The sequence below is a fragment of the Acinetobacter sp. YH12108 genome, assembly GCF_013419055.1.
Lineage (GTDB): Bacteria > Pseudomonadota > Gammaproteobacteria > Pseudomonadales > Moraxellaceae > Acinetobacter.
Genome location: NZ_VPAW01000018.1, coordinates 1 through 57,671 on the forward strand (window position 1 = coordinate 1; position 57,671 = coordinate 57,671).

The 57,671-nt window shown below is 42.7% G+C and carries 45 protein-coding genes and 8 tRNA genes (1 of these 53 running past the window's edge); 35 read left to right on the top strand and 18 right to left on the bottom strand.

All coding sequences use genetic code 11. The annotated features are described in order from the left end of the window. The first annotated feature begins 325 nt into the window (after window positions 1-325). A complete protein-coding gene (locus FTU46_RS16880; RefSeq protein WP_373683639.1) occupies window positions 326-442 on the top strand; it encodes a hypothetical protein in 117 nt (38 codons plus the stop codon). A gap of 65 nt (window positions 443-507) precedes the next feature. Here FTU46_RS16880 and FTU46_RS11805 read toward each other — a convergent pair whose 3' ends face one another. Then, window positions 508-864, bottom strand: coding sequence for a hypothetical protein (locus tag FTU46_RS11805; RefSeq protein WP_034581100.1), 357 nt, complete (start codon window positions 862-864; stop codon window positions 508-510). Window positions 865-1,060: 196 nt separating this feature from the next. Then, window positions 1,061-3,121, bottom strand: a complete 2,061-nt coding sequence (gene metG, locus FTU46_RS11810) for a methionine--tRNA ligase (protein ID WP_034701999.1) — start codon at window positions 3,119-3,121, stop codon at window positions 1,061-1,063. Window positions 3,122-3,435: 314 nt separating this feature from the next. Here metG and FTU46_RS11815 point away from each other — a divergent pair, with 314 nt between their 5' ends. Together FTU46_RS11815 and apbC are read left to right on the top strand one after the other, a co-directional pair. Continuing rightward, window positions 3,436-4,239, top strand: a complete 804-nt coding sequence (locus FTU46_RS11815; RefSeq protein WP_180011998.1) for a hypothetical protein — start codon at window positions 3,436-3,438, stop codon at window positions 4,237-4,239. A gap of 289 nt (window positions 4,240-4,528) precedes the next feature. After that, window positions 4,529-5,788, top strand: a complete 1,260-nt coding sequence (gene apbC / locus FTU46_RS11820; protein ID WP_159124392.1) for an iron-sulfur cluster carrier protein ApbC — start codon at window positions 4,529-4,531, stop codon at window positions 5,786-5,788. Between the two features lie 40 nt (window positions 5,789-5,828). On the opposite strand, the gene FTU46_RS11825 is transcribed toward apbC, so the two are convergent. Genes FTU46_RS11825 through FTU46_RS11835 form a run of 3 tightly spaced genes read right to left on the bottom strand, consistent with a single transcriptional unit; the run spans window position 5,829 to window position 9,330 of the window. After that, entirely contained in the window at window positions 5,829-7,844 is a 2,016-nt protein-coding gene (locus FTU46_RS11825) for a TRAP transporter permease (RefSeq protein ID WP_180105048.1), read from the bottom strand. Continuing rightward, the gene (locus tag FTU46_RS11830; RefSeq protein WP_166139306.1) at window positions 7,841-8,326 is read right to left on the bottom strand and encodes a DUF1850 domain-containing protein; all 486 of its coding nucleotides are present in this window, start codon (window positions 8,324-8,326) and stop codon (window positions 7,841-7,843) included. Before FTU46_RS11830 ends, FTU46_RS11825 begins: the two co-directional genes overlap by 4 nt. Then, on the bottom strand, window positions 8,326-9,330 hold the full coding sequence (locus tag FTU46_RS11835; RefSeq protein WP_159124389.1) for a TAXI family TRAP transporter solute-binding subunit: 1,005 nt from the start codon (window positions 9,328-9,330) through the stop codon (window positions 8,326-8,328). The genes FTU46_RS11830 and FTU46_RS11835 overlap by 1 nt, the downstream gene beginning before the upstream one ends. A 648-nt stretch (window positions 9,331-9,978) precedes the next feature. Between FTU46_RS11835 and FTU46_RS11840 the strand changes: the two genes are divergently transcribed. The 6 genes from FTU46_RS11840 to FTU46_RS11865 all read left to right on the top strand — a co-directional run bounded on the left by FTU46_RS11840 (window position 9,979) and on the right by FTU46_RS11865 (window position 17,873). After that, entirely contained in the window at window positions 9,979-10,572 is a 594-nt protein-coding gene (locus tag FTU46_RS11840) for a LysE family translocator (protein WP_180105049.1), read from the top strand. A gap of 122 nt (window positions 10,573-10,694) precedes the next feature. Then, window positions 10,695-11,264, top strand: coding sequence for a dCTP deaminase (gene dcd, locus FTU46_RS11845; protein WP_004785008.1), 570 nt, complete (start codon window positions 10,695-10,697; stop codon window positions 11,262-11,264). 234 nt (window positions 11,265-11,498) lie between these two features. Then, complete coding sequence (locus tag FTU46_RS11850; protein WP_180105050.1) at window positions 11,499-13,508, top strand: hypothetical protein; 2,010 nt, start codon at window positions 11,499-11,501, stop codon at window positions 13,506-13,508. Between the two features lie 12 nt (window positions 13,509-13,520). Continuing rightward, entirely contained in the window at window positions 13,521-14,237 is a 717-nt protein-coding gene (locus tag FTU46_RS11855) for a hypothetical protein (protein ID WP_159123364.1), read from the top strand. Window positions 14,238-14,266: 29 nt separating this feature from the next. Then, a complete protein-coding gene (locus FTU46_RS11860) occupies window positions 14,267-16,441 on the top strand; it encodes a DUF6160 family protein (RefSeq protein WP_159123365.1) in 2,175 nt (724 codons plus the stop codon). Window positions 16,442-16,457: 16 nt separating this feature from the next. Next, complete coding sequence (locus FTU46_RS11865; RefSeq protein WP_180105051.1) at window positions 16,458-17,873, top strand: hypothetical protein; 1,416 nt, start codon at window positions 16,458-16,460, stop codon at window positions 17,871-17,873. Between the two features lie 56 nt (window positions 17,874-17,929). On the opposite strand, the gene FTU46_RS11870 is transcribed toward FTU46_RS11865, so the two are convergent. The 4 genes from FTU46_RS11870 to FTU46_RS11885 all read right to left on the bottom strand — a co-directional run bounded on the left by FTU46_RS11870 (window position 17,930) and on the right by FTU46_RS11885 (window position 24,695). Continuing rightward, window positions 17,930-19,648, bottom strand: a complete 1,719-nt coding sequence (locus FTU46_RS11870; protein ID WP_180105052.1) for a proline--tRNA ligase — start codon at window positions 19,646-19,648, stop codon at window positions 17,930-17,932. Window positions 19,649-19,745: 97 nt separating this feature from the next. Next, window positions 19,746-22,853 (bottom strand): efflux RND transporter permease subunit, encoded by a 3,108-nt coding sequence (locus FTU46_RS11875; RefSeq protein ID WP_180105053.1) that lies wholly within the window; start codon window positions 22,851-22,853, stop codon window positions 19,746-19,748. A gap of 18 nt (window positions 22,854-22,871) precedes the next feature. Further along, window positions 22,872-23,999 carry an efflux RND transporter periplasmic adaptor subunit gene (locus tag FTU46_RS11880; protein WP_180105054.1) on the bottom strand — a complete coding sequence of 376 codons (1,128 nt, stop codon included), beginning with the start codon at window positions 23,997-23,999 and terminating at the stop codon, window positions 22,872-22,874. A 51-nt stretch (window positions 24,000-24,050) separates the two neighbouring features. Continuing rightward, entirely contained in the window at window positions 24,051-24,695 is a 645-nt protein-coding gene (locus tag FTU46_RS11885; RefSeq protein ID WP_180014553.1) for a hypothetical protein, read from the bottom strand. 283 nt (window positions 24,696-24,978) lie between these two features. Here FTU46_RS11885 and pilG point away from each other — a divergent pair, with 283 nt between their 5' ends. From pilG to FTU46_RS11915, 6 genes are all read left to right on the top strand, one after another. Continuing rightward, window positions 24,979-25,362 carry a twitching motility response regulator PilG gene (gene pilG, locus FTU46_RS11890; protein WP_004784987.1) on the top strand — a complete coding sequence of 128 codons (384 nt, stop codon included), beginning with the start codon at window positions 24,979-24,981 and terminating at the stop codon, window positions 25,360-25,362. A 25-nt stretch (window positions 25,363-25,387) separates the two neighbouring features. Further along, window positions 25,388-25,756: a response regulator gene (locus FTU46_RS11895; RefSeq protein WP_004784985.1), complete on the top strand. Its 369-nt coding sequence runs from the start codon at window positions 25,388-25,390 to the stop codon at window positions 25,754-25,756. Between the two features lie 5 nt (window positions 25,757-25,761). Then, a complete protein-coding gene (locus FTU46_RS11900) occupies window positions 25,762-26,298 on the top strand; it encodes a chemotaxis protein CheW (RefSeq protein ID WP_159123371.1) in 537 nt (178 codons plus the stop codon). 46 nt (window positions 26,299-26,344) lie between these two features. Further along, window positions 26,345-28,414 carry a methyl-accepting chemotaxis protein gene (locus FTU46_RS11905; protein ID WP_159123372.1) on the top strand — a complete coding sequence of 690 codons (2,070 nt, stop codon included), beginning with the start codon at window positions 26,345-26,347 and terminating at the stop codon, window positions 28,412-28,414. A 167-nt stretch (window positions 28,415-28,581) separates the two neighbouring features. Continuing rightward, on the top strand, window positions 28,582-33,099 hold the full coding sequence (locus FTU46_RS11910) for an Hpt domain-containing protein (RefSeq protein WP_180105055.1): 4,518 nt from the start codon (window positions 28,582-28,584) through the stop codon (window positions 33,097-33,099). Next, a complete protein-coding gene (locus tag FTU46_RS11915; RefSeq protein ID WP_004784978.1) occupies window positions 33,100-33,558 on the top strand; it encodes a hypothetical protein in 459 nt (152 codons plus the stop codon). Between the two features lie 58 nt (window positions 33,559-33,616). On the opposite strand, the gene dapE is transcribed toward FTU46_RS11915, so the two are convergent. The 3 genes from dapE to FTU46_RS11930 form a co-directional block, all read right to left on the bottom strand. Then, window positions 33,617-34,753 carry a succinyl-diaminopimelate desuccinylase gene (gene dapE, locus FTU46_RS11920; RefSeq protein WP_180105056.1) on the bottom strand — a complete coding sequence of 379 codons (1,137 nt, stop codon included), beginning with the start codon at window positions 34,751-34,753 and terminating at the stop codon, window positions 33,617-33,619. A gap of 123 nt (window positions 34,754-34,876) precedes the next feature. Next, complete coding sequence (locus FTU46_RS11925) at window positions 34,877-35,026, bottom strand: entericidin A/B family lipoprotein (RefSeq protein ID WP_004784975.1); 150 nt, start codon at window positions 35,024-35,026, stop codon at window positions 34,877-34,879. Window positions 35,027-35,141: 115 nt separating this feature from the next. Then, window positions 35,142-36,017 (bottom strand): DUF1853 family protein, encoded by an 876-nt coding sequence (locus FTU46_RS11930; protein ID WP_180105057.1) that lies wholly within the window; start codon window positions 36,015-36,017, stop codon window positions 35,142-35,144. Window positions 36,018-36,105: 88 nt separating this feature from the next. Between FTU46_RS11930 and FTU46_RS11935 the strand changes: the two genes are divergently transcribed. The 11 genes from FTU46_RS11935 to FTU46_RS11985 all read left to right on the top strand — a co-directional run bounded on the left by FTU46_RS11935 (window position 36,106) and on the right by FTU46_RS11985 (window position 38,959). Beyond that, window positions 36,106-36,543, top strand: coding sequence for a YbaN family protein (locus FTU46_RS11935; RefSeq protein ID WP_125278257.1), 438 nt, complete (start codon window positions 36,106-36,108; stop codon window positions 36,541-36,543). Continuing rightward, window positions 36,540-37,052 (top strand): cell wall-recycling L,D-carboxypeptidase ElsL, encoded by a 513-nt coding sequence (gene elsL, locus FTU46_RS11940; protein ID WP_159123377.1) that lies wholly within the window; start codon window positions 36,540-36,542, stop codon window positions 37,050-37,052. Before FTU46_RS11935 ends, elsL begins: the two co-directional genes overlap by 4 nt. Window positions 37,053-37,562: 510 nt before the next feature. Further along, window positions 37,563-37,638 (top strand) — tRNA-Val (locus FTU46_RS11945). Window positions 37,639-37,668: 30 nt separating this feature from the next. Next, window positions 37,669-37,745, top strand: a tRNA-Asp gene (locus FTU46_RS11950). A gap of 49 nt (window positions 37,746-37,794) precedes the next feature. Beyond that, a tRNA-Asp gene (locus FTU46_RS11955) sits at window positions 37,795-37,871 on the top strand. 21 nt (window positions 37,872-37,892) lie between these two features. Further along, a tRNA-Val gene (locus FTU46_RS11960) sits at window positions 37,893-37,968 on the top strand. Between the two features lie 13 nt (window positions 37,969-37,981). Next, a tRNA-Asp gene (locus FTU46_RS11965) sits at window positions 37,982-38,058 on the top strand. Between the two features lie 30 nt (window positions 38,059-38,088). Further along, window positions 38,089-38,164: transfer RNA gene (locus FTU46_RS11970), tRNA-Val, on the top strand. A 23-nt stretch (window positions 38,165-38,187) separates the two neighbouring features. Beyond that, a tRNA-Asp gene (locus FTU46_RS11975) sits at window positions 38,188-38,264 on the top strand. A gap of 87 nt (window positions 38,265-38,351) precedes the next feature. Beyond that, window positions 38,352-38,427: transfer RNA gene (locus FTU46_RS11980), tRNA-Val, on the top strand. A gap of 70 nt (window positions 38,428-38,497) precedes the next feature. Next, a complete protein-coding gene (locus FTU46_RS11985; RefSeq protein WP_004784968.1) occupies window positions 38,498-38,959 on the top strand; it encodes a DUF2750 domain-containing protein in 462 nt (153 codons plus the stop codon). A gap of 17 nt (window positions 38,960-38,976) precedes the next feature. Here the strand turns inward: FTU46_RS11985 and FTU46_RS11990 are convergent, their stop codons facing one another. The 4 genes from FTU46_RS11990 to yccS form a co-directional block, all read right to left on the bottom strand. Beyond that, window positions 38,977-39,771 (bottom strand): YdcF family protein, encoded by a 795-nt coding sequence (locus FTU46_RS11990; RefSeq protein WP_180105069.1) that lies wholly within the window; start codon window positions 39,769-39,771, stop codon window positions 38,977-38,979. A 97-nt stretch (window positions 39,772-39,868) separates the two neighbouring features. Continuing rightward, a complete protein-coding gene (locus FTU46_RS11995) occupies window positions 39,869-42,493 on the bottom strand; it encodes a sulfite reductase flavoprotein subunit alpha (RefSeq protein WP_180105058.1) in 2,625 nt (874 codons plus the stop codon). A 184-nt stretch (window positions 42,494-42,677) separates the two neighbouring features. Then, complete coding sequence (locus FTU46_RS12000) at window positions 42,678-43,238, bottom strand: YcxB family protein (RefSeq protein WP_004784963.1); 561 nt, start codon at window positions 43,236-43,238, stop codon at window positions 42,678-42,680. 85 nt (window positions 43,239-43,323) lie between these two features. Next, window positions 43,324-45,498, bottom strand: a complete 2,175-nt coding sequence (gene yccS / locus FTU46_RS12005; protein WP_159123379.1) for a YccS family putative transporter — start codon at window positions 45,496-45,498, stop codon at window positions 43,324-43,326. A gap of 145 nt (window positions 45,499-45,643) precedes the next feature. Between yccS and FTU46_RS12010 the strand changes: the two genes are divergently transcribed. Further along, window positions 45,644-46,855: a multidrug effflux MFS transporter gene (locus FTU46_RS12010; RefSeq protein ID WP_180105059.1), complete on the top strand. Its 1,212-nt coding sequence runs from the start codon at window positions 45,644-45,646 to the stop codon at window positions 46,853-46,855. A gap of 79 nt (window positions 46,856-46,934) precedes the next feature. Here FTU46_RS12010 and FTU46_RS12015 read toward each other — a convergent pair whose 3' ends face one another. Next, window positions 46,935-47,642, bottom strand: coding sequence for a nitroreductase (locus FTU46_RS12015; RefSeq protein ID WP_159123381.1), 708 nt, complete (start codon window positions 47,640-47,642; stop codon window positions 46,935-46,937). A 926-nt stretch (window positions 47,643-48,568) separates the two neighbouring features. On the opposite strand from FTU46_RS12015, the gene gltS reads away from it, so the two are divergent. Both gltS and FTU46_RS12025 read left to right on the top strand, forming a co-directional pair. Next, a complete protein-coding gene (gltS, locus tag FTU46_RS12020) occupies window positions 48,569-49,807 on the top strand; it encodes a sodium/glutamate symporter (RefSeq protein ID WP_180105060.1) in 1,239 nt (412 codons plus the stop codon). A gap of 42 nt (window positions 49,808-49,849) precedes the next feature. Beyond that, window positions 49,850-51,325, top strand: coding sequence for a sodium:alanine symporter family protein (locus FTU46_RS12025; RefSeq protein ID WP_159123382.1), 1,476 nt, complete (start codon window positions 49,850-49,852; stop codon window positions 51,323-51,325). Between the two features lie 52 nt (window positions 51,326-51,377). Here FTU46_RS12025 and chrA read toward each other — a convergent pair whose 3' ends face one another. Further along, window positions 51,378-52,592, bottom strand: a complete 1,215-nt coding sequence (chrA, locus tag FTU46_RS12030) for a chromate efflux transporter (protein WP_180105061.1) — start codon at window positions 52,590-52,592, stop codon at window positions 51,378-51,380. Between the two features lie 121 nt (window positions 52,593-52,713). Between chrA and FTU46_RS12035 the strand changes: the two genes are divergently transcribed. The 6 genes from FTU46_RS12035 to FTU46_RS12060 form a co-directional block, all read left to right on the top strand. After that, window positions 52,714-53,709 (top strand): patatin-like phospholipase family protein, encoded by a 996-nt coding sequence (locus FTU46_RS12035; protein ID WP_180105062.1) that lies wholly within the window; start codon window positions 52,714-52,716, stop codon window positions 53,707-53,709. 333 nt (window positions 53,710-54,042) lie between these two features. Beyond that, entirely contained in the window at window positions 54,043-54,219 is a 177-nt protein-coding gene (locus tag FTU46_RS12040) for a hypothetical protein (RefSeq protein ID WP_162835329.1), read from the top strand. Window positions 54,220-54,535: 316 nt separating this feature from the next. After that, window positions 54,536-55,057, top strand: a complete 522-nt coding sequence (locus tag FTU46_RS12045; RefSeq protein ID WP_004784949.1) for an acyl-CoA thioesterase — start codon at window positions 54,536-54,538, stop codon at window positions 55,055-55,057. 142 nt (window positions 55,058-55,199) lie between these two features. Then, window positions 55,200-55,763, top strand: coding sequence for a TetR/AcrR family transcriptional regulator (locus FTU46_RS12050; protein ID WP_159123385.1), 564 nt, complete (start codon window positions 55,200-55,202; stop codon window positions 55,761-55,763). 41 nt (window positions 55,764-55,804) lie between these two features. After that, entirely contained in the window at window positions 55,805-57,007 is a 1,203-nt protein-coding gene (locus FTU46_RS12055) for an MFS transporter (protein WP_180105063.1), read from the top strand. A gap of 1 nt (window position 57,008) precedes the next feature. Next, window positions 57,009-57,671, top strand: the 5' portion of a protein-coding gene (locus FTU46_RS12060) for a LysR substrate-binding domain-containing protein (protein WP_159123387.1). Its footprint extends 234 nt past the window's final position; only the first 663 of its 897 coding nucleotides appear in the window; its start codon is at window positions 57,009-57,011; the stop codon falls past the right edge of the window.

Genomic DNA, 57,671 nt, shown 5'->3' on the forward strand with positions numbered 1-57,671 from the left:
CTGCTAGGGAGAGTTGCCCTGTTTGTTTCCATGCCATAGTCGTGTTTTTTGCTAGGTGATTGATTTTATTGTATTATACCAATTTAATGAACTTTTGTGTGTTTATTCGTGCAAAGGTTTCTATAAAAATATTTACCTTTTTTAAAAGAGAGAAGAGGAATTGAATATCTGTACTAGGCATTCAGTTTGAATCTGTATATTGATTTTTTAAGAAAATAAAAGTTTTTTTCTAAAAATATTTTTATAAATAAATTACTTAGATAAATTTCACTTTTATAAAAAAGCCCGTTAACATGGGGCATTGCAAACAGCCTTGGGTATCACTATGAGTTTTTGGAAAAAGAAAAATAATGCAGCATTTGTATTTTTCATTATTACCTTATATTCATTGCTGGGCTTCGGCATTGGCTATGTCATCTGGGAATTTTTCCTTGATAAATAAGTGCTATCTGATTTATAGATCGACGTAAAAAAGCCTCTAAAGATAGAGGCTTTTTTAATAAGCAATTATTTACTGCATTCAGGCTGAGAACGGTCAATAATTTGAGTGCCTTCTACGCGATAGCCAATTTGGCCTACAAGAAATGCTTGATTTAGTTGAGTGATGACTACATCAGAAAGTGCTACTGCACAACGATCTTTTTCAATTGCACGATCTACTGCTGTTTTGAAATTAGGAATACCTAAAGGGAATAAAATTACTGGAACTTTATCTTCGCCTTTAACGCGTTCGCCTTTAACGAACTGAGTTGAGTTTAGGTTAAAGTTTTTAGTTGAAGCTACAGTCATATCAGCCATACGAACTGAACATCCTGTGAATACAATTGTTGATGCTGCTAAAGCTGAAACTAGTAATTTTTTCATGTTTACCCCGAATAATTCTAAAAATAAAAAAGCGTTTAGATTCTATAGATATATTTTTTAAAAACAAGAAAATAAATTGTATAAATGGTAAAAAAACTAAAGATGAAGAACTTTTATTGGCTGAGTATTATTTTAGTAGACTAAGTAAAAAGCCCCTACATCAGTAGAGGCTTTTCTTCTATCTAAGACCTAAATCTTAAGAAACTTTATCACCCGGTTTAGCACCAGATTCAGGTGAAATCACCCAAACGCCTTCGCCATTACCAGCCGCAAGTACCATACCGTTTGAAATACCAAAACGCATTTTACGTGGAGCAAGGTTCGCAACCATCACCACCAGTTTACCTTTCAGGTCTTCCGGTTTATAAAACTCACGGATACCGCTGAAGACATTACGTGGTTCAGCTTCACCGACATTTAACGTGAGTTGTAAAAGCTTGTCAGAACCTTCAACCGTTGCAGCATCCAGAACTTCCGCTACACGCAGGTCAACTTTGATGAAGTCATCAATGGTGATGATTTCAGCTTCACCGACTTTAGGCTCAGCTTTCTTCTCTTTGGCTTTCTCTTTTTTCTTCTCAGCTTTTGCTGGTTCAGCAGCAGGTGCAGCTAAAGAATCTTTAGATGCATCGACCATCGCAGCCACAGCTTTCGGATCAACACGTTGCATTAGCGGCTGGAACAACGCAATTTCATGACCAGTCAAAATTTCAGTGCGAGAAGCAAAGTCGAAAGAAGCTAATTTCAGGAAGTCCTGAACCTGAGCAGCCAATGTTGGTAACACTGGAGCTAAATACACAGCCAATTGACGGAACAGGTTGATACCTACAGAACACACACCGTGAACCTGTTGTTCTTCGCCTTCAACTTTCGCTAAAGCCCAAGGTTTTTTCTCATCGATGTACTGGTTGGCTTTATCTGCAAGTGCCATGATTTCACGGATCGCTGCCGAGAATTCACGGGTTTCATAAGCTTTGGCAATTGAATCGCCAGCATCAATAAAGCTTTGAACCAGTTCAGGCTCGGCACAAGTTGCACTTAGCTTGTTGTCAAACTTGGTATTGATGAATTTTGCACAACGGCTGGCGATATTCACTACTTTACCCACTAGGTCCGAATTCACTTTCTGAACGAAGTCATCCAGATTCAGGTCAGAATCTTCAACCTTGTCAGAAAGTTTAGAAGCAAAGTAATAACGCAGGTATTCAGGGTTCAAATGCTGTAAATAAGTTTCAGCTTTAATGAAGGTACCGCGAGATTTAGACATCTTCTGACCATTTACAGTCAGGAAGCCATTCACGAATAAACCGGTTGGTGTACGGTAGTCTGCACCTTCCAGCATTGCAGGCCAGAACAGGGCATGGAAGTAAACGATGTCTTTACCAATGAAGTGATAGACTTCATTTTTAGAATCTTTTTTCCAGAAATCATCGAAGCTTAAATCAGGACGTTTAGTTTTGATGTAATTCTCGAAGCTCGACATATAGCCGATTGGCGCATCCACCCACACATAGAAATATTTGTTTGGCGCATCAGGAATTTCAAAGCCGAAATACGGTGCATCACGTGAGATGTCCCAGTCGTTCAAGCCATTGTCAAACCATTCATCCAGTTTGTTGGCGATAGATACGGGTAGACGGCCTTCGTCACGAGTCCATTTTTGCAGGTATTCACCAAAATTTGGCAGTTTAAAGAAGTAATGATCCGAAGATTTCTCAACAGGAGTCGCGCCGCTTAAAGTCGATTTTGGATTTAATAATTCAGTCGCGTTGTAAGTTGTACCGCAAACTTCACATGAATCGCCGTATTGATCTTCCGCCTTACATTTTGGGCATGTACCCTTAATGAAACGGTCTGACAGGAACATGCCTTTTTCAGGGTCAAATAACTGGGTTACAGGGCGAACTGCAATATTACCGGCTTCACGGTTTTTGATATAGATTTCTGAAGCACGGGCGCGGTTAGTATCACTGTGGGTAGAGTCATAATGATCGAAATGCACACCGAAACCGTCAAAGTCACGAATATGTTCTTTTTGCACATTGGCAATCTGTGCTTCAGGTGAAATGCCATTTGCCTCAGCACGCAGCATGATCGCTGTACCATGAGCATCATCCGCACAGACATACGTCACGTCATGACCCATCGCGCGCATCGCACGTACCCATATATCAGCCTGGATATAGCCGAGTAAGTGACCCATATGAATCGGGCCATTGGCGTAAGGAAGGGCATTGGTGACTAGGATTTTACGCACGGATTCACTCTCTCATTCGTATTCATTATGCAATGGGCCATAATTTTACATGATGCAGAAGGGATTACAAAGAAATGCTTTTACAGAAGCACAAGGAATAAATCAGGCCGAATATTCAGAATACAAAAACAGGCTATAGACAGGTAATTGACCCTTAAAAATTCGATTGAGATAAGTTGATGCTACTTCCTGCAAGCAATAGCAACAACATGTACAGGCTTTGTTGCAGTTTGCTTAATTCACCCACGTCATTGCATGCTTTGTGCTAAAAATTTGGCTGATCATTTTTATTATGACGCCTTAGGAGGGTACTCATGACTCAGAATAACCAGACAAGTACTTCAAAACAGAATCAAGATAAAGAACAACATGCACGAGAACTGCATGACAAGATTGAACAAGAGCAGAAGCAGAACAAGATTGATAAACAGCATAAGCAGAAGCATGAAGAAGTCCTAGAAGCCCAAAAAAATGGTGCTGATGAAAATTCTGATAAACAGCAAGACTCTAAAGCATCAGATAATCAGCAATCAGAGCAAAAAGATGCGTCTAAAAATGACCAATCTAATCATGGTGATGAATCAGATAAAAAAGCTGAAAGTACCAAAATGGATGACTTAAAAGCGAAAGCCATCGCAATTGGTGAAGAGCTGTTGCAAAAAGGCGAAAAGATTCTGAATGAGTTAAAAAATGGCAAATCAGACAGCCAGAAAAACGGCGAGCAAGGTTCAGATGATTCGAAAAAGGCACAGGATCAAAGTTCTGGAGATAAATCAGCAAATCAGGCTGACCAGGATCGCATGGCAAATTTAAAAGATGAAGCGCTACACAAGTTTGAAGATACTAAGGTCAAAATTAGTGAGTTGGTGAATGAAGCTGCTACGAAACTGAATGAGTTGAAACAGATGGCGGCTGAAACCATGACTAAAATGAAAGGCGATGACCAGCCTCAGTCAGGTGATTCTAAAAAGCAGGATCAGGATTCTTCTTCTAAGGATGCTACGGATAAGGATCAAAATTCAGATCAGACCAATAATAAAGATGATGCTAAAAAGGATCAGGATAAGGCTGATCAATCTGGGCAAAACAAGACCGATCAAGATAAAAATCATAAATAATCATTTCATGTTGAAAGCCACTTCATTTAATTTTTGAATGAAGTGGCTTTTTAATGGATACTATCTAGTTAATTTTATTTAAAATTTTAAAATATCAATAATATAAAACAATAAATAAGATGTAATGCTGACTTTATAAATTTTCTTCCCTGTAACTCTTTAAAACCAAGTAAAATAGTTGGAAATTATATTTGTCTTTCAGGCTTCTGAATACAGATTGCTTAACCTGAGACTAAAACCTCGTTAAACTAAGCTATTCAGATGTCTATCTATATTTTTGGAGTAACCTATGTCCTGGCTTTCTTCGCTTAAATCGGTTTTTTCGCCTTCCAAGGAGGTGAACGAAGAAGCTGTGCAGAACGTACTGCAAAACTATATCTTGCCAAATTCTAGCAATGCGCTGAAAGACCGGATTACTCAGGTCAATGTGCAAGGCGAGATTCTGCAAATCACCATTAATACCTATCCGGAAGAAAAAGAGCAGTTACAGCAGATTCATGATGAACTGGCGGATGCGCTAGAGAAATGCGGTATTAAAGAACTAAACCTGCATGTGATTCAGCAAAAGACGGGTCATAAAAAAGAAGGCGGTTGTGGACATCATCATGCAGAAGGCGAGAGCTGTTCCAGCCAGCCGCAAACTGCTGCTTCAAAATCGAATCTGCCACCTGTAGTTGATGCTTCAGGCAGCGTAGCTCAAGCAGAAGCTGATCCAAATAATCCACCGATCCAGAAAGCTGCTCCACAGCAACGAGATGTACCCAAACATCCACGCATTCAGAATGTCATTCTGGTCTCTTCAGGCAAGGGCGGTGTTGGTAAATCAACCACAACTGTGAACCTGGCTTTAGCTTTGCAAAAATTAGGTTTGAAAGTGGGTGTACTGGATGCGGATATTTATGGTCCAAGTATTCCAACGATGCTCGGCAATGCCGGCAAAACCCCGATGATCGAAGCCGAACAGTTTGTCCCACTCGATGCCTATGGTATGGCAGTGCTGTCGATTGGTCACTTAACAGGTGATAATAATACCCCGGTTGCTTGGCGCGGTCCGAAAGCAACAGGTGCCTTGATGCAGCTATTCAATCAAACTTTATGGCCAGATCTGGATGTATTGATGATTGATATGCCACCAGGTACAGGTGATATCCAGTTAACGCTCGCTCAGCGTATTCCAGTCACAGGTGCTGTGATCGTCACCACACCACAAAACGTGGCATTGCTGGATGCGACCAAAGGCATTGAACTGTTCAATCGTGTGCAGATTCCAGTGATGGGGGTAGTCGAAAATATGTCGACCCATATCTGCTCGAACTGCGGTCATGAAGAACAGATCTTTGGTACAGGCGGCGGTGATAAACTGTCAGAGCAATACAATATTCCATTGCTCGGCCGCTTGCCTTTGAATGCAGTGATTCGTGAAAATGCCGATGCCGGTAAGCCTTCAGTGATTGCTGGAGATGATGCTGCTGAAAGTTATATGGCCATTGCCCAGAAAATTGCAGCAAAATTGCCAAAAGCAGAAAAAGATAAAACTCGTATTTTCTAAGATTCTATAGTGAAAAAAAGAGAGCCGAGGCTCTCTTTTTTTATGAGGTTTTAGTCGTGATTGTATTTTCTTTTCTTGCCTGAAGGATATTAAAGCCTATCGCAATAATCACCATGATGGTGCCGATAATATCGGTCATGGTCTCAGGGACAATCATCATGAGTGCACCAACCCCCAAGAAAATGCGCCAGAACCAGTTCATGCTAGCTTTAAAATACCCTTCGACTGAAGCGCCAAGTGCCAGAATGCCGACAATGGACGTCACGGTAATGCTTAAAATGACATTCCATGCCGGTAAGGCAAATTCTTTGGCATTCACGGCAATATCTGTTGTATCAATCATCAGCATCGCCGGGTTATAGACAAACAGGAAGGGCACAATAAATCCGGCTAGGGATAGGCGTAGTGCCAGGAATCCAGTCCGCATTGGGTCACCCCCGGCAATCCCCGCACCAGCAAAGGCGGCTAAGGCAACTGGTGGGGTAATATTGGCAAACAGGCCAAAATAGAATACGAACATATGCGCGACTAGGATTGGAATATCAAAGTTGGCCAAAGCCGGAGCAGCCATCGTCGCGGTAATGATATAGGCTGGAATCGATGGCAGGCCCATACCCAAAATCATCGATGCAATCATGGTGAAGAACAGAGTGAGGAACAGACTGCCAGCACCAATACTCATGATTGAAGAAGTCATGACAGAACCAAAGCTAGTCAAGCTCACCACCCCAATAATGATCCCGACGACGGCACAGGCCGCCATCACAGAGAGCGACTGTTTAGCGCCATCAGCCAAAGCTTCCAGAATTTCCTTAGGTCCCATACGGGTAGATTTTCTGAATGCTGCCACCACAATGGTCAACAAAATTGTATAAACAGCGGCATAACTCACTGGAATCGACTGGAATAAAAAGAATACCAAAGCAACGATTGGAAATAATAAATGTCCTCGTTCTTTCAGGACTTCTTTGACTCGTGGTAGGTCAGCTTTGGGAACGCCTTTCAGATGATCCCGACCAGCTCTGAAATGGACTTGTGCCATCACACCGAGATAATACAGCAGGGCAGGTAATACCGCAGCTAAGGCAATCGTGCCATAACTGACACCCGTGGTTTCTGCCATGATGAAGGCACTGGCACCCATTACTGGCGGCAAGATCTGCCCGCCGACAGAAGCACTGGCTTCCACTGCACCGGCAAAGTTTTTGTGATAGCCAATTTTCTTCATTAAAGGAATGGTAAATGAACCTGTTCCTACGACATTGGCAACCGCCGTCCCGTTGATACTGCCCATAAAACCGCTGGAAATCACCGCGACCTTGGCTGGTCCACCTTGCTTATGTCCCGCAAGTGCCATGGCGAGATCATTAAATAATTTTCCCATTCCTGATTTCGCCAGAAAGGCACCAAACAGGATAAACAGGAAAATAAAGGTGACTGAAGCACCAATGGCTGAAGAATATAAACCTTCAGTCTTCAGGTACATTTGTCCGAAAATATCACTGAATGTATAGGGGCGAGTGAGCAAGCGATCCGGCATCCATTCAAAATGACTGACAAATGGATAGCTTAAGAAAATCAGTCCTAAGATCGGCAACATCCAGCCCATTACCCTTCGAGCAGCCTCAACCACCAATACTACTGTCATAATCGAGAAGACAATGTCCAGCGTATTGGGAATGCCTCCCCGAGTGGTCATAATCGCTTGATACTCTTTAAATAAATAAAAGAAAGAAGCAAAAGAGGCGATCACCCAAATCCAGTCTGTCCATGCGACTTTTTGTCGGCTACTGGCCTGACGTGCTGGATATAACAAGAAAATCAGCGCCAGACCAATGGATACATGCGCCGCACGCTGGATCAGTTCGGGTAAGGGATTAAAAGTAATATAAAGATGAAATAAAGAATAGGATATTGCCAGGGCAGCAATAAACCAGCGAACCGATTTGTTATTCGGGTTGCGAGTGACAGATTCACGGTCAAATTTTTCTAATAATTCTTGTTGCTGTTGATCATCCAGTGCTTCGGTCACATTTCTTGTTTCTTGTGGATTCATAGGCAATCATTTAAACCTCTTTTTTTCCATAGGCTGTCTTTTCTTATAGAAAGTTGTACCGTGCTGTAGTCGGGAAAATCCTGATAAATATTCCAGATCCGATCAGCACTCTCAATTTGTCCCTGCATTCTGCGTGAAATGACCCAGTTGAGTTCTTTCATCTCTCGGTTGATTTGCATATGGATGTTGCCATCATCCTGTCGAGTAATAGTACCTTGATCAGGTGTACCCGCACCAAATGAAATGAACTGAGTATCTGTCAGAATGAAATGGTCCTTGTCTAGAAGATAACGTTCTTTCCACTGTGTTCTTTCTACCGAATGCATCCAGCTGAGCTGAAAAGATTTCTGGTCAATTTTGCACTGAAAATTTTGCTCTTTCACTTCCACAAAAATATACGGAAATGTCATCCAAACATAGGTAATAAAAAAAGCAGCCAAACTAAAAAGTGCAGCAATCGCTGCACCTTGTATCCATTTCATCAGTTCGCTTTATTCTCATCATAGAATTTTTGCGCGCCCGGATGCAGTTGAGCAACCAGACCTTTTTGTGCACCTTCTAAAGTGATTTCTTTAGCAGCCTGATGTGAATTGGCGAGTTGATCCAAGCTGGAGAAGAACGTCTTGGTTAGCTTATATACATCATCTGTAGAGAGATCAGAACGAACCACCAGCGCATTCATGATCGCAGCTGTTGGAATATCTTCAGCATTGCCATAGGTCCCTTTAGGAATGGTCATTGGCAGGAAATACGCCTGATCTTTGGCAATCGCTTTCACTTTATCCGGATTAATACTCACCAGTTGTAGATCAAAGCCCTGTTGCAGCTCCATCAGTGAAGAGTTTGGAAGACCACTGGTCAGGAAGGCTGCATCCAGTTTACCGCCTTTCAAGGCATCAGCTGCTTCGGCATAACCTAAGTAATCTACTTTGACATCCTTATAAGTGATACCAAAACCGTTCAATAGAGTACGGGCATTCACTTCTACACCTGAATTCTGGGCGCCCACTGCAATACGTTTGCCTTTGAGATCTTCAATATTTTTGATACCAGAACGTTTTGAAGTGACAATCTGTACATAGTTTGGATAAAGCGCAGCGATCTGCTGCACGTTGTCAATTTTAGAACTAAAACTGCCTTGACCATTAATTGCTTCAGTTAAGCTGTCGCTCATGACAAAGGCCATTTCAACTTTGTTCTGTTTTAATAAATTTAGATTTTCGACAGAAGCCCCTGTGGTCTGGGTTTTGGAACTTACGCCGTAGGTCTTGTTATAGATTTCAGCCAATCCTGTTCCGATGACATTATAAGGGCCTGAGGCACCGCCTGTCGCAATATTGACAAATCGGGTTTGCAGTTTATCTGCAGCTACGCTCTCGCCAGATGCAGCCTGATTATCTGATTTATTTTGTGCATTATCATTCGAGCAGGCAACTACGCCTGATAACGCTAAGCTCATGACTGAAAGTTTGATCCATTTATTCATATATGACTCCTGATATTATTCTGTAGTTCTTAAAATATAATTAAAACAACAATATACTAAACCGTCTGGATGTTAAAAAATGTGAATTATCAATTGTTGTCCTTGTACAATTTAACAGCAATTATTTTGTCTGAATACCTTTAATAACATTTTTTTCGAAATTTTGCTTTATCAATATGTTGAACAAATTGAGCAAGATAGACATCTTAAATGGAGAGTGGAAATTTAATCATTAGGAGTTAGGTAAAAGTTGCTCCCATCACTAAATCTTTCTATAGAAGTGTGCAAAGTTCATATGCAAGAGCAGGGATTTTTAGTTAGTTAAAATTCAATCAAAGATTACTAGAAATAATGATTTCAAAGTTTTGGATAATTTTTCTTTCATGGTATAGAGACTAGTATTTCAGGAATTTTAAGTCCGAATACTCTATTGAAACTTCTACTTTTATAGCAATTTTATGATGAGCTAATAGCTTTATAAATTGACAAAATTGACTGAAATAAAATTTTCTTTTATTTTTATATAATTATATGAAAATAAATAAAAAAATAAAATATAATTTTTTTTTAATATGTTCTCTTACAATTATTTTTTTGCAGATTTGACCGGATTATTTTATGCTTAATACCTAAGAGCGAGGTCAAACTATGATTTCATGGTTATTTATTGGTTTAGTGGCAGCCATTCTATTAACACCGGGCCCAACCAATACTTTATTGGCATCGTCAGGTATTCAAGTTGGATTTAGAAAAACTTTTCGCCTTATTCCTGCAGAAGTTTTCGGCTATCTCATCGCAATTACATTCTGGGGCTTTTTGATTGGTAAAATCTCGATCTATTTACCGGAATTACCTCATATTCTCAAACTCTGTAGTGCTGCTTATATTCTATTTTTAGCTTTAAAATTATGGCGTACCACAGAACTTGGTGAAAATTTTCAATGTATTTCGATTCGGGCACGGGAACTATTTTTGGCGACTTTGCTGAATCCTAAGGCATTATTATTTGCTTCGGCTATTTTCCCGGTCATTGTGTGGAAAAGCAGTCAATATTATGTGACTTATATGCTGGCATTCTTGGCATTACTTATTCCTATCGCATTTTTCTGGACCTTTTTAGGTAGCTTATTGGCCAGAAAAAACAATCGCTGGCTGAATCAAAAGAACTTACAAAAGACCGCTTCCATTATTTTAATGAGCTTTTCTGTACCTTTATCCTATTCAGCACTCCTCAGTCTTTAAACCTGAAAAAGCAGCTAAATTTCCTGAAATTTAGCTGTCAGAATTTCGCTTATTTTCATTAGTGTCAATTTCAGTTAAAGTACGTCGCAATTACTTATTTTTAAGATTTTTGGATTATATCAATGGCAATTAAGTCTGATCGTTGGATTCGCGAAATGAGCGAAAAACACGGCATGATTGAACCGTATGCAGAAAACCAGATTCGTCTGGATGAAAATGGTCAAAAGCTGATTTCTTATGGTGTTTCAAGCTATGGCTATGACGTGCGATGTGCGCGTGAGTTTAAAGTATTCACCAATGTTCACTCTGCAATTGTCGATCCGAAAAACTTTGACGAAAAAAGCTTTATCGATATTGAATCGGATGTTTGTATCATTCCACCCAACTCATTTGCTTTAGCGCGTACAGTAGAATACTTCCGTATTCCACGAAATGTACTGACCGTTTGCTTGGGTAAATCGACTTATGCACGTTGCGGCATTATCGTGAATGTGACTCCACTTGAACCTGAGTGGGAAGGTCATGTCACGCTGGAGTTTTCAAATACAACTAACCTGCCTGCACGTATTTATGCGGGTGAGGGTGTGGCTCAAATGCTGTTCTTCGAATCAGACGAAGTTTGTGAAACCTCCTATAAAGATCGTGGTGGTAAATACCAAGGGCAGACAGGCGTTACTTTGCCTAAAGCTTAATAGTTTTAAAGCATTGAATAAGCGAGGCTAATGCCTCGCTTATTTTTTTTGCTGTTTCATTCATCGGAAACTCGGGGTTTTTGGTCTTTTGGCTTTGGTAATCCTGCTAAAAATAAGCATAATGAAGAATGAATATATAAAAAAGATGTGCTAAGCATCATAAAAATCAAAAATTGAAGGCTGGGAAGCTGAAGGATAAAGATGCGGAGCATCAGATAAGAAGGATAGGTCGAGATGGCTCAAATAAAAGCTAAATTTCAATTTCGTAAAAGCTTTTTGGCAATGATGATCGGTTTAGGATTATTGCCATCTGCACATGCAATGCAGGAATTAACTGATTCTTCTCTTTCTGATACTACCGGTGAAGGTGTTGCCCTGGTACTTGATGACTTTAAAATGGTTTTTCAGGCACCGAATGATGCTTCCAGTGGTTCAAGCTATGCACGAGGTATTGCCAATCCAGGTCAGGCAGACACTGGCTTTATTCGTATTATTCCGACTGGAGAGAACTATGCTCAGTTAGGTGAGCGTGCCTATAACAAAGTCTATGATCGAGTGTATGCAAGTAGCTATTTAAATGGTATCAGTGCAAATGCCAATCTTTATCAAACGACTTATGACAATAGTGTTAGTACCTATAAAACTCAAAACTATAATGCGACTTTAACTGCAATCCGTAATGAAATTGGTGCAAGTGCGCGTAGTGGTATTATGGAAGAATATCGTAATTCGACATTAATGCAGCAATATTATCAGCAGCGTTATGAGGATTATTATGACGGTACAATTATTACAGGATTAAAAAGTGACGGAACAACATCTCATACTTTAACTGTAGGGCAAAAAGATAAATCTGTCGAATATGCATTAAAAAATACCTATGAAATGATCGAATTGTTATATGGAAACAAGGTAACCACTCCATTAAATAATACTTGGACTCAACAAGCGGGTACCCGAACCAATGCTATTGATTCAAGAGTTACTACAGTTGTAGAGAATGCGACACAAGAAAAATTAGCAATTGAAGCTGATAGGTATGCACTGATTCAGGCAAAAAATGCAGTGACTGCTATGGAACAGGCGGTTAAAGCGAGCGCAACAACAGCGGCCAAAGAAGCTGCAATGGGTGCCTCAGTCAGTACGCTACGTACGAAGGCTGATGTATTTATCTATGGTTTAGCTTTATCAAAAAGTGATAATTCACTCAGTAGCCGCTATAGCAATCAGGGGTTTAATTGGGGAACAGCCAGCAATCCTTGGTTATTTCATGCCGGAGCCGAAACAGTAAAACAGTTTACGGATACGGGAAAAGAAGTGGGCTATCTAGCTTTAGAAGCACCTCTTGCAACAGTTGCTGCAAATGAAGCAGATAATAATATTAAGCTTGGTTTCTGGACTGATATTTTCTCACGTTCTTTAAATTCAAGTAATACCGTAGATTATGCTACTGGAGCACCTACTTCAGGCTTAGATATTTCTGAACGTTTTCGTGCACAGTTTATTGCTAATGGCTTGAGCATGAACGGTTCGCAAGTCCGATTATTTCAAACCCTTACATCGCCTGATCTTGCATATAGTCAAACCTTGGGCCTGGCGAGTCTGATCCGACTCAATACTAATGATGATCCCTCTACTTTGACCAGTGATTCAAACAATTTGAACAGTAAAGGGATTCGTATTAGTAGTGCAGCAAAAGAGAATAATCTTGATGGAGATGGTCCGACTCCTGCTTTAAATGGCTCTGCAGCTCCTATATTTCATGATACCGAGGGATTGTATTTATATAGCCCGAATATCAATTTGGTACTAGGAAGTATGTATCAGCCTTTTGTTGTGGGTTCGGAAGGAAATAATATTATTTTGGAAGTGACACGTATTCCTAAAATTCCAGATATTTACAACCGGATTTATCAGCGTTATCCAGATGGAAAAGGTGGTTTTTTAGGATCAGAAGCACTTTTAGGCTCTACATGTAATGTATATACGTGTGGTACTGAAATTAAAGCTCAAGCTTCAGATAGCATTGCCTTGTATCAAGGACGCGATGCAACTCACAGTAGTATCGCCATTGGTTCTGTTGAACGTATTGCCAATACTAATATGCTGAAGGCAAAAGATGATAATAATGCTACTGGTGTGGTATTTAGGGGGGCTACTGATAACTCAATGAGGAATTTTGGTTCAGCAGTGATTGATGGTGTGTTGATTCAACATCTAAAAATAAAAACTACAGGTCTATAAAGGAATAGGGCAATGTTGAAAAAGTTAATGCTTGCTACAGTTCTTGGGATTTCTTTTGCGACACAAGCCGGCTTGGTCAGTCTTGATCCGCAGCAAATGACAGCGGAAACGGGTCAAGGCGGAGCAGATTTAAGCTGGACCTTGTCACTCAACCATCAATACGCTACTGATTTAACGAAATCTCAAATTTCTGAAACGGTCGCTAATAAGTTAGAGGTGTATTACAAGCCAACAACAGATTGTGGAATTAACACCTTGTTTTGTCGCTTGGCTATTTCTCCGAACAATCATGTTGATGCTCAAGGCAATAAAAAATGGCTGGTATTTAAAGGCATACAAGGCACCCTGCAAATTGATAAGTTTTCTATCGATGGCACTACAATTACTAATGTGGCAGGTGATCCTCAAACAGCCATGAAAATCACTTTTTATGATGATAAACCTTTAAAAATCAGAAACTTGGGTTTTAATACTTTGGCTATTGAAACCGGAACCGGTGAGGGCGATAAAGAAGGCTATGCCAATTCAGAGAAGTATACGACCTTCACCAATCGTGTTTATAAAGCGGACGGTACATATACCACTGCCTCAGCAGATGTTCCAGAATTTGACCGGGGGCGTGAGAAGGGGTTTATGGGTCTCAATATGCACGGCAACATGCACATGTCAGGAAACTTAAAAATATTTGGCTTTAACTGCTCAGCTGGGAGTGCACAAAGCCGTTGCTAACTGCATGGATGCAGTATAGGGATGAAAGAATGAAAAAAATAAAATCACAAATTAAATTATTAACGGCATGTGTCTGTTTAGCACAGCATAGTTATGCACTAGAGCTGATTGAAGAACAAGAATTGGGTCATATCACTGGTCAAGACGGTATTACGATTACACACGAGGTATCAAAAGTAGAAGTTGAACAGCTCAATTGGTATGACCCGAATGCTGATGTAAATACCAAGATGGGACTGGGATTGCATAAAGTAGAAATCTTAGGCAAAGATCAAAATGCGATTTTAAGCCAGCTTAAGTTTGATGTCGGTGCGACCGATGCTGGTGCAGGGATCCGTCTAGAAGCAAGCGTAGCTCCCTTTAGTGCCAATGCAGATTTTAAACTTGTGAGTAAGGATTGTGTTGGAACAAGCTGTGTCGAAAACAATCAAAATTTGGGCAAATTAGGTCTTGCGATTGATAGTCCATTTAAAATGGTGCTTCATACGACAGCAGGTTTATTCAATAAGAATGAAACAGCTACTATCGATTTCAATTTGCAAGATGCCACGATCAAACATACTTTAGGTACAAATAGCTTAGTTCTAGATAACTTTAATTTTAACTTCGCTGGTACGGGCTATATGTATATAGACCCGATACAAGGCGTCGTACTCGCCAGTAAAAGTGGCACACAAGACCATCTAATTAATTTAAAACCAGTGGCTGTAGGAACAACTGGTGCGCAAACAGCTGGATTAAACTTTGATTTACGCTATCAGAATGGAGATGGCGATTTAAAAAATATCATGCGCTATGGTATTTCGGGTGCAGTGAGTAATGCACGTTTGTCGTTAGGTGCTGATCAGTCAAAACTGAACTCTTTTGATATAAGTAATAAAGTTGGTGGTGTGCTGACGCGACAAGATCGCAGTGTTTCAAGCTATAACGCAGGTGAAGGCGGCTTGCATCTTGGTTTATCAGCTGATTTTACCAATCAGGAAGTGGCAGCAGCACAGGGTTTAAAACCAACGACTTTGGAAATTGGTCATACGGGTAAAGGAAGCTATGCAGTTCAGTTTAATGAATTACGTTCATTAACTGGAAAAAATAATGCATATATCGATTTTGGCGATATTTATATCAATACAATTCAGGCGCAGAGCCTAGAATTTTTAGTTAATGACAATATTAAGTCAACACTTAGACAAAGTAATCCGATTTTGCAGCAAACTTTAAGCAGTACGTCTGCTAATCAGGATTTTGCACTAATCGCCATACGGGGTATGGATTTCCAGTCGATTGCAGCCAAAGCAAATTTTATTTCTAATGATACTGGTATTATTTCCGGGAATAGTGGTTCTTGGGGAATTGGTATTCCAATTTACAACCTGAATGCCAATGTTGCTTTGTCGGGTACAAAATATGACGGTGACAAGAATGGTATTGCCTATAACGTGATGGCATCAACTGAAGGTTATGGAAAGGATGCCAAAACTGGAGCACCAAGTACAACTTCAATTCTTTTAATTGATGGTGGTGTAGAGAATGGCCATGCGCGAAACTATTATGCTGGCCTTCGAAATATTGATGCCTTTATTGAATCCAAAGGGGTTATTGGTTATGAAGATGAAGGCATCTATGTAAAAGCTGATAAATTGCTGATCGCAGCTAAAGCTGAAGTGGCAATTGGCCAATTACCGGGATCTAAATATAACTGTGTATCAGGCAATAAATGTGATCAGTTTGTTCCTGATGACAACTTTTCTAAACGCGATGATGTATTAACAACAATTGCCATGATGCTTGATGGTAGTGGTGAGTTAATGATTATTCCGGGACTGGATGTAGCAGGCGAAAATTATTTATCGTTGGATGCAAACTTTAAGTTCCGAACATTAACTTCTACAGAAAAAGGTGATGTTAATAATCTTGGTAGTTATTTTAGTCTGATTAATGAAGATGTAGATAGCACAGGTGCAGTTCATACTTCTGCGATTAACTTTAATCGTATGGAAGGGAATTTAGGATTAATCACCAAAATAGGCGTGAGTGAAGATACTGTTACTTTAGATAATCAAATTAAATTTAATAAAGATCAGAAGATTATCGAGCCGTTTAGAACCAACATGGCCATGACCACAAATGGCAATATGCAGAATATAGCAACAATTGCACTCACAGGCGGAACCATGCGCAGTACGCTAGGCATTACACCGCGCTGAAATAAGGGATGATTTCATGAAAAAAATAATATTGAATAGCTTGATTGTCACTTTAATGGGCCTTACTCAACAGGCGATGGCAATGACAGCCTTAGACGATGAGGCTTTATCGGCAGTTGATGCACAGGCCTTATTAAATTTGGAAAATGCTTATGATTCATCACAAGGAATTAACTTCCATAAGCTAAGTATTGAAGCTTTAATGGAATTGAATATTAATATCAAAACTTTGCAGCTTGGTTGTGGTGGAACGAATAACAGTATTGGGAATACTAATGGTTGTGATATTGATATTTCTAACCTGGCTTTGAGTGGCTTAAATACCTCTCTTGATGATAAAGGTAACCCTGTCTTTTCAGGCGACCGTGCTAATACCAGTGCCAGTGTGAGTAATCCCTTTGTTGAGTTTGCAATTAAAAATGGTGGAAGTGCTTCTACCCGTGAAGTGGTCGGTTTTCGTCTAGGTGCAGATAAAATTGTCGGACTCTTAACCATGGGGACTGACAACATCGAAAATCCGAATGATGGCCTCAAAAGTTTTAGTGGTTATATGAAAATGGCGCAAACCACTGGTGAGTCTGTTACAAAAGCGGGAACCTTTGGTATTGCAAATGATGAAAAAATCTCAGGGAATCTAAAGGCTTTAGGACAAACACGTACTTTTACCAGTAAGCCAGGTGCTGATGGCCATACCGGGATTACAGTGCCTTCCATGCGGGTAGACTTTACTATGCCAGAAACTGTCGTGACTGGGCAACGCTTAAAGTCAGCGACTGTAAGTAATATCCGTTCTACTATTGCTTCGATTCCATTAGCAAAGGCTTTAACGGGTTCAACTTTGCCAAGTGATGTGATTGGTACACCAGATTTTTCAAAAGATAAGCTGTATGTAGAGTTTGATCCATTAATTGGATTTCTTAATTTAGGAACACATTCTTTCTTTCAAATGGGTGCTGGTTCAAGTCTGGATAACCTGAATATGGACATCACCTTTGTCCAAGCTCTGAATATGATCCATAATATTCCATTAAATGGTACAGGCGGTTATTTGTCTTTACAGAGTCAGAATGTGCATTGGCAAGGTGCGGACGCGGCTGATATTGCCAAACCAGGTTGGTGGCTATCTTTTAAAGACCCGATTCAACTGGGTGTATTAAAAACTACAGATGAAGTTGATATTTCATTCGTGTTACCTCAGGTAGCAACTGCTATTTCTGAATTTCTTTTACGTCCTGAAAACTTGATTGATGTCAGTGTGGGCGAGGCTTTAGGGTCTCTGGCGAATGTCGCGGTGGTACGTAAATTGAATATTGATGTAGGTAAATTTACTAACTATGTAGATGGTACTCCTGCAACTTTAACCTTAATGGATAAGCTGCTACAGAACCAGAATGTGACCTCAAACTGCTTTGGCGGACATAAGTTCTGCTAATTCAGACATATAAAAAATCCCGCACTAAGCGGGATTTTTTATTGATTCAGAAAAAATTATTTCGCAATTTTTGTCAGTAATTCTTCTTTCGAAAGATTTACTGATTCTGCATCACGGCGACCTTTATATTCAAAAGTACCTGCATCCAGACCTTTTTCACCAATCACAATGCGATGTGGAATACCAGTCAATTCAAGATCAGAGAATTTCACACCTGGACGCTCGTTACGGTCATCAAGCAATACGTCAAAACCAGCAGCTTGCAGTTCTGCATATAAGCTTTCAGCTGCTTCTAAAGTGCGAGGTGATTTATGCGCATTCATTGGCACAATTGCCACTTCAAATGGAGCGATCGCAGCCGGCCAGATGATACCTTTTTCATCGTAATTCTGTTCAATTGCAGATGCTACGACACGTGTCACACCGATACCATAACAACCCATGGTTACAGTGAATGGTTTGCCATCTTCACCTAAGACTTTACAGCCTAAAGCTTCAGAGTATTTTTTGCCTAACTGGAAGATATGACCTACTTCGATACCACGTTTGATTTGAAGTGTACCTTTACCATCTGGAGAAGGATCGCCTTCAACCACATTACGCAGGTCATAAACTTCGCTAAACTGCGCATCACGTTCCCAGTTCACGCCAGTTGAGTGCTTGTCTGCTTCGTTTGCACCTGCAACAAAGTCAGACAGTACAGAAGCAGCACGGTCAACGATTACTGTTAGGCCTTTTTCTACTAAACCTTGCGGACCTACAAAACCAGCAGTCAAACCTAGTTCAGCAAGTTGAGCTTCAGTAGCAAAAGCCAAAGGCGCAGCAATTTTTGGATGCTTTTCGGCTTTAATTTCATTCAGTTCATGGTCACCACGAAGGAACAGGGCAACGACAGGAGCTGCTTTACCTTCTTCAGCTGCAACGCCTTGAACCAGTAATGCCTTTACTGAATGCGCAGGATCAGTACCAAGGAAGCTTGATACATCAGCAATCGTTTTTTGATTTGGGGTATCAACCACTTTCAGTTCTTGAGTTGGAGCAGCACGATCGCCCACCAGAATCGCTTCAGCCATTTCGATGTTAGCCGCATAATCAGATTCAGTTGAGAAGGCGATATCATCTTCACCACTTGAAGCCAAGACGTGGAATTCGTGTGAACCTGAACCACCGATTGAACCGGTATCCGCTTGTACTGGACGGAAATCCAGACCTAAACGGGTAAAGATCTTGCAGTACGCTTCGTACATTTTGTCGTAAGTTTCTTGCAGAGATTCCTGATCCGCATGGAAAGAATAGGCATCTTTCATGATGAATTCACGTGAGCGCATTACGCCAAAACGAGGACGAATTTCGTCACGGAACTTGGTTTGAACCTGGTAGAAGTTTGCAGGCAGTTGTTTGTAACTTTTTAGCTCATTACGTGCCAGATCAGTGATCACTTCTTCATGTGTTGGGCCAAGCACAAAGTCATTGGTATGACGATCTTTAAAACGTAATAGTTCAGGACCGTATTGCACATAACGACCAGATTCTTCCCAAAGAGAAGCTGGTTGGGTCACAGGCATCAAGACTTCGAGTGAACCCGCGTTATTCATCTCTTCGCGAACGATCGCTGCAACTTTATTTAATACGCGAACGCCCATCGGCAGCCAGGTGTACAAACCTGAAGCCAACTTACGAATCATACCGGCACGAAGCATCAGCTGATGTGAAATAACTTCAGCATCGTTCGGGGTTTCTCTCAACGTTGCAAATAAAAAGCGACTCGCGCGCATGGAAACTGTCCTAAAAAAATTAAGCGTTAAAGCAGAGATTATACAATAAAAAATGAGGTGAACATTCGTGAATGTCACCTCATTGTGATGGTTTAAATTATGCCATGATTTTACGGGCTTGGCGCAGCATAAAATTCTTAAAGTCATCCAGGTAAGTGAAAATCACTGGAACCACGACCAATGTCAGCAGGGTGGAGGTAATTACCCCGCCGATCACGGCATGTGCCATCGGTGCACTTTGTTCACCACCTTCACCTAAGCCCAGAGCGAGCGGCACCATTCCCATGACCATGGCACTGGTGGTCATCAGAATTGGACGTAAACGGGTTTTGCCGGCATTCAGAATCGCATCATAACGGGCTTCACCCCGATCCATGGCTTTCTTGATGAAGTCGATAAGCAGAATCGCATTTTTGGTCACCAGGCCCATCAGCATAATAATACCGATAATTGAAAACAGGTTCATGGTCGAATTAAACAGGAATAGCGCCAGGAATACACCAATTAATGACAAGGGTAATGAAGCCATAATGGCAGCAGGGTGAATAAAGCTGTTGAACTGGGAGCCGAGTACTATATAAATGAATACAATTGACAGGGTAATCGCAGTGAGCGCATAACCTGCGGATTCTGCCATATCTGCATTGGCGCCTTGGGTATCAAAACTATAACCCGGCGGCATGTCGAAACTATCCTGAAGTCTGCTGATATCCGTACCGATGTCACCTGCGGGGCGTCCAGAGGTATTTGCTTCAACCAGCACCTCACGCGCCAGATCTCGACGATTAATCTGAGAAGCTCCCAGTTTTTCTTCAAAATTAGCAACGCTAGAAAGTGGGATCAAGATCGGCTGATTATTGCCATCCATTTTAGATGAAGTGATATACATATTTTGCAGATCACTCGGCAGGGTGCGCCGGTCTTCGGTCAGGCGTAAGTTAACATCATAAGTTTCACCTTTTTCATCCTGCCAGGTGGTGACATCATCGCCGGCAATCAGTGGGCGAACCACATTGGCAATTTGATTGACTGACAAACCAAGATCACTGGCCAGAACGCGATTGATCTGTACACCTAAGGTCGGTTTTGGCTCTTTCAGTGAGGATTCAAGATCGACAATGCCATCAATTTTAGCCATCTCGACCATAAAGCGATCGGAAATCTTCTGTAGTTCATTCAAATCAGGGCCTTTGATTGAAATCATAATCGGCTTTTGGCCACCCGATACGGTTTCATCCGCGGAAGCGACTGAGGTAATGGTAATGCCGCCCACAGATTGTAAACGTTGACGGAATTCATTATTGAGATCATTCAAGCTTTTCTCGCGTTCAGTCCGCGGAGTCACAGTGACACGTAAGCTGACATGGTTTTTACCGCGATCGGTCACTCCATTAATTACGCCGTAAGTTGCACGTACATCAGGATGCTGACGTACAATTTTATCGACCTGCTGCAGTTTGGCTTGTGAATATTCCAGTGAAGCATCGACTGGAGTTTCAAACTTGATCCGGATTTCACCCTTATCCGGGACAGGTACGAACTCGGTACCAATCAGTTTCGACAGGGCTAGAGCGCCAAACAAAGACGCCACTGCAATTACAATAGTAATGAATCTAAAGCGCAAAGCCAGTTTCAGCAGTTTTTCATAGACATGGCTTAAATTGTCTAATTTACCTGAAATCCAGTTAAAGAAACGTTTAATGCGCCCTGGCTTTTTATTGGGATCTTTTTTCTTTTCTGCCCAATGCGCAGATAGCATTGGATCTAGAGTAAAACTGACAAACATGGAAATCAGAACGGCGGTACTCACCGTTACACCGAACTGATAAAAGAAACGCCCAATAATTCCACCCATAAAGGCAACAGGCAAGAAGACCGCGACAATTGTCAGGGTTGTTGCCAGTACGGCGAGACCAATTTCTTTGGTGCCGTCCAGCGCGGCAGTGACATGGTCTTTACCCATATCGGTATGTCGTACGATATTTTCCCGTACCACAATCGCATCATCAATCAGCAGACCGATACTTAAAGACAGGGCCAATAAGGTCATCATATTGATGCTGAAACCAAAAGCCCAGATAAAGGTCAAAGTTCCGAGCAATGCAATCGGTAAAGTGAGGCCAGTAATGACCGTTGAGCGGAAAGAACCTAAAAATAATAGAACAATCAGCACAGCAAGAACCGCACCCTCAATAATGGTACGCGCAACATCACCAATGGTGCCGCGGATACTTTTTGAAGAATCCACCACAACTTTTAAGGTGGTTCCTTGTGGCAATTGGGCTTTAATGCTTTCAAGAGTTTTGTAGGTACTGTCTACTACTTCAATAACATTAGAATCAGAGCTACGCAGAATGTCGACAGCCACTGCAGCCTTGCCATCCAGAAATGCACCAGTTTCAAGTTCTGCCTGACTATCTTCAATTTCTGCGACCTGTTTCAGAAAGATCGGTGCACCATTTTTATTGGCAATGACCAGATCGCCAAAGGCGAGGGGATGCAGGACTTTGGAATTGATCTCAATCACCAGTTCCGAGTTGCCAGATTTTAATGTACCGCCCGGAACTTCGATATTTTCAGATTTCAGAGTATTAATGACGCTATCCACGCCAATGCCAAAAGCTTGCAGTTTCTGTGGTTCAACCTGAATGCGAATCTGGCGCTGTGCATCACCGAGCAGGTTGACGGTACCTACACCCGGAACAGTTCTCAGTTGTGGAACAATGCGCTGATCCAGATAGGAGCTTAGTGTCTTTAAACCCATATTGTCGGACTCAAATACGATCGACATGATTGCATTGGCAGTCGGATCATAACGCTCGACGACTGGCTCCTGAATTTCATCACGGAATTCAGCGGTGACTGAAGCAATTTTGTCACGGACATCCTGTGCTGCCGTGGTTGAAGGCACTTCCAGATTGAATTCAGCCGTGATCATCGACAGGCCTTCACTGGATTGTGAAATCACCTGTTTTAAACCGGAAATAGTATTGATCTGGTCTTCGAGTTTTTTGGTAATTTCCGATTCAACAGTTTCTGGAGAAGCACCTGGATAATTCGTATAAATTACGACAAAGGGGAAATCGACATCCGGAAATTCTTCCACACCCATGCGCTGCCAGGAAGCCAGTCCAAGTACCATCAAACAGAACATCATCATAATAGTGAAGACGGGATACTTCACACTAATTCGGGTAAACCACATATTAATGATCCTGTCTGATTAGTTGGAACGTACTGTCACTGGCTTGTTGAGATCTGCCTCGGTAAATGGAATGCGACTGACCTGATCACCTGTTTCCAGACCCTGGATCACTGCAGTATTCTGGTTATAGCGCTGTTCCAGAACCTGAACATTCACTTTAATAATTTTGTTCTGGCGAATAACCCAGACATAAGGTTTATTCTGGATATCCTGAATGGTATCGAGGGGAATAATCTGACCAGAAACTTGTTGAGAACTCAGAATATTGCCTTCAACAAAAGAGCCAATACTTAAAGAGGGAATACTTTCATTTGGTCTGGCGAAGAATTCAATCTGGCGACTAGCCTGATCAGCAATTGGAGATACCCGGCTAATAGCAGCGGTAAATGTGTTTGGATTGCCCTGAATCTGGTATTCAATTTTGCTACCTAAACGCAGACTGGACTGCATCTCACTCGGGACACGGGCCTGAATTTCCAGTTGATTTGGATTTACGATTTCAAACAGGGTTTGTCCGATCGCCACGGTTTGACCGGGCTCAACCTGACGCTGGGTGATCACGCCACTAATCGGGCTGGTGATAATGCCATCACGATCGGCTTTTACGGCAATATCGACATTGGCTTGCTGTGCGCGGACATTTTCAACCTGGGCCTGATAGTCAACCTGACTTTGCTCATATTCAACTTTAGAAATAAAGCCTTGGTCGAGCAGGCGCTTTTTGCGCTGCATCATGTTACGCGCCTGATTGGCCTGTGCCTGGGTAGATGCCAGATTGGCACGGGCCTGAGCCAGACGTGCGGCATTGTCCTGATTATTTAAGCGAACCAGTACCTGACCTTTAGCTACATTGTCACCGACCTGAGCATTAACACTGGTGGCAGTGGCCGAAACCTGCGCTTGAATACTGCTTTGGTTGACTGCGCGAATAGTGCCGGTAAATGCGGATTTCTGGATTGAAGTACCTGGTTTTACAGCTACCAGATCCTGAAGAATTAGTTCAATTGTTTTGGGACTTTCGGCTTGCGGTGTAGATTCATTTTTATTGCAGCCGCTTAGAAAAAGACTTAAGCAAAGTGCACTCACCATCAATACAGAGCGCGAAGAAGGGGTCTTTGAAATATGAAAATGCTGTGCAAATGGCATATTAATCCTTTTCACTTGTGGTCGTTTAAAGCAACAACAAGTTATTTGTGTTTATTCAAGTGCTTTTAAACGGGCAATAATTCTGTCGTATTCCGCTTCCATATTTCGATAGCGAGTTTGTAAAGATTGAATATTTTCTTTTTGAGAAATTAGGTTTTTCTGGTTGTTTTCAAGGTTGGCTTTTAAAGAGGCCGGGGGATTATTGCCTTTACGTAAATATTCACGTTCTTGGCGTACAAACATGACCCGGTCTTGCTGCAACTGTTTCATCTGTTCTTGCTGAAAGGCAATCTGTTTTTTGAGTTGGCTCAGACTTTCATTCTTTTTCTGTAGAGCAACATGGCTATTGGTATAGGCACGTTTCAGTTTTTGATCTTCTGCGATGCGCTGGGCTTGCTGGGCACGTTGCGGTGCCTGTTTAATATCTTTATCGACATTATAAGGACGTGCACGTTTAATGACCTGCATATTCTGGTCAAGTGCCTCATATCCATAGCGGATATGGTTGGGGGTAACGTTGGTACTGATATTGGCCACGCCTTTATTATCATAATAGCGGTACCAGGTGGCTTTTGGTGGCTGGTTAGTTGAGGCATAAGAAATGGTGACCTGAAGAAAAAGTGTCACTGCAAATATGAATCGGCCAGTCATTTTATTTTTATCAATGAAAGCAAGTTTTTCTGAAAACTGACTCATCATTGGCTCCCCAATTGAAAGTTGACTAAATTACTTATTTTAAAGTAATAATAATGCTATATTAGACTCAAATTCACGAATTAAAAACTACCATCAGTCAAAAAAAAAGCAATGACAAAATAAAAATGTGAAATGGTTAATGAAAATCCGCCATTTATGCACACTTGTGTAGAAAATGTTCATTGATAATACAAGTGGATTTGTGTTAAAAATGTTTATCGATCGTAATAAAATAATCCTATGAGCCTTATGGCGCATCGTTTCTAAAATGGGAAGGGTCAAAATGGACGATAAATTCCAAAATCTAAAAGTTATGGTCATTGATGACTCAAAGACCATTCGTCGTACAGCAGAAACTCTTCTACAGCGCGAAGGATATGAAGTCGTGACTGCGGTAGATGGTTTTGAAGCTTTGTCAAAAATCGCAGAAGCCAATCCGGATATCGTATTTGTAGACATCATGATGCCTCGTCTAGATGGTTATCAAACTTGTGCATTGATTAAAAATTCTCAAAATTATCAGAATATTCCTGTGATTATGCTTTCGAGTAAAGATGGCTTATTTGATCAGGCCAAAGGTCGTGTTGTTGGTTCGGACGAATACTTGACTAAACCTTTCAGTAAAGATGAATTGCTTAACGCAATCCGTAACCATATTAGTGCTTAATAATTGATTTTTTAGGGGAATTGGCATGGCGCGTATCTTAATCGTAGATGACTCACCGACAGAAACATTCCGTTTTAGAGAGATTCTTTCTAAACATGGCTTTGAGGTGATTGAAGCATCCAATGGTGCAGATGGGGTAACCATGGCTCAGGCTGAGTTGCCAGATCTGGTATTGATGGATGTGGTCATGCCAGGCGTGAATGGCTTCCAGGCAACACGTCAAATTGCACGTGGTGCAACCACCAAGCATATTCCGATTGTGATTGTAAGTACCAAAGATCAGGCCACTGACCGCGTTTGGGGTAAACGTCAGGGCGCCGCAGATTATCTTACAAAACCGGTAGATGAAAAACAGTTGATTGAAGTGATTAAGCACCACCTCAACGCAGGATAAGCTCTATGGCAGCAAATGGATTTATCGAATTGCTTCGCATTGCGAAACGGGGAAATAAAAACTACGTTTCTAATGAAAATGAAGTCAACCGATGGTCAGGCATTGCTTTTGAGATGATGGGGCAATATTTTGTTGCCCCGCTGGGGGAAGTATCCGAAGTGATCTATCCTCCAAAATATACGCCAGTTCCTAATACTCAATCATGGGTTTTAGGGTTGGCCAATATTCGGGGAAGGTTATTATCAGTTTCTGATTTGACTCAATATGTATCAGGACAGAGTAGCCAGTTTTCACCGACTCAAAAAGTATTATGTATTCACCATAATGACCAATATGTCGGTTTGGTTGTTGATCAAGTTTTGGGTATACAACATTTTAATAAGAAAAGTTTTTTTTCTAAAACAACTGAATTGGATAATAACTTACAAGAATACTGTCAGGGATTTTTCCACCAGCATAACCAACAATGGCATGTGTTCTTATTCAGTCGTCTGTTGCAAAATCCAAAATTTATGAACGCATCTATAAAATTTATAAATTAAACGTCGCGCACGAAAGTAATAAAGACGTAAATCGGGGAGAGGCTGCATGGGCTTTAAACTTAAAAAGAAAAATACAGGTGAAGGTAGCCGCAAAAGTGGCAATACTTTTTTATCCAAGATTCAATCACAAACAGATCAGTTGTCACGTGTATTTGGTGATAGTGAAAAGTCTAAACCGTTCATTTATGGCGCAGCTGGCTGTCTGTTAGCGGCAACCATCACTTTATTGTATCTTTTCTACAGTGTGCCACGTGCCAACCAGCTGACACAAAGTCTGGGTGATTTACGTCTGCTTTCACAAACCATTTCACGTCAGGCAACTGAAGCAACAGCTTCTGGTACACCTGAGGCGATGAAAAACCTGACAGATTCTCAAAAAGCTTTTGCTGAAAACCTTGAGACTGTAAAAAATATTCACTCCAATAATGAAGCGCTGCAAGCAGTAGATAAACAGTGGACAGAAGTGTCTTCTAGTATTGACCTGATTGCATCGCAACAAAAAATCATTAACCAGTTATATGACACCAACATCGCAATTGGTGAAGCGATCCCGGGGATTCAGGCCGAATATAACTTGATGGTCGACCAGATGGCGCGTCAAGACATGCCGTCTAACCAGGTGGTTATTGCGAAAAACCAGGTATTCATTGCGGAACGTATTTTACGTTCGATCAGTTTGGTATTGACCGGTAACGACGGTTCACGTGAATCAGCGGACGACTTCAGTGCCGATACCGAAACTTTCGGTTCATACTTAAATGCACAGTTAAACGGTTCTGCTGAACTGGGTGTACAACGTATTACTGATCCAAACCTGCGCGAGTCTCTTGAAGGCATTAAAGCAGAATATGATGATGTACTTGAATCAGCATCTGCGACAATCCTGAAAAACTCTGCGCAAATCGTAAAAGTACGTCAGGCATCTGCGTCAATTTTCTCGCAATCGGATGTCCTGCTCGATAACCTGAACAAACTATCTGGTAACTCTGGTCTGAAAACAATCGTTCCAGCAGTTCTGTTAATTCTGTTATTGATCGGCTTCCTGCTGTGTGTATTCCGCCTGTTAACCCTACGTGGTGCATCGGATAAACAGCGTGTAACCCGTCTTCAAGAAGAATATGACCGTAACCAGAATGCGATTTTACGTTTACTGGATGAGATTGCCGACCTTGCGGATGGTGACTTGCGTTCATATGCAACAGTATCGGAAGACTTTACCGGTGCGATTGCCGACTCGATTAACTTCGCGATCGACCAGTTACGTGACCTGGTATCTCGTATTACCGAAACTTCTCAGGAAGTTGCGCAATATACAGCGACAACTCAAAGCATTACCAACCAGTTAGCTGAAGCATCTGAACACCAGGCACAAGAAATTGCCGGTGCATCTGCTGCGATTAACGAAATGGCGATGTCCATTGACCAGGTATCTGCCAACGCGGAAGAATCTGCAGTCGTTGCGGAACGTTCAGTACAAATTGCTGCAAATGGTGCAGACGTTGTACACCGTTCAATTGAAGGTATGGATACGATTCGTGAACAGATTCAGGAAACGTCGAAACGTATTAAACGTCTGGGTGAATCTTCACAAGAAATTGGTAACATCGTCGCCCTGATTAACGATATTGCCGACCAAACGAACATCCTGGCATTGAACGCAGCGATTCAGGCGTCGATGGCGGGTGAAGCTGGTCGTGGTTTCGCCGTGGTAGCGGATGAGGTCCAGCGTCTTGCGGAACGTTCTGCATCTGCAACTAAACAGATTGAAGGCCTGGTAAAAACCATTCAGACCGATACCAACGAAGCCGTAATTTCAATGGAACAAACCACAGCCGAAGTTGTACGTGGTGCGAACCTGTCTAAAGATGCCGGTGTGGCACTAGATGAGATTCAGAACGTATCGAATAACCTGGCAAAACTGATTGCAAACATTTCCGATGCTGCGAAACTTCAGTCAGCATCTGCAGGTCATATTGCGACCACGATGAATGTCGTACAGGAAATTACTTCACAAACTACAAGTGCAACCTTCGATACAGCACGTTCGGTATCTGAATTGGCGAACATGGCCGATGCATTACGTGAATCTGTATCTGACTTTAAACTACCCGAATAAAGTCAGAAAGTATGAGGGGAGTGTGCCTTAACCCAGGTTGAGGCACATTCAGAAATACAGATAAAGCCTCGACAAGATGGACCTAACTATTAAGGATAGGTCTCGCGTGACGGTCACAATTAAGTTTGAGCGCCCTTCTTGGCGGCACAACGTAAGAAGCATTAGCTATGAAAGAAATATTAAAAAATTTAGTTGAAACGACAACGCTTCCTGAAGACAGTTATCTTGATCAAGATGCAGAAATTCTTGAAATTTTTGTCGAGGAAATCGAAGAGATTTTCGTTGAGTTAAATGCTTTATTTCCAGAATGGTTGAGTGATCCGGCTCATCAGGAAAACCTGAAAAACATTCGCCGCCATTTTCATACCCTGAAAGGTTCAGGCCGTATGGTGGGGGCTAAATCTGCGGGTGAAATTGCCTGGGCAGTGGAAGATACCTTAAATCGGGTACTTTCAGGCTCAATCCAGTTAACGCCTACGATTCAACAGTATGCCAAAGCTGTACTGAATATTTACCAGTTTACTTTATATCCAAAATTCAAACAGGTGCAGGAACTCGATGTTGACCTGCGCCCAGTCGTGCTTTTAGGTCAGCAATTACAACAACAAATGACACCTGAACCGGCTTTAGAAGAACTCTTGCAACTGGCAGACAGTCTGACTGCCGAAGGCCAGATCACAGGTCTTGAGCTAGGTGATTCGGCTGAAGATCAAGATACAACTGCAGCAATAGAAATAAGCACAACAGAATTTGAGCTTGAAGAAGCTGATAGTGAAGATGCTGCACGTAGTGATGTAGAAGAAACCGTGGCGATCTTTATCGAGGAAGCGGAAGAGCATCTCGAAACGATTGCCAAGTTCCTGCGTAGCGAAAACGAAAAAGTGCAGGATTATAATGCATTGATTCGTGCTATTCATACTTTGCGCGGCAGTTCGTCCATGGCCCAGATCGAAGAAATCTTCGAGGCCAGCTCTAAAGTAGAACATCTGTTTAAAACGCTGCTTCAGGATGAAATTGCATCCACTTCAAAAGAAACTGCTGTATTAATCCAGTATGCTGAATTTGTCAGTGACTATCTGCATTTGTTACGTCAGGGTGATAGCAGCAAACTGGCAGCAGTGTATGCGACTTTTGAGCGTGTCTGGAATGATTATGGCTTCGCAGCCACTGAAACGGAAACAGTTGAAACCCAAGGTCTGGTGACTAAGCTGGTTGAACTGGAGATTGACCTGTTGCTGGATGCCGAATTTGAATTCGATAAACGGGCTAAAGTCGATTATCCGGAATATATTCAGGCTTTAAGCGAGCAGGCTGCCGAGCTGCTTGCACATACAGATAACCGTGCCGCACTGGGTATTCATGAGTTTACGACAGATTTAAAATCTGCTTATGATGCCTTGCTGGAAAAACCGGTACTGCTGAATAGTGATTATGCTTATGAGCTGTTTGCCCAGGCACATCAGGAATTCATTCATTTATTCGATACCCTAGCAGCAGGCCAGCGTGTCATTCTGAATGATGATACGCAAAAAACCTTGAGTGAACTGGCTGCATTTGTACAGCAGGACCTGGAAATCTTTGCCGAAGACAATATCCCTGCTGAACAAGTATCAGAAGAAATTTCTATTCCTGAAGCTGCAACCACAGCCAGCATTGACTTCGCTGCTTTAAGCCAGCGTATTGCCTCTGACCGCCAATACATCGACAGCGCAGAAACTCAGCGTGATTTCGATGAGGATCTACTGAATATCTTCCTGGAAGAAGCGGATGAATTACTGGTAGGTATTGATGAAGATCTGAATACCTGGAGTAAGAAGCAGGATGATACGACTTCACTTAACAATCTGATGCGTCATTTGCACACCTTAAAAGGTGGTGCAAACATGATTACCGCTTCTCATATCGGTTCGATCTCGCACGAACTGGAAAGTATTTATGAGCGAATCATCCGTCAGCAGATTGCAGTAACGCCTACTTTGATTCAAATCATTCGTCTGGTGCAAGATAACGTTTCTGACCGTATCCAGTCGATCCGTGATGAAGGTATCGATTATCCAGCGGTTGAAGCAATTTCGATTCTGCAAAATATTCAGGCATTGGTGGCTGGTCAAGCTGTTGCAGCTCCAGTAGAAGCATCAATTCCTGTTGTCGAATTTGAATATGCAGAAGCTACTACTGAATCTGTAGAGACAGTAGATGATGCACCGGAAGAGATTGCATCAGAAAATACAGATTCAGATCTAGAGCCAGCTTTAGGCTTAGAAGATGAACAAGTTGAGCTTACTGAAACAGAAACCTTAACTGAAGCAGTTGAAGTTGTAGCAGAAGAACGCTCTGAAGAAGATGAACTGAAGTCGATTGTTGAAGAAACCTTCCTGGAAGAATCAGAAGAGATTCTCGACAATACCGAAAAACTGCTGAACCAATGGTTTGATCAGCGTAGTGACCGTAGCTTATTGCTTCAATTACAACGTGCTGCCCACAGTATCAAGGGTGGTGCGCGCATGGTTGAAAACGAAAAGGTGGCCAGCATTGCGTATGAACTGGAAACCACATTCGAACAGTTTGCGGTATATCACTTTAACTCGAATGCTTATGATGGCCTGCTGCAAAAAACACTGGCTTGGTTAAGACAAGCGATCTTCCAGCGTGACTATAGCAATTTTGAACAGATCCAAAGCAGTCTGAAAAAGATTGCTTATGTGGATGTTACTGCGCAGCTGCCAGAACGTCTGGCTAAAACAGAAACGCTGGTCACAGAAAATAGCTTCGAGTTTGTCGAAGGTGATGGTACTGAGCCACCACGTATGATGGGTGAGTGGATCGATACCGGTAATACCGATACCAGCCATGAAATGATCCGTATCTCTGCTGATCTGGTTGAGAAGATGATCGACCTGTCAGGCGAGAATGCAATTAACCGTTCGCGTATCGAGATGGATTTGGGTCAGCTCGGCAATACTCTGAACGAGATGGAACTGGCGATCAAGCGTCTGGCGGATCAGTTGCGCCGAATGGAAGGCGAGCTAGAATCTCAAATTATTGCCAAACATGGTTCAGAAAACTCGCGTTATGCAGACTTTGACCCGCTGGAAATGGACCAATATTCGTCCCTGAACCAGTTGTCCAAGTCGCTTGCGGAATCTGCTTCGGACTTGGTTGACTTCAAGAGCACTCTATCTGACAAGATTCGTGAAACTGAAGGTTTGTTATTGCAACAATCACGGATTCAGGCCGAGATTCAGGAAAGCCTGATGCGTACTCGTCTGGTACCGTTTGACCGGATGTTGCCACGTTTACAACGTATCGTACGTCAGACTTCTACGACTTTGAACCGTCCAGCTGAATTGATTGTTCAGAACAGTGAAGGTGAATTAGACCGTAATATTCTGGAACGTCTGGTAACGCCATTCGAGCATATGCTGCGTAATGCGATTGACCATGGTTTGGAAGATACAGCAGATCGTATTGCCTTGAACAAACCGGAAGTCGGTTCAATCCTGTTAAATATCAGCCGTCAGGGTACAGATGTCATCGTCTCATTTAGTGATGATGGTAAAGGTATCGATGCTGAGAAGATTCGTGAGAAAGCACTGAGCCAAGGCCTGATCAAAGAAGATCAGACACTGGATTCGGAAGAGCTATTGCAATTCATTTTTCACCCGGGCTTTAGTACCGCTAAATCTGTAACTCAGATTTCTGGTCGTGGTGTGGGTCTGGATGTAGTACAAAGCGAGATCAAGTCGCTGGGCGGTCACGTATCTGTCAGCTCTGAAGTCGGCAAAGGCACAACCTTCACCATTCGCGTACCGACGACTGTAGCGGTCAGCGATGCCTTGATGGTAAAAGTGGGCGATCAGCAATACGCCGTTTCTCTGGCGCAAATCGACCGTATTGTACGTATTGCACCATCTACTCTGGAAACTTACTTCAACAGTAAAGACGATTTCTTCAAGATTGATGGCGTTAATTACAAATTGCGTTACCTGTCTGAGTTCGTATCGAATCAGCCAATTCCTCGTCTGAACAACGTAGCGCATTCACTGCCAGTATTGCTGATTAAAGGCAACAGTGGTCAAACCATTGCCTTACTTGTGGATCAGTTAGTAGGTTCACGTGCACAGATCGTGGTGAAACCAATCGGCCATCAGTTCGCCAATATTGGTGTAGTCACTGGTGCGACGATTCTTGGTGATGGTCAGGTTTGTCTGATTCTGGATGGTCAGAATATTGCCCGTCAGATCCATGGTACGCAGCGTGTGAAACACATGCAGGATCAACGCGATGGTTCACGTTCTGGCAATGCTCGCCGTCTGGTGATGATCGTGGATGACTCGGTGACTGTACGTAAGGTGACCTCGCGTCTGCTTGAGCGTCAGGGCTATGATATTGTCACCGCCAAAGATGGTGTAGATGCGATTGAGCAGCTTGAAAATGTCTGTCCGGATCTGATGCTGCTGGATATTGAAATGCCGCGTATGGATGGTTTTGAGGTCACGAACCTGGTTCGTCACCACGATATTCACCGTGACCTGCCAATCATCATGATTACTTCACGTACTGGTGAAAAACACCGTGAACGTGCTTTCAGTCTGGGCGTAACCCACTACATGGGCAAACCGTTCCAGGAAGCTGAATTACTGGCGAATATTCAACAGTTAATTGCTGAAAAACAGGGGTCATAAATGAGTCAGAATACGACTAATGCCAAAATGGCTGATCAGATAAGTCAGCAGGAACTTCAGCATTTAATTACGGTATCTACCGGATTTATTGATGCTTATATTATTGACTGTCACGGCAAAGATCCAATGCTGTTACCACAAAATATTGTCCTGTCTGCACTGGATAGTGATACCCAAGTCAAGGTGGTTGAATGGCATGATGCGCAATTACCGGTTTATGCAGTTAATGATCCTACACGTAAAAGTGGTGTAGCGCTGGTGATTGAAGGAGATGAGGTGCATCAGCGTTTTGCCCTCATGTGTAATGAAATGCCGAAAACCATTCGTCTGCGTATTTCTGAAGTGGTTGATGCCGATCAGCAAGTGACTGACCCCGCAGTATTCCAGTATGTGCGGATGGGGGATCAGTTATTTCACATCCCGCAAATGGGCTATATCCAGTCTTCAATTGGCCTATAATTCTGTTCAACGTATAAAAAAAGGAACTCAGAAGAGTTCCTTTTTTTACATCTGGTGATTAATTGGCTAACAGGTTCACCAAAATTTTCTCGTAAATTTCAGCCAGTGGTTCAAGATCTGCAATATCGACATGCTCATTAATCTGATGGATCGTAGCATTCAGTACACCGAGTTCCAGCACCTGTGCACCGGTAGGCGCAATAAAGCGACCATCTGAGGTGCCGCCTGAAGTTGATAATTCAGTTTCAGTACCAGTCACAGTTAAAATGGCATCTTTAGCGGCATTCACTAGCTCACCAACGGGTGTCAGGAATGGCAGACCAGATAAAGTCCATGAAATATCATAGTCCACACCATGACGATCCAGAATTTCAAGCATACGTGCCTTTAGTTCTTCAGCAGTCACTTCTGTTGAATAACGCCAGTTGCAGAGCAGATTCATGGTGCCCGGAACGACGTTGGTTGCACCGGTACCGGCATTGATATTTGAAATCTGGAAAGAGGTCGCAGGGAAGTATTCATTGCCATTATCCCAGACTGTTTCGCAGAGTTCGGCAATGGCTTTAGACGCTGTATGGATTGGATTCACTGCAAGATGCGGATAAGCTACATGACCTTGTTTGCCTTTTACAGTCAGGTTGGCATTCAATGAACCGCGACGGCCATTTTTAACAATATCACCCAGTTTGTTGGTACTTGATGGTTCACCTACCAGACACCAGGTAATTTTCTCATTACGGGCTTCCAGCGTTTCGATCACTTTTACCGTACCATTAATCGATGGGCCTTCTTCATCTGAAGTAATTAGATAGGCAATCGAACCTTTATGATTCGGATATTTTTCGACAAAACGTTCAGTGGCTACAACCATCGCAGCCAAAGCCGTTTTCATGTCGGCGCTACCACGGCCATAAAGCTTGCCATCACGAATTTCTGGCGCAAATGGGTCAGAGTTCCAGGCATCCAGGTTGCCGGTTGGCACAACATCGGTATGGCCAGCAAAACAGAAAACCGGGCCTTCAGTACCTTTACGCGCCCAAATATTATCAACATCTTCAAAGCGCATTGATTCAATATTGAACCCTACCTTCTTCAAACGCTCTGCCATGATATTCTGGCAGTCATGATCAATAGGGGTCACAGAAGGCTGACGTAATAATTGCAGGCTTAAATCAAGAGTCGCGGAAGATGTCATATGGTGAATTCATAAGTCGATAAATTTGTCGGCTCTATGATAGGCGAATATGGCCTGTAATGTGAATGTTCCGCATAAAAAAACCCTATCTGAGATAGGGTTTGTGGAGAAGCTAGAAAGAGTTTAGTTTTGACGGATTTCTTCAGAAGTTTTTTCTGCAGTGCCTGTTACAGCTTCGCCTGCTTTAGAAACGTCTTTACCCACACCTTTGACAGTGTTACAGCCAGTTAAAACAAAAGCCATTACCAATGAAGCAGCAAGAATTTTTTTCATCATCATCTCCGTATTATCGATAATAAAATTTTTATGATGTGGAACTAAGATTAGAAAATATACGACATAAAAAATATGTGGTTTTCATAGTGCTTCGGTTAATAAATGTAATGTTTTAAAAGGGTTTATGCGCAGGAAAGGGTAGTAGAAGCGGGCTGCGATACATATAAAAATCCTCTTGATCAGCCTTTTTATAAAGTCCATTTGTCCACCAATAGGGACTTGAACTGCTGATCTGGGCATTGGGATAAATCCATTCATGACGTTGCAAACGATAGAAATTAGCCGCTGGGTCGGGAATCTGCTGACCCCATAAGCCTATGCGACGTTGGGTATTGACCCAGCCAGGTAAGGTCTGATCTGTACGATGCACTGGAAGATAAAGCTGGCCTTTTAACATGCAGAAACGCTGCTCAATCTGCTGATCCAGAGCCTCATCAAACTGAAACTGTTTCTGGGTAAAATGCTTCATTTTACGGATTAAAGTATCGGTGCGGTTTAGGCCATACCAGTTTGGCAGGCTAAAATCGGCTTCTGCGAGGTAGTATTTCAGCGCCACTTCCCAATGTTCAGTCAGACCAGCCTCTGTATTGAATAACAGAAAATCCAGTTCACCCAGTGTTTTAGCGCCGTCAATTTTCTGAATGCTATGACCTAAAAGCTTATAAGGATGATAGGCATCATCCAGCAGCCAGAACCAGACCAGCATTTCAAAGCGCAAACCCAGCCGGGTGCTTTTAAGCTGCTGCACGAATTGCTCCAGCTCTTCTGGATGCCGGTCCAGATATTTCAGACGTGGATGATAATTTTGCAGGTGATGTTGCCAAGTCTCAGAATCATGTAAGTCAAAAGCATGGACGACTTCAAGTTCGTCTGGAATTTGAGACAGAAGGTTTGGACTACCGACAGCAAATGCCAGTTGCCGCACCAAAGGATGCTGATAATATTGCCATGCTTCTACAAGATGATGATTTAGACTGGAAAAGGGCATAGCACATCCTGTGAAAAGTGCACAAATACAACGGACAGATTTTAAAAACACTTTATACTACCCCTAATTTTGTGGGTAGGACCGATTTATGAAAATATTGTTTTGGCGAAGCCTGGTCGTACTATTTGTCGTACTGGGTTTTATCGGCGCAATCTTGCCCGGCATGCCAACTACAGTATTTTTAATTCTGGCGGCTTGGGCGGCATCCAAAGGCTGGCCACAGATGGATGCATGGCTGCTGAATCATCCAAAATATGGTCCGACTTTAAGAGCCTGGCGTGCCAATGGTACTGTGCCACGCAAGGCCAAATGGCTGGCCAGTATCATGATGTTCATCAGTGGCATTATCATGTTATTTACGACAGCACCGCTGGCAGTCAAAATCTTTACTGATGTGACCATGCTGATTGTGGCGATCTGGTTATGGCGTCGACCCGAACCAGTTCAGGACATAATCCATCCAGAACACATGGCCACAAAGAAAGTAGAACTAGAAACTATCAAGACAGAGAAAGAGAAGTCATGAGCCATTTGCAGCTGGATCAGGCAGAAATCCTGATTGATCTCGCCCAACAAAAACTATATTTGCCAAAATATAATAAGCAGTACCTGATTTCTACGGGTAAGAATGGCATAGGTGAAGCAGAAAATAGTGGCAAGACGCCTCGTGGATGGCATAAAGTCGCTGAAAAGTTTGGCCAGCAGACACCTTTAAATAGTGTGTTTATTGCCCGTCAAGCGACAGGTGAAATTTATAATGCAGAACTGGCACAGCAATTCCCGCAGCGAGACTGGATTCTCAGCCGGATCTTATGGCTAAGTGGGCTTGAAGAAGGTTTTAACCAGGGCGAGGGTTGTGATACTTACCAACGTTATATCTATATTCATGGTACGCCTGATTCTGAGCCGATGGGTATTGCAATGTCACATGGCTGTATCCGCATGCGGAATACGGATGTGGCCGAGCTGTTTGAACTGGTGAATGAAGATGCACTGGTCTATATTTCAGAACAGCCGCTGAATCTGACTGTTTAAATGACTTAAATGACATAAGAAAATTTGTGGATGATTTAAAATTAATTGAAATATCTTCTATTTAAATAAAAGAAAATAGATGAGGTCATCGATCTTCTAGGTACTCTACTTTTATAGACAAATAGAGTTAGAAACATGATTTATAGTCTGCAAATAAAAGTCATCAATTTGTTCTTACAAGGCTGCAAGCTTTTAAAATAAAGATTACAGGATCACAACGTTGCGGTGAGCTGGGCTTTGTATAATCTTTCAGCAATACTGAAGTCTGTTGCATGTTCTGGTCTCAATTTTCATGAGTAAAACCGTAAAAATTCAGCTTTTAGTTTCAGAGAGTGTCCTTAGAAAATCGGTATAGACTTAAAAAATAAACAAAAAGTGTTGTTTTTTTTAACAATCAACCTATTTTTTAATCACTCACACCGAAAAAGCAGAAAACAGTCAGAAAAGCGTTTGACAGTCTGTGAAGATTCTCTATAATGCACCTCATCAAGCGATGAAGTCGATTTGAAAGGGCGCTTAGCTCAGTTGGTAGAGCGTCTGCCTTACAAGCAGAATGTCGGCGGTTCGATCCCGTCAGCGCCCACCAAGCTTCTTTCAAAGTTGAGACACTTATAGTGCAGCGGTAGTTCAGTTGGTTAGAATACCGGCCTGTCACGCCGGGGGTCGCGGGTTCGAGTCCCGTCCGCTGCGCCACTTTAAGTTCTTGATAAATCGTTTGCCACAATAGCGACATTGTGTAAGTGCAGCGGTAGTTCAGTTGGTTAGAATACCGGCCTGTCACGCCGGGGGTCGCGGGTTCGAGTCCCGTCCGCTGCGCCATTTACATGATAGACCTTTTGAGGGCGCTTAGCTCAGTTGGTAGAGCGTCTGCCTTACAAGCAGAATGTCGGCGGTTCGATCCCGTCAGCGCCCACCAGATTTTTTGTGATGCAGCGGTAGTTCAGTTGGTTAGAATACCGGCCTGTCACGCCGGGGGTCGCGGGTTCGAGTCCCGTCCGCTGCGCCATCCTAAGAATCAAACAGTTTGACCCTTTAAGGGCGCTTAGCTCAGTTGGTAGAGCGTCTGCCTTACAAGCAGAATGTCGGCGGTTCGATCCCGTCAGCGCCCACCATATCTTCTAAAGATATACGCGATGCAGCGGTAGTTCAGTTGGTTAGAATACCGGCCTGTCACGCCGGGGGTCGCGGGTTCGAGTCCCGTCCGCTGCGCCATTTTTCATTCCCTGATGTGAAAAATGTGTTTCAAGCAAGATTTTCTTTCTTGCGTCATAAAAACAACAGTGTTGTTTTTATTCCTCAGGGCGCTTAGCTCAGTTGGTAGAGCGTCTGCCTTACAAGCAGAATGTCGGCGGTTCGATCCCGTCAGCGCCCACCATATCTTTCTTGCCTAAATCCTGAATATTTCATAGAATTCGAAGTCTATAATAATTTGAAGATTTCAGACTATGAGAAATCCATATCAGCGCAAGGCAGCGATCAAATCGCAAAATACCGCCTACGATCCGCTACAAGTTTATAAAAATTTTATTGAAGCTATTGTTGCCCAAGGTGGCATTTTTGCACTTTACCAAGAGGGCTGGGCTTTATGTGCCACGCCGACAGGACAGCGTGCTTTCGCGACCTGGCAAAGCAAAGGTCTGGCCAGACTACTCATTAAAGATAACTGGGCCAATTACCAGATTCAGGAAATTACCCTCAAAGATTTTGTTGAAAAGGTCATTCCTTTCTTACGTCAGGAAAGCACTATTGTGTCATTGGATCTGACACCGGAAGGGCAGAATATTCTGGTCGCGCCTGAAAAACTTTTGCTGGATCTTAAAAATTACCTGTATCAGGTCTATGTACAGAAACCTGAACTATTCAAAAATCCAGCGATTCCTTCGCCAAGGCATATCCGTTTAAATTAATTTAATGCTTAAGTCACTTATTCAGATAGTGAATATTCATTGAGCAACCAGCCACTCAAAAAGGCAAAATATTCTCTTAACCAGGAGTTATAGCGCAGATAAAGGGGAGTGCTGGCACTCAAACTAATCACTTGCGGATAACCTTGGTGTCTGGCAATGGCGCGTGCACGGGGACTATGAAAATCACTGGTTGCAATCGCAATCGGATCATTTTGACTTATATTTTGTTGTTCCAATATCACTTGAGAATACATCAGGTTTTGAGCAGTACTTCTGCTTCGATCTTCAAGTTGGATAGGATTGATGAGTTCTGGGTAGGTGGTGTGGATATAGTGTTGCATGACTTCAGCCTCACTTTGCCTTTCCCGATAATTACGCCCACCTGTCATAATCATTAAAGCATCTGGATAGTGTGCTGCATATTTAGCTGCAGTATCCAGACGGCTTTTTAAGATGGGTGAGGGCTGTCCATTCGTAATCCCGCTACCTAAAACCAGAATAGCGGCAGGAGGCTGTGTAGATTCATTTGAAAGAATGGACATCTGGATATAAGCGAAGAAGATTGCGACACTGATTATCCAGAGTAGAAATCCGGCCCAGAGGTTGTTCCAGAACCAGATTCTAAATCTGGAATGCTGTTTCCAGCGTTGAATGCCTGAAAAGAGCAGAGCATACAGGATCAGTGCTACGCTAATGAAAATTGGCAAAAGAACACCGAAATGTCTTTGTCCCTGACTTATTAACCAGAGGCTGTTTATGCCAAGGATCAAACCAAAGATCAGGCTGAGGCTTCGTTTAAGTTGGCTGGATATTCGGATATTCATATTTTTATTAATCTTCTTATCTCTTCTTCTATCTTATTAATAAAAAACCGGGCATGAAGCCCGGTCTTTTATAGATCAGCTGATCTTAATATACATCACGACGATAACGACCATCCAGACGTAATTGATCTACTGTGCTTTCACCGAGAATTTCAATCAGAGCCTGATCGACATCGCTGGCCATGCCATTAATGCTACCACACACATAAATCACGGCGCCTTGAGCGACCCAGAGTTTCAATTCTTCAGCTTGCTCACGCAATTTATGATGCACATAAACTTTTTCCTGCTGGTCACGAGAGAAAGCAAGGTCCAGTCGTTTTAATGTACCCATTTGCAGCCAGGCCTGAATGGTTTCTTCAAAGAAGAAATCATGGGCACGCTGACGTTCACCAAAGATGAGCCAGTTCTGAGTATAGTCCTGACGGTTACGCGCACTCAGCAAGCTCATCAAACCTGCGATCCCCGTACCATTACCAATACAGATAATCGGACGGTTATCTGCAATCAGATGGAAAGATTCATTCTTGCGAATACGCAGGGCAATCGGTGAATTTAGGGCAGTATACTGTGTTAACCAGCCTGAGCCCAGACCTAACTGGCCTTGTGCATCAGATTGCTGACGCACGACCAGACGTAGCACTTGCTGACTTGGAATACTGGCGATTGAATATTCACGTGTAGCAAGAGTTGGTAATTGCTGTAACAGCTCATCTACTGAATCAAAAGGATCAACCTGAGTCAAATCACGATTCCAAAGTGCCTGTTCGATACTTTGCTTCAGAGAAGGCACTTGTGTACCCGCGGCAATACGGTATTTCTCTATAAATGCACGGATACGTTCAGGGCTGTTTCCTGGCTGGATTTCGGCAATATCACCTGCCTGCCAGACGGCTTCATGCTGTGGAACCAGTTCAATATTGAACGCAGGCGCACCAAGACTGTCTGGATTCAGCAATTCACGTTTGCTCAAAGTCCATTGATCGAAGGTTTTATCGATACCCATATCCTGCAATTCAAACTGGGTCACATGGGCAAGGGCATTGGTCCATTGCTGGATATGCTCATTATTGGCATTATCCACTTCAATGGTCTTGAAGAGCTGCTTGGCACCACTCTGTTGTAACCACTGGTCGATCCGATGACCAAAGCTGCAATAGGTATCAGGATATTCCTGGGAGCCTAGAGCCAAAACTGCATAATTGAGATGATTAAGATCCGCTTTGGCAGACAAAATTTTCTTTTCGAAAGATGAAGCCAGGTCAGGTGCTTCACCTGTGCCATAAGTACTGGCTACAAATAGAACCTGTTCTGCCTGTTGCAGATCTTCAAGGCTTAGTTGCTGTACTGCTTTAACGCTGACAGGTTGACGTGCTTCCTGTAAGGCAGTAGCTGTGCGCCATGCCAGTTGTTCAGAGACACCCGTTTGTGAAGCATACGCAATCAGCCAAGGCTTGGCATTTGGATCCAGAGGCAGGGCAGTTGCCCCTTGGCGTGCAGCCAGAGTAAGTTTTTTCTGCTTACGACGTTTCAGATAGAGCATCCAGCCGGTCACGAAGAACAATGGCATTAATAATGCAGCAATCATGACCAGGAACTGGTAAATAGGACCAAAAAAGCTGCCACGGTGCACAGGTAACATACTGCTCATGATTTTTTCATTGAGCTTTTTATCTTCATAGAGCTGGACTTCGGTAAACTCAGCACTGCGATAATTATAAGTCGCATTGTTGCGGGCACGTTCATGCTGTGCCACAGGGTCAACAAAACTCAACTGCATTTCACCATCCGGTTTTTTCGGCAGGTTAAATGTCACAGTTGAATATTTGCCTGCAAATTGAGTACTGAAGCCAGCCCAGCTTTGATCCAGTGCACGTGAAATACTTTCTGGACTCATGCCAGCTTCTTCACGGCCTTCACCACGTTGTCCGCGTTCACCAAGAGAACCACGTTGACCTTCACCACGTGATTCGCCAGCACTACGACCTTGTTCTTCACCACCACGGCCGCCTTGACCTTGCTGCATTTCAGGTTGTGGACGTTCTACACCCAGCACCTTGAACATACCATTGCGCCACCAGTCATAAGACCAGTACAGTCCGGTACACGCCAGGATCAGGTAAAAAATCACGACCCAGGTTCCAACAACCGCGTGCAGATCCCAGATAAAGTTACGACCTTTCAGTTGCGGCTTCACAGCTAGCCACTGCTTCACTGAATGGCGTTTTGGCCAGCGTAAATACAGGCCAGACAAAACGAAAAAGATCAGCATCAGGGTACACGCACCGGTAATCTGTTTACCAACGGGACCTACTGTTAAATTACGATGTAACTGCTGTACAAACTGGAAGAATTCACGGCCTTTAATTTCAGGCAATACTTCAGCCGTGTAGGGGTTGACCATCATGTTATAACCACGACGTGCTCCCTCTTTTACAATATTGACCGTACTGGAGGCACTTGGATCCTGTGCCACGGTAATACTGTTAATTTTCATTTCAGGGTTTTGGTTCTGGAAATGCTGATACAGCTGGGCAGGGCTAAGCTTGTCTCGCTCTTGAACCTGTACAGTATAACTGTCGCTATTCATCCATTTTAAGATTTGCGGCTCATAAGAATAAATAGCACCCGTGACTCCCATAATTGAGAGAATCAAACCTGCAGTAATCCCCAGAAACCAGTGGATTTGGAAAAATGTCTTTTTAAACATGATGGTCAGATTTATGGTGGTATGTGTAAAAGTAGGCAAATTATAACTGAAGAATCAGAACAAATTATAGATTATGATGATAATATTTATTCTCATTATCATTTGTGTCGATGAGTCGTATAAAAGATAGTCATAAAAAAACCTCCATGTCGAAACAGGAGGTCTTTCAAAATCGGGATGTGTCTTAGATTTCTTTTGGTGCGCCCACTTCTTCTTGCAGATGCTTGCGAATGGTCGCGAAAGAGAAGTTTTTACTGTCTAAACGTTTAGGCAGGATATAAGCACCTTGCTGACCTTTGACTTTAAAATTGATCAGCATGAATTCCGGCGTATTATACCATTCATAGATGTCTTTCCAGCCAATAGCACCCACGCCTTCCTGCATGCCCATTTTCTGGCGCATCACGATACCATGTGGCTGTACGCCCAGACGGATACCTTTAATTTCCTGTACCGGAAATTCATTCATCTTGCGTTTAACATACCATTCCAGACCGAAAGTACGGATCAGGTAATACAATACTACACAGACAATCGCTACCCAGCAGATGACAGTCGAGTAGTTCTTGATCAGGATAATTCCCAGAATAGACAAGGCAACAATAGCACCCATGATCAGCCAGGCTTTCATGCCAATTTTATTGGTACTACGCCAGATCATCAGCTGAGCATGACGCTGCTCAGCTTCTGAAATTTCATAGTTCACAGGCTGTAGGGTATAAGCGTATAAATTTTTCGCGGTCATAATGAAATTAACAGATTTAAAACTGTAAAAAGTTTAGCATTAATTGTGCTGATTCAGTGAGTATATTGTTCCAAAATCGGCCAAATTATAATGAAGCCAATTCAGTGGCCTGTTCGTCACGTTCGTGACTTAAACTTTGCTTTAACTGACTCAATTGCTTCAAGATACTAAACATTAAAGACAACTGTTGCAAAATGATCAATGGTTTCTGGTCTTCTTCCTGCTGTTGTGACAGACGCTGACGGATATTCTGGATCATATTCTGGGTGCTTAGGTCAGGGACTTCATCATAGAGCAGGGCACCACGAATATTTTCTAGGGCTTGATCCAGCAAGTCCAGCACATCCTGATCCTGAATTTTTTCACGATGCGCACCCAGCGCGGCAATATAACTGATAAAAGTATGATTCAGGCACAGGAACTCAAAAGCCTGTGATTTTTGCACCGGATCAAAATCAGGTTCAGTGGCCAAAGTCGAAATCAGGGAAGCAACTTCAGCATCCGTATTATGAGCTGCACGACGTACCACGCGGTAGGTCAGACCATTATTTCGTCCAGACTTATACTGTTCAATCACTTCACTCAAGTAGTCACATTCTGCCTGCAGACTACGGCTAATGCTGCGTGGCAAGCGACGGAATTTCCAGTCTGGAAAGATAAAGCTCACACCAAACCAGGCAATCGCACAGCCAATCAGGGTATCAATCATACGTGGAATAGCTGCGGCAAAGCCCATACCGTCCAGGTTAAAGTTGATCAGGGCCAGAATGGTAATAAAGGCAGTGGCCTGTGCATACTGTTTACTGCGTAATTCAAAGAACAGAATCCCACTCAAAATCAGCAGCAATAATTGTCCTTCAACAGAAGGAATAAAGTACAGAATGGCATATCCCAAAAGAATACCTGCCAGAGTCCCGACAATACGTAAACGTAAGCGGCGCTTGGTAGCATTAAAGTTAGGCTGGCTGACGAATAGTGCTGTAAGCAGGATCCAGTAACCATACTGAATATCGGTCAGCTGGACAAAGATATAGCTGATCAGCAGCACAATCGACAGACGAATAGCATGACGGAACAACACAGATTCAGGCGTGAGATGCTGCTTGACCCGAATCTTGATATCTTCCCAGCCTTTCAGGTCGTCATCTTTGAGCTGGTTTTCAATATGTTTAGCACGATCAAATTTGATATTACGTTCAGTTTCCAGGTTGCGTAACTGCGCATCAATAGATTTTAGGTTCTGGAATAAAGCAAACAGGGCATTGATCCAGACCTGATCATACTGCTGTTCTGTACGCAATTTTTCCAGGGACAATCTCAGGTTTTCAAAGGCATGTTTGAAGCGTTTATTATGTTTATAGGTTTTGCGTTGCTGAATGCTTTCACTCAGGTCTTTACAGGCTTTGCCCTGAATCGACAGGATGCGCTGAAAACGGAACAAAACGTCGCTGTGTTCAAAAATCTTGGCCAGTTTCTGATAATCAATATGCGCAGAATCGGCACGCTCGTGAATATCTTGTGCCACAAAATAATATTGCAGGCTACGACGAGTATCTTTCTGACCCCGGTCACCTTTCAGGCGGGTCAAAAGGACAGTCTTCATTTCATTAAAAATTGAAATCAGTTTGCCATTTTCCAGTGATAGCTCGATCATACTTTGCTGATAACTTTTTGCAGTCATATCGACATCGAACAGATTCGACTTGGCATAGAGGAAATCACCCAATGAGGCATAGCATTTGGCCAGATTATCCTGTGCACGTCGCGCAGGAAACAGTAGAAAGCTGAGGGTCGACAAAAAGCCATACCAGACCGCACCAATCAGCAGCAAGCTTGCCTGCTGATACCATCCATCAAAAAGTTCAACCCCCAGCATGGAATAGACAGAAATCACCAGACAGCCATAGGAAATCGTGGCATAACGTCGACCAAGCGAGCCAAGCAGAATCAGGACAATACAAGAAACAATGAGGGCAGAAGCAAACAGCAGCGGATAAGGAAATAACAGATAGACTGCCACTGCGGTAATGAAGAAGCCTAAATAGGTATAGAACAGATTCAGGATACGTACGGAAAAGCGGTCATCAATATCGCTTAAACCTGCGGCCACCACTCCAAGGGTGAGTGGAATAGTCATTAACTGCTGTCCCATGAAATAGGGAACAAAGGCAGTGCCTGCAAAAGCGATCAGCATACGCAGGTTATACATCAGGGTCGTGTTATAAGTCGCGTGCTTAAGACGATTGAGCCAAGATTTCAACGGTGATCCTTTCTCTTGCAGTCTTTGCTGCAAAGCTGAATATACATATGAGAAAAAGTATATTTATAACTTTTAATTTCCATGTAAATCATACTATGCGCTATGTTAATTTGTCTGCCTACTGCGCATTAAAATCTTTAATTACATGAACTCCAATACGACAGCACCACGACCTTATGCCATGTCCTGGATTATTTTGCTGGCTTCACTGACTGCACTTGGTCCTTTATCCATTGATATGTATCTCTCTGCCTTGCCAGAAATGGCAGCGGATTTTGGTGTCAGTACCCAGATGGTCTCCAATAGTCTGCCAGCTTATTTCCTTGGACTGGCGGTTGGGCAGTTGCTATATGGCCCGATCAGTGACCGGATTGGACGTAAGCCACCGCTTTATTTTGGATTGAGTCTGTATATTCTGGCCAGCCTGTTATGTATGTTTGCACAGAATGAATGGAGCCTGATTGCAGCACGGGTATTACAAGCCTTAGGAGGATGTGTAGGAGTCGTGGTTGCCCGAGCAACCATTCGTGATCGGCTGGATATGCAGGCGGCTGCACAGGCCTTTGCCAGCATGATGATTGTAACGACCATTGCACCGATTATTGCGCCAAGTCTCGGCGCATGGGTACTGATGTTCTTTGAGTGGAATATTATTTTCTTGGTGCTGATGGGCTGTGGCTTGTTTAGTCTGGTCTGTGTGCATTTTTTCTTTCAGGAAACCTTGCCCCCGGAACGCCGTCTTAAACTGAATTTGCAACAGGTATTGAGTTTATACCGAACCATTTTTCAGGATGAAAGTTTCAGACGACCGATGCTGGTGGGCTGTTTTTCTGGGGCGGTGATGTTCTGCTATATCAGCGCTTCTTCAGCCATTCTGATGGATCATTATCATCTGACCGAGCAGCAGTTTGCTTATACTTTCGGGGGGAATGCCGTTGGAATCATGCTGTTCTCGACCCTGAATAAGCATCTGGCTCAATATCTTTCAGTATTAAGTCGCTTAAAACTAGGTGCTTCTTTACAGGGAATCGGTGTCCTGGCTTTACTGGTTTTAGGCTATCTGAATATTGAATCTGTTGTCCTAGTTATGGCGGCCTTATTTGTCGTTGTGGCCTCGATTGGTTTTGTGGGACCGAATGCGATGGCGCTGGCCATGGCAGAGCAGGGCGCGCGTGCGGGAACCGCCAGTGCGATCATGGGCAGTATGCAATTTGCCTGCGGTTTGTTGGGTGGGGTTTTGCTGAACTTTATGCTGTGGGATGCTTTATTCAATATGGCCTTGGTAATGGCGATCTTTGTAGTTATAGCCTTTAGATCTGTATTGAAATTAGAACTGCCTAGAGTTAAACAGAAATAAGGAGCTGCAAGAACTCTATATCTCTGTCAGACAATCCAAGCAGCTCAAAGTTGATGCTTGGATCATGGCTTATCAAATCTTATTCATCTACAAAAACGGCAAATTCCTCTACCGGGACACGTGGGGTGATAAAGGTATTTACGATATGGTCTGGATCTGCATAGCCTAGTGACATGCCACAGACCAGCTCTTCATCTTCACCTGCTCCCAGTACATCTAGCACAATGCTATGAAAATGATTCCAGGCAGCCTGCGGACAGGTATCCAGACCACGTGCCTTGGCAGCCAGCATCACGTTTTGAATCATCATGGAAATATCCATTTTTGAACCTACGCCCAAATCTTTATGTAAGGTGAAGAATAGCCCCACTGGTGCATCAAACAGTTCAAAATTACGCAGGTTCTGGCGCGCCATTTTTTCTTTTTCGCCTTTCTGGATATTCAGCAAACCATATAAGCCCCAGCCATTTTCACGGCGTCGGTCGATATAAGGAGAGAACCATTGTTCGGGATAATAGGCAAAGGTTTCTTTATATTGCTCGGCCAGTGCCGGATTCTGGTAAAGCTCCATTTGCGCCTGACAGACACGCTGCACCAGCTCATCACGCTTTTTCCCTGTCAGCACATATACTTTCCATGGCTGGGTATTGGTCCCTGAAGGGGCGCGGCTGGCCACAGTCAAAATGTCTTTGAGCATGTCGGTACTGACCGGCGTATCCAGAAAAGCACGAACTGAATGACGGGAAGTAATGGTTTGATCTACAGCATGAACGAGGTTTTGATCCATTCTAATTTCCAATCTCATATCCTTAATGATGGTGAACTGACTATAAACCAAACAAACTCTGTCGGGCAGGGGGAATTTTAGTTTCACAGTGAATTATGATGATTAATAAAAATCACATGAATGAGAATGCACTTAAGAGATATAGAAGTTATATAAATAGCCTAAGAAATTTATTGAATGCTTAAACAAAACTCCTTCTAAACATGCAACCGATATTTTAGATGCTGATATCTTGAGCAATTAACATCGATGGCTGGAACTAAAAGGAAAGTTAAGAACAAAATAGAATGATTAAAATTCAATCTTAAAAATAAAATTAAATATCCGTTTTTACGTTCAATTAATATTTTATTTCGATTAAAATTTGGGGGTAGTAAACTATAAAAAATAAGAAGTTATAATTATTTTTTATATATTCACTAACTATAGTTAATAAAAAACAATAAAACTTTATACAAAGAAACAGCATAATGTGCGACTTTTCAGTTGAATACATGCATTTTGAAGAAATAATGAAGATTGCATGGTCAAGCTCTATTTGAAATATCTTATTGCAAATGACTTGATGAACTCAGTTAGGTTAAAAGCACTCATGCAGCAATTCATGCTGGTTGAGAAGTAAAAAATATAGGCTGGATGTTATCGCTATGAGTTGCACGTTTAGATGAATTTACGCATCTGGCGTAGCTTATGCAATCAGCAAAAGGCCGTTTTTCGCTTTTATAAATCTCTCACTGAATATGATCATCACGATGATATTCATAAGTTTGAAACAGATGCGGAATGCTTTGTTAATTCTAAAGGCGATGGATGAATGAAGTAGATGACAATTACATGGGGTAATGTAAGGTTTTCTTCTGTGGAAATGAATCGCAACACGACTTTTAGAATGACAAAAATTCAGAACCATCTTGGACAAAAAAATTATGGATTTTACTTTTAACGCATTTTATACCCTGATCGCTGCAGTAATTGTGCTATTACTGGGCCGGTTTCTGGTAGATAAAATCGATTTTCTAAAACGTTACAACATTCCTGAACCTGTCGCAGGTGGTCTGGTTGCAGCGGTTATCTCTCTGCTGGTTCATTCGTTCTGGGGCTACAGCATTACCACGAGCGCGGAACTGCAAACCAGTTTTATGCTGATTTTCTTTGCTTCGATCGGTCTGAGTGCGAACTTCGCTAAATTACGCGAAGGCGGGATCGGACTGGTGATCTTCCTGGTCGCTATCTCAACATTTATTGCACTACAAAATGCAGTCGGCATGGGCTTGGCAAGTTTACTGGGTATTGATCCTCTGATCGGTCTGATTGCCGGCTCGATTACGCTGACTGGTGGACATGGTACTGCTGGGGCTTGGGGTGAAATTATGGAGGTTCAGCACGGTATTCAGGGGGCTTTGGCGCTCGGGATGGCAAGTGCGACCTTTGGTCTGATTATTGGTGGAATTATCGGCGGGCCTTTGGCGAAACTGTTGATTAACCGTCATAATCTTGCTGTGGCCCGTACCGATCAGCAGATCGAAAAACGTGACAACACGCCAATGGACAGCACGACAGATGAATATGTGCAATTTGAATATCCACATCGTGTCCGTCTGATCACTGCCGATAATGCCATTACCACACTTGGTCTGTTTGCAGGCTGTCTGGCATTTGCAGAACTGATGACTGGCTTTAGTAAAGATACAGTATTTGAACTGCCAACCTTTGTATGGGCACTGGCTGGCGGCGTGATTTTGCGTAACGTGCTGGAAGGTATCCTGAAAATCCAGATCTTCGACCGTGCGATTGATGTGTTTGGTAATGCTTCATTGTCGCTTTATCTGGCCATGGCGCTGCTGTCATTAAAATTATGGCAACTGGCGGATCTGGCAGGACCATTGATGGTGATTCTCGGTGCACAGACCTTGACTATGGCTTTATATGCAGCATTTGTCACTTTCCGGGTGATGGGCAAAAACTACGATGCCGCAGTACTTGCTGCAGGTCACTGTGGTTTTGGGATGGGTGCAACCCCAACGGCTGTTGCCAATATGCAGGCGATTACCAATATGTATGGCGCTTCGCATAAAGCCTTTCTGATCGTTCCATTATGTGGTGCTTTCTTCGTTGACTTGATTAATGCCACGATCATCCAGATGATCTTGAAATTTTTCGTCTAATTTTAAGCTTGATAATGAGTCATAAGCTCATAAGGATATGACATGAATGATCAGCTAAATGAAACCTTACTGGGCTGGGTCGATGCCTTAAATGGTCCACTCTGGGACTTTTTGGTGGTGTTTCTAGTCGCAGTCGGTATTTTGTATACGATCATGACCGGTGCAGTACAGATCCGTTTATTCTGGCACAGTATCAAAGTCATGAAACGTAGTCGTGGCAAGGTCGATGATGACCATGGTATTACGCCGTTTCAGGCCTTTGTAACAGGTCTGGCTAGCCGGGTCGGTGTGGGTAATGTTGCAGGTGTTGCCATTGCGATTGCTGTCGGTGGTCCAGGTGCTGTGTTCTGGATGTGGTTTACTGCATTTCTGGGAATGAGTTCTGCTTTTGTAGAATCATCATTAGCCCAGTTGTTTAAAGTTCGGGATAACAAGAATCAGCAATTCCGTGGTGGACCTGCGTATTACATTACTCAGGGTCTTAAACAGAAATGGCTGGGAATTGTCTTTGCAATTGCACTGATTACGACCTATGGCTTTGTGTTCAATGCCGTGCAGGCCAATGCCATTACGGGTGCAACCTCACATGCCTGGGGCTGGAATGAAGCCAATCTGATGTTGCCATTAGGTGGTTTCGATCTGGAAGTTTCCTGGATTGGTCTGGTCTTGGTCTTGATTACGGCCATGATTATTTTTGGCGGGATCAAACGGATTGCAAAAGTTGCTGAAGGGGTGGTCCCTTTCATGGCAGTTCTTTATCTGGGTGTAGCTTTATATATCGCCGTCATCAATTACGATATGTTGCCGTCTATTTTTCAGCTGATCTTTAGCAAAGCATTTGAGTTTGAAGCAGCTGCAGGCGGTTTCTTCGGTGCCATGATCTCGATGGCCATGATGATGGGGATTAAGCGCGGTTTATTTTCGAATGAAGCGGGGATGGGTTCAGCACCGAATGCGGCGGCTGCCTCTGACGTGAAACATCCGGTGAATCAGGGTCTGGTTCAAATGCTTGGCGTATTTGTAGATACCTTCGTTGTGTGTTCATGTACCGCTATCGTGATTCTGGTTTCTGGCCTATATGAAAATGCCGGTTTTGAAGGCGTGACCTTGACCCAGATGGCGCTTGAAAGCCAGATTGGTGCTTGGGGCGATGACTTCCTGGCCTTGATTCTGTTCCTGTTTGCCTATTCTTCTATCATTGGTAACTATGCCTATGCAGAAGGAAATATTCAGTTCATCAATAATAACAGCAAGGTCATGTTTATTTTCCGGTTGCTGGTATTGTTTATGGTGTATTTCGGCTCGATTGCCAGTGTACCGTTGATCTGGAATATGGCGGACCTGTTCATGGGCGTCATGGCCAGTATTAACCTGATTGCGATTGTACTGCTGATGCCATTTATTTTGATGCTGCTCAAGGACTATACCGGTCAGCTGAAACGTGGCATCGAGCAACCAGAGTTTAAGCTCGATGATCATCCGAAATTTAAAGATAAAGTTAAATCAGATATCTGGTAAGACTTGAGCAAAAGCCCCGACTGGTTCGGGGCTTTTTTATGGGTTTAAATGGTTAGAATGACACAACATTAAGATAGCTTTGATATAGGATAAATCCGGCAATCAGGCTGAACCAGACTGGTAATTTCAAGCGTAACAGTAAAATCATCACGATGACAAAAAACAGATCAGACCAGGAACGAAAATATGCCTGAGAGAGATCAATCAGCAAATATAAAAGCAGTCCGACCACTGCCGCATTAATCCCGCTCACCGCCTGAAAAATAATACGTTGCTGCATTAACCATGACCAATAAGGCAAAGTAGCAAAAATCAGAAAAAATGAAGGAAGGAAAATGGCACAGGTTGCTAACAGTGCGTTAAGCCAGGATGAGCCTGTCCAAGGTAACAGAGCACCGACATAGCTGGCAAAGCTAAATAATGGACCCGGCATCAGTTGAACAAACGCATAACCTAGATCGAAAGATTGGGGCGAAAGTAAATTGGTCGCCACAAAGTCCTGATGCAGCAAAGGCAGAATGACATGCCCGCCACCAAAGACCAATGAGCCAGTTTGATAGAAATCAGCAAAAAATGCGAGTTCAGGCCAAGAACCAGATTTGACTAGTATAGGAATCAGAAAAAATGGTAATAAAAATGCGATGAACCAGTAAGGTGCATGACGTGGCCGAATATAGCTTGAGTGAATGGTAGATGAATTTGAAGCAGGCTTATTTTCCTGAGGAGAATTGGAAAATTTTGCCATTACGAGGCCAAAAACTGCCCCTAAAATAATGACCAGTAGCTGGTTCAAACTGATACTAATGAAGCTCAGAATCAGGACGGAAATGAAGACCAGTACATATTGCCAGATGCTCTTGCAGAAGCTATTGAGCATTTGCCAGAATGCCCAGACGATTACAGAAAAAACGATCAATTGAATGCTATGAAAGCTGTTTGAGTTTAGAATATGGAAATAGTACTGACCAAGTACGGCGATCAAGCTCATCAAAAGCGCTGAAGGTAAGGTAAACCCAAGCCAGGCCATGAATGCCCCAGCATAACCCCTTTGCAGATAGCCAATTGAAAGGCCTACCTGACTGCTGCTTGGGCCGGGCAAAAGCTGCGCTAATGCAACCAGCTGACCATATTGTGTCGCATTTAACCACTGTAACTGGTCGACAAATTTACGGTGAAAAAACACCAGATGTGCTGCCGGTCCACCAAATGCCATACAGCCCAGTTGCAGGAAGGTGAGAAAGATCCGGTACAGTGAAGGTGTATTCATACAGTGGCTGAAAATTGAAAGACATTAGTGCAACTGTATGACAGTTTTACGAAATTCTACAGATTATTTAAGCATGTGTTTATACACTATGCTGCTTTAACAAAATGAGGACGTGCTCTGCATGCAGAAATATGTACTGAGTATATTGGCGATGACAATGGTAGGTCTGAGCGGCTGCCAAACGACATCTAGTTTTAATCCATCTAACTCTAGTCATATTAAATCTGCCAGTTCAGTAGCAGAAGCCCAGGCGCGTCCAAATCAGATCAATTTCCGTAAGATCAAGCAAACAGAAAACCGTCCAGTGATAGCACTGGTTCTTGGCAGTGGCGGTGCGCGTGGCTATGCGCATATCGGTGCGATTGAAGTGTTGGAGCAGGCAGGCATACAACCTGACTTTATTGTGGGAACCAGTGCTGGCAGTATCGTAGGTTCCATTTATGCCAGTGGTAAACCAGCGATTGAACTGCGTAATATTGCATTAAGCATGAAAGCAACTGACGTCCGCGACATCAAGCTGGACCGTAAAGGCTTTTTTGATGGCAAAAAAGTTGAAAATTATGTGAATTTACAGGTCGATCAGACACCTCTGCAAGCCATGAAAATCCCGATGTTTGTGGTAGCCACAGCCTTGAAAGAGGGCAAGCGCGTAGTTTTTAATTATGGTAATACCGGTCAGGCAGTGCGTGCATCCGTTTCTATTCCAAGCATGTTTATTCCGACTGTTATCCAGAAAAAAGAATATGTGGATGGAGGGCTGGTCAGTCCGGTGCCGGTCAAAGTGGCTCGTGAGTTGGGCGCTGATATTGTGATTGCTGTCGATATTCTGGCGCAGCCGATCCATACCGAAACCACCAATGTCTGGGGCTTATTCAACCAGAATATTAATATCATGCAGCAACGTTTAGCTTCTGAAGAACTGCAATACGCCGATGTGGTGATTCAGCCAGACTTACGCGAAAAAGGTCATATCTTTGATGTGCGTGGCAGGGAATTGACCATGGATGCTGGGATTGAGGCGGCTAAACTCAAGCTACCAGAAATTGCTCAGGTCTATCAGAAGCATAATTATAGCCAAGGTCATCAGATTCCATTGCTCTTGGCTCAGCAACAATAGTTTGTTCTAAGATTTTGAATAAAATATTTATTTTTCAAATAGATGTATAAAGATATTCACCACTTTCCTCATATAGGTGAAAAGCGGCTCATTTTTGCTCATCGTTTTTAGAGATGAGCTGATGTTTTCTACCTATTGAAAGTCACTTAAAGCCCAAGTTTTAATGGGAAATAAATCTTTGAATTATAAAAATATAGTGATTTTATGAAAATATTTTAAGGCTATTTTTTGATTTTAACAAAATTATTCACAGACTTAAGTTAAACAACTGTTCAAAAGCTTAGAAGATCATGACAGAATAAAAATCGACAGATTAATAAATGTAAAAGCCATATGAATCACATCGAAATTGGCCAGCAAGTCACATTAGCTCAGTTTGAAAATACGATTTTTACTGTAACTAAAGTTCATCCCGATGGTTCTTTTACCGTTGAAACGATATTGCATGGCCAGCAGACTTTAAGTTATGAGAATGTGGCGCGAGAAATGTTGAGACAGGTGCCTGCTTAATTCGAGGTTATTTTTTGTTAATGCATGCAGTTTTCTTAAACCGAGTTTTGCATGCTTAATGGAAAATCTCTTCATCACAGTGCATTGATTCAAGAAAATAATTTAGTGGATAAATTCCTGTTTATTTTATAGTTACTGAAAATAACTTTCCGATGATTTCTATGAATCCTTAGAGAAATATCTTTTTTTTTGTATGAAGAAAAATTTCATATCAAGAATTATGATGTTTTATTTGCCGAATTGAACATTTTATTTAGGTCAAAAACGCTATAATAATGGTCTATATCATTGTCATTCAAAGAGTTCAGAGAAAACGATGGCCCCTTTAGATCAAATTGCAACAGCATCGGATGACCAGTCAGAGTTAACGATGTCGGTCCTTATGACGCCAGATATGGCGAACTTTTCAGGAAATGTACATGGTGGAACAATTCTGAAATTATTGGACCAGGTTGCTTATGCTTGTGCGAGTCGCTATTCGGGTAGTTATGTCGTAACCCTGTCTGTAGACAAAGTAAATTTCAAAGAACCGATTCATGTGGGTGAGCTGGTGACTTTCCTGGCAAGTGTGAACCATGTAGGTCGTACTTCAATGGAAATTGGCATTCGTGTAGAAGCGCAAAATATTCAGAAACGTACTGTACGCCATACCAATAGTTGCTACTTCACGATGGTCGCTGTTGATGAAAATGGTAAGCCTAAACAGATTCCACCGCTGAATCTGGACAATGACTGGAAACGTTGCCGTTTTGAAGCAGCTGAACAACGTAAAGTTGCCCGTCTGCAGGAAAATCATCATCCTTCATGCAGTATCTATAAAAAATCAGCGCATAGCTAAGAACTAAACTTAATTTGCTTATTAAAAAGACCTTCAATGAGAGGTCTTTTTTTTGCCTATAAAATTCATTTAACTCTGGCTTAAGCTTCTTTTTTAATCTAAAATGAAACGATACGTATCGTTTTGTTTTTTGGTTTTAAGCATGAGTGAAGAAGAAAAATGTTCACGGCGTCAGCACAGTATTCTGCAGGCGGTTTCGGATGCACTGGCAGAAGGTGAATATCATCAGCTAACCATTGAAGATGTGGCTGCACGGGCAGGGGTTGGCAAATCTACGATTTACCGCTGGTGGAAACATAAATCTGAACTGGTACTAGATGCGTTTAAGCAGCGCACAGCAGGGGTATTTGAACTGGATGCTTCACAAAGCCTGCGCAGTAATCTGGTTCAACAGCTAACTCTGTTGGTTCAGGCACTTAATCATCCGGTAGGCCGTGCTTTGCTGGTCGTTATGGCCAATTATCGGGAACTGGCTACAGATTTTTTTCAGCAATATCTGTTACCACGTCGAAAGCAGACTCATCAACTGATTCAACAGGCCATCGAGCGTGGGGAATTACGTGCGGATTATCCTTTTGATCTGATGCTGGACACCTTATACGGGCCGATTCATTACCAGATCATTTTCTTCAACCGCATGCCGGATGATCAATATATCCAGAATCTGGTAGATCTGGCCTTAAGCCCAGCTTTGATTTCTCCCTGAGTTTAGTCAGTTCTTAAATTTGTTTTTAAAAGTTGCGTGTTATGTCTGCTATTCCTGAGCGCTTATGGAATCGCTCCTTTATTCTGTGTTTATTGAACAATCTGTTCCTGTTTGTCTATTACTTTGCCTTACTGACCATTCTGCCGGTTTATATCATGAAAGATCTGGGCGGATCAGTCAAAGAAGCAGGTTTGGCTTTGACCCTGTTCTTAGTTTCATCCATCGCCGTTCGACCTTTTTCTGGCATGATCATCGAGAAACTCGGCAAGAAATTGGCAATGCGCGGAGCCGGAGTTATTTTTGCCTTATTTTCCTTTAGTTATCTGCTGGTCGATAGCATGTGGTCATTATTGGCAGTGCGTTTCTTACATGGGATCTGGTTCAGCATACTGACGACGGTCACCGTTCCCGTTGCAAATGAGTTTATTCCGGAATCTCGTAAGGGTGAGGGCATGGGCTATTTTGTCATGTCGACTAATCTGGGTGTGGTATTTGGTCCATTACTGGCCTTAACCGTAGTTCAGTTCACCAGCTTTAAAGTGCTGTTTGGCTTGCTTGCCGTGATTATCTCTATCGGCTTGATCTTTTCCTTCATGCTGAAAATTACCGAATTAGCAAAACCTCAAGCTACAGTGGTCGAAAAATCAAAATTCAGCCTGCATGACATTATTGAAGTCAAAGTGCTGGCGGTGAGTTTTGTGGCACTGCTCACGGCTTTTGCTTACTCCAGTATCATGAGTTTTATCACGCCCTTTAGTGAAACCAAGCAACTACTGGCTTATACCGGCATCTTCTTTATTGTTTTTGCGGCCTCAATGTTGTTGGTACGGCCTTGGGTGGGCAAAATTTACGACCGTAAAGGACCAAGTGCAGTTATCTATCCTTCCTTTATTTTCTTTGCGATTGGCATGATGATTGTCAGTGTCATGTCCAGCCAATGGACTATGTGGTTGTCTGCGGTATTTATCGGAATTGGTTACGGTTCATTATTTCCATGTTTACAAACTCTAGCGATTCAATCTGTCGAAAAACAGCGTATGGGCCATGCAATTTCTACCTTTTTTACCCTGTTTGATATTGGACTGGCAGTGGGTTCAGTAGTGATGGGTATGATCATTGCGCAATACGGTTTTGAAAAGACCTATATGTTCTGTGCAGTGATGGTGATTTTCACTTTATTGATCTACCGTCAATATGTGGCCAGGAAGCGACCTTCGACTTCAGCATCCTTACCGGAAGAATAAAATGGAATTAAGACATTTACGCTATTTTGTTACAGTGGCTGAAGAGCTGAATTTCACTCGGGCAGCTGAAAAACTGAATACTGTTCAGCCTTCACTCAGTCAGCAGATTAAGGATCTGGAGCGTGAAGTAGATGCGCAATTGCTGGAGCGGAATAACCGCAAGGTTGAGCTGACCGAGGCTGGACAGGCTTTTCTAAAGGAAGCTCTGTTGAGCTTAGAACATGCGGAACGTGCCGTGCAGGCAGCCCGTCAGATCGCCCATGCACATAAGGGTCAGCTGAATATCGGCTTCGTACCGGTCGCGGAAATGAAAATTTTTCCTTATATCATGCCGAATATCCGTGCACATTTTCCTGAACTGAAAGCACTGTTTCATAGCCTGACCGATGCAGAACAGTTTAGCGCGCTGAGACAGGGCAGTATTGATATTGCCTTTACCCGCTACCGAGATCAGTCGGATGAGTTTGAGTCCGTTCAGATTTTTGATGAGCCACTGACGCTGATTGTGCCGAAAAATTCTCCGGTCGCAGAAATGCCCTATGTCAGCATCAAGAAGTTTGAAAATCAGGACTTTGTGATTAGTGATGAACAAGCCTCACCACAGCTGCATAAGATTATTGATGATTTCTTTAGGCAGTCGAAACTGAACGTGAATGTGGTGCAG

Coding starts and splice junctions, on each gene's coding strand:
- FTU46_RS16880 (WP_373683639.1), top strand. CDS start 326: ATGAGTTTTTGGAAAAAGAAAAATAATGCAGCATTTGTATTTTTCATT.
- FTU46_RS11805 (WP_034581100.1), bottom strand. CDS start 864: ATGAAAAAATTACTAGTTTCAGCTTTAGCAGCATCAACAATTGTATTC.
- FTU46_RS11815 (WP_180011998.1), top strand. CDS start 3,436: ATGACTCAGAATAACCAGACAAGTACTTCAAAACAGAATCAAGATAAA.
- apbC (WP_159124392.1), top strand. CDS start 4,529: ATGTCCTGGCTTTCTTCGCTTAAATCGGTTTTTTCGCCTTCCAAGGAG.
- FTU46_RS11825 (WP_180105048.1), bottom strand. CDS start 7,844: ATGAATCCACAAGAAACAAGAAATGTGACCGAAGCACTGGATGATCAA.
- FTU46_RS11830 (WP_166139306.1), bottom strand. CDS start 8,326: ATGAAATGGATACAAGGTGCAGCGATTGCTGCACTTTTTAGTTTGGCT.
- FTU46_RS11835 (WP_159124389.1), bottom strand. CDS start 9,330: ATGAATAAATGGATCAAACTTTCAGTCATGAGCTTAGCGTTATCAGGC.
- FTU46_RS11840 (WP_180105049.1), top strand. CDS start 9,979: ATGATTTCATGGTTATTTATTGGTTTAGTGGCAGCCATTCTATTAACA.
- dcd (WP_004785008.1), top strand. CDS start 10,695: ATGGCAATTAAGTCTGATCGTTGGATTCGCGAAATGAGCGAAAAACAC.
- FTU46_RS11850 (WP_180105050.1), top strand. CDS start 11,499: ATGGCTCAAATAAAAGCTAAATTTCAATTTCGTAAAAGCTTTTTGGCA.
- FTU46_RS11855 (WP_159123364.1), top strand. CDS start 13,521: ATGTTGAAAAAGTTAATGCTTGCTACAGTTCTTGGGATTTCTTTTGCG.
- FTU46_RS11860 (WP_159123365.1), top strand. CDS start 14,267: ATGAAAAAAATAAAATCACAAATTAAATTATTAACGGCATGTGTCTGT.
- FTU46_RS11865 (WP_180105051.1), top strand. CDS start 16,458: ATGAAAAAAATAATATTGAATAGCTTGATTGTCACTTTAATGGGCCTT.
- FTU46_RS11870 (WP_180105052.1), bottom strand. CDS start 19,648: ATGCGCGCGAGTCGCTTTTTATTTGCAACGTTGAGAGAAACCCCGAAC.
- FTU46_RS11875 (WP_180105053.1), bottom strand. CDS start 22,853: ATGTGGTTTACCCGAATTAGTGTGAAGTATCCCGTCTTCACTATTATG.
- FTU46_RS11880 (WP_180105054.1), bottom strand. CDS start 23,999: ATGCCATTTGCACAGCATTTTCATATTTCAAAGACCCCTTCTTCGCGC.
- FTU46_RS11885 (WP_180014553.1), bottom strand. CDS start 24,695: ATGAGTCAGTTTTCAGAAAAACTTGCTTTCATTGATAAAAATAAAATG.
- pilG (WP_004784987.1), top strand. CDS start 24,979: ATGGACGATAAATTCCAAAATCTAAAAGTTATGGTCATTGATGACTCA.
- FTU46_RS11895 (WP_004784985.1), top strand. CDS start 25,388: ATGGCGCGTATCTTAATCGTAGATGACTCACCGACAGAAACATTCCGT.
- FTU46_RS11900 (WP_159123371.1), top strand. CDS start 25,762: ATGGCAGCAAATGGATTTATCGAATTGCTTCGCATTGCGAAACGGGGA.
- FTU46_RS11905 (WP_159123372.1), top strand. CDS start 26,345: ATGGGCTTTAAACTTAAAAAGAAAAATACAGGTGAAGGTAGCCGCAAA.
- FTU46_RS11910 (WP_180105055.1), top strand. CDS start 28,582: ATGAAAGAAATATTAAAAAATTTAGTTGAAACGACAACGCTTCCTGAA.
- FTU46_RS11915 (WP_004784978.1), top strand. CDS start 33,100: ATGAGTCAGAATACGACTAATGCCAAAATGGCTGATCAGATAAGTCAG.
- dapE (WP_180105056.1), bottom strand. CDS start 34,753: ATGACATCTTCCGCGACTCTTGATTTAAGCCTGCAATTATTACGTCAG.
- FTU46_RS11925 (WP_004784975.1), bottom strand. CDS start 35,026: ATGAAAAAAATTCTTGCTGCTTCATTGGTAATGGCTTTTGTTTTAACT.
- FTU46_RS11930 (WP_180105057.1), bottom strand. CDS start 36,017: ATGCCCTTTTCCAGTCTAAATCATCATCTTGTAGAAGCATGGCAATAT.
- FTU46_RS11935 (WP_125278257.1), top strand. CDS start 36,106: ATGAAAATATTGTTTTGGCGAAGCCTGGTCGTACTATTTGTCGTACTG.
- elsL (WP_159123377.1), top strand. CDS start 36,540: ATGAGCCATTTGCAGCTGGATCAGGCAGAAATCCTGATTGATCTCGCC.
- FTU46_RS11985 (WP_004784968.1), top strand. CDS start 38,498: ATGAGAAATCCATATCAGCGCAAGGCAGCGATCAAATCGCAAAATACC.
- FTU46_RS11995 (WP_180105058.1), bottom strand. CDS start 42,493: ATGTTTAAAAAGACATTTTTCCAAATCCACTGGTTTCTGGGGATTACT.
- FTU46_RS12000 (WP_004784963.1), bottom strand. CDS start 43,238: ATGACCGCGAAAAATTTATACGCTTATACCCTACAGCCTGTGAACTAT.
- FTU46_RS12010 (WP_180105059.1), top strand. CDS start 45,644: ATGAACTCCAATACGACAGCACCACGACCTTATGCCATGTCCTGGATT.
- FTU46_RS12015 (WP_159123381.1), bottom strand. CDS start 47,642: ATGGATCAAAACCTCGTTCATGCTGTAGATCAAACCATTACTTCCCGT.
- gltS (WP_180105060.1), top strand. CDS start 48,569: ATGGATTTTACTTTTAACGCATTTTATACCCTGATCGCTGCAGTAATT.
- FTU46_RS12025 (WP_159123382.1), top strand. CDS start 49,850: ATGAATGATCAGCTAAATGAAACCTTACTGGGCTGGGTCGATGCCTTA.
- chrA (WP_180105061.1), bottom strand. CDS start 52,592: ATGAATACACCTTCACTGTACCGGATCTTTCTCACCTTCCTGCAACTG.
- FTU46_RS12035 (WP_180105062.1), top strand. CDS start 52,714: ATGCAGAAATATGTACTGAGTATATTGGCGATGACAATGGTAGGTCTG.
- FTU46_RS12040 (WP_162835329.1), top strand. CDS start 54,043: ATGAATCACATCGAAATTGGCCAGCAAGTCACATTAGCTCAGTTTGAA.
- FTU46_RS12045 (WP_004784949.1), top strand. CDS start 54,536: ATGGCCCCTTTAGATCAAATTGCAACAGCATCGGATGACCAGTCAGAG.
- FTU46_RS12050 (WP_159123385.1), top strand. CDS start 55,200: ATGAGTGAAGAAGAAAAATGTTCACGGCGTCAGCACAGTATTCTGCAG.
- FTU46_RS12055 (WP_180105063.1), top strand. CDS start 55,805: ATGTCTGCTATTCCTGAGCGCTTATGGAATCGCTCCTTTATTCTGTGT.